The 57,002-nt window shown below is 57.9% G+C and carries 51 protein-coding genes and 1 pseudogene (2 of these 52 running past the window's edge); 29 read left to right on the top strand and 23 right to left on the bottom strand.

Features of this window, described 5'->3' with window-relative positions; all coding sequences use genetic code 11:
* The 4 genes from N7D90_RS18035 to N7D90_RS18020 form a co-directional block, all read right to left on the bottom strand.
* A protein-coding gene (locus N7D90_RS18035) for an amidohydrolase family protein (protein ID WP_261739275.1) crosses the window boundary here: on the bottom strand, nt 1–603 show its 5' portion. Its footprint begins 243 nt before the window's first position; only the first 603 of its 846 coding nucleotides appear in the window; its start codon is at nt 601–603; its stop codon lies off the left edge, out of view.
* Between the two features lie 24 nt (nt 604–627).
* Complete coding sequence (locus N7D90_RS18030; protein ID WP_261739274.1) at nt 628–1,905, bottom strand: L-fuconate dehydratase; 1,278 nt, start codon at nt 1,903–1,905, stop codon at nt 628–630.
* Nucleotides 1,906–1,919: 14 nt separating this feature from the next.
* Complete coding sequence (locus N7D90_RS18025; protein WP_261739273.1) at nt 1,920–2,768, bottom strand: fumarylacetoacetate hydrolase family protein; 849 nt, start codon at nt 2,766–2,768, stop codon at nt 1,920–1,922.
* A gap of 149 nt (nt 2,769–2,917) precedes the next feature.
* The gene (locus N7D90_RS18020) at nt 2,918–3,658 is read right to left on the bottom strand and encodes an SDR family oxidoreductase (RefSeq protein WP_261739272.1); all 741 of its coding nucleotides are present in this window, start codon (nt 3,656–3,658) and stop codon (nt 2,918–2,920) included.
* Nucleotides 3,659–3,900: 242 nt separating this feature from the next.
* On the opposite strand from N7D90_RS18020, the gene N7D90_RS18015 reads away from it, so the two are divergent.
* Complete coding sequence (locus tag N7D90_RS18015) at nt 3,901–4,662, top strand: FadR/GntR family transcriptional regulator (RefSeq protein ID WP_261739271.1); 762 nt, start codon at nt 3,901–3,903, stop codon at nt 4,660–4,662.
* 121 nt (nt 4,663–4,783) lie between these two features.
* Entirely contained in the window at nt 4,784–5,986 is a 1,203-nt protein-coding gene (locus N7D90_RS18010) for an EAL domain-containing protein (RefSeq protein WP_261739270.1), read from the top strand.
* Between the two features lie 7 nt (nt 5,987–5,993).
* On the opposite strand, the gene N7D90_RS18005 is transcribed toward N7D90_RS18010, so the two are convergent.
* Nucleotides 5,994–7,292, bottom strand: coding sequence for a histidine-type phosphatase (locus tag N7D90_RS18005; protein WP_261739269.1), 1,299 nt, complete (start codon nt 7,290–7,292; stop codon nt 5,994–5,996).
* Between the two features lie 350 nt (nt 7,293–7,642).
* Here N7D90_RS18005 and N7D90_RS18000 point away from each other — a divergent pair, with 350 nt between their 5' ends.
* Both N7D90_RS18000 and N7D90_RS17995 read left to right on the top strand, forming a co-directional pair.
* A complete protein-coding gene (locus N7D90_RS18000) occupies nt 7,643–8,884 on the top strand; it encodes a glutamine synthetase family protein (protein WP_261742474.1) in 1,242 nt (413 codons plus the stop codon).
* 65 nt (nt 8,885–8,949) lie between these two features.
* Entirely contained in the window at nt 8,950–10,257 is a 1,308-nt protein-coding gene (locus N7D90_RS17995; RefSeq protein WP_261739268.1) for an MFS transporter, read from the top strand.
* Between the two features lie 11 nt (nt 10,258–10,268).
* On the opposite strand, the gene N7D90_RS17990 is transcribed toward N7D90_RS17995, so the two are convergent.
* The 4 genes from N7D90_RS17990 to flgA all read right to left on the bottom strand — a co-directional run bounded on the left by N7D90_RS17990 (nt 10,269) and on the right by flgA (nt 13,007).
* Nucleotides 10,269–11,009, bottom strand: a complete 741-nt coding sequence (locus N7D90_RS17990; RefSeq protein WP_261739267.1) for a flagellar brake protein — start codon at nt 11,007–11,009, stop codon at nt 10,269–10,271.
* Nucleotides 11,010–11,105: 96 nt separating this feature from the next.
* Nucleotides 11,106–11,573 carry a flagella synthesis protein FlgN gene (locus N7D90_RS17985; protein ID WP_261739266.1) on the bottom strand — a complete coding sequence of 156 codons (468 nt, stop codon included), beginning with the start codon at nt 11,571–11,573 and terminating at the stop codon, nt 11,106–11,108.
* Nucleotides 11,574–11,764: 191 nt separating this feature from the next.
* On the bottom strand, nt 11,765–12,085 hold the full coding sequence (gene flgM / locus N7D90_RS17980; RefSeq protein WP_261739265.1) for a flagellar biosynthesis anti-sigma factor FlgM: 321 nt from the start codon (nt 12,083–12,085) through the stop codon (nt 11,765–11,767).
* Nucleotides 12,086–12,236: 151 nt separating this feature from the next.
* Nucleotides 12,237–13,007, bottom strand: a complete 771-nt coding sequence (flgA, locus tag N7D90_RS17975) for a flagellar basal body P-ring formation chaperone FlgA (RefSeq protein WP_261739264.1) — start codon at nt 13,005–13,007, stop codon at nt 12,237–12,239.
* 77 nt (nt 13,008–13,084) lie between these two features.
* On the opposite strand from flgA, the gene N7D90_RS17970 reads away from it, so the two are divergent.
* The 6 genes from N7D90_RS17970 to flgE all read left to right on the top strand — a co-directional run bounded on the left by N7D90_RS17970 (nt 13,085) and on the right by flgE (nt 18,199).
* Nucleotides 13,085–14,047: a chemotaxis protein CheV gene (locus N7D90_RS17970; RefSeq protein ID WP_261739263.1), complete on the top strand. Its 963-nt coding sequence runs from the start codon at nt 13,085–13,087 to the stop codon at nt 14,045–14,047.
* A gap of 12 nt (nt 14,048–14,059) precedes the next feature.
* Nucleotides 14,060–14,887, top strand: a complete 828-nt coding sequence (gene cheR / locus N7D90_RS17965) for a protein-glutamate O-methyltransferase CheR (RefSeq protein ID WP_261739262.1) — start codon at nt 14,060–14,062, stop codon at nt 14,885–14,887.
* Between the two features lie 367 nt (nt 14,888–15,254).
* Nucleotides 15,255–15,662, top strand: coding sequence for a flagellar basal body rod protein FlgB (gene flgB, locus N7D90_RS17960; RefSeq protein WP_261739261.1), 408 nt, complete (start codon nt 15,255–15,257; stop codon nt 15,660–15,662).
* Between the two features lie 3 nt (nt 15,663–15,665).
* On the top strand, nt 15,666–16,109 hold the full coding sequence (flgC, locus tag N7D90_RS17955; protein ID WP_261739260.1) for a flagellar basal body rod protein FlgC: 444 nt from the start codon (nt 15,666–15,668) through the stop codon (nt 16,107–16,109).
* 15 nt (nt 16,110–16,124) lie between these two features.
* Nucleotides 16,125–16,850 carry a flagellar hook assembly protein FlgD gene (locus N7D90_RS17950; RefSeq protein WP_261739259.1) on the top strand — a complete coding sequence of 242 codons (726 nt, stop codon included), beginning with the start codon at nt 16,125–16,127 and terminating at the stop codon, nt 16,848–16,850.
* A 29-nt stretch (nt 16,851–16,879) separates the two neighbouring features.
* The gene (gene flgE / locus N7D90_RS17945) at nt 16,880–18,199 is read left to right on the top strand and encodes a flagellar hook protein FlgE (protein ID WP_261739258.1); all 1,320 of its coding nucleotides are present in this window, start codon (nt 16,880–16,882) and stop codon (nt 18,197–18,199) included.
* Between the two features lie 138 nt (nt 18,200–18,337).
* On the opposite strand, the gene codA is transcribed toward flgE, so the two are convergent.
* From codA to bglX, 3 genes are all read right to left on the bottom strand, one after another.
* Nucleotides 18,338–19,573, bottom strand: coding sequence for a cytosine deaminase (gene codA, locus N7D90_RS17940; protein ID WP_261739257.1), 1,236 nt, complete (start codon nt 19,571–19,573; stop codon nt 18,338–18,340).
* 167 nt (nt 19,574–19,740) lie between these two features.
* Nucleotides 19,741–22,614 carry a ribonucleoside-diphosphate reductase subunit alpha gene (locus N7D90_RS17935; protein WP_261739256.1) on the bottom strand — a complete coding sequence of 958 codons (2,874 nt, stop codon included), beginning with the start codon at nt 22,612–22,614 and terminating at the stop codon, nt 19,741–19,743.
* A 683-nt stretch (nt 22,615–23,297) separates the two neighbouring features.
* On the bottom strand, nt 23,298–25,589 hold the full coding sequence (gene bglX / locus N7D90_RS17930) for a beta-glucosidase BglX (protein WP_261739255.1): 2,292 nt from the start codon (nt 25,587–25,589) through the stop codon (nt 23,298–23,300).
* Nucleotides 25,590–25,832: 243 nt separating this feature from the next.
* On the opposite strand from bglX, the gene N7D90_RS17925 reads away from it, so the two are divergent.
* From N7D90_RS17925 to N7D90_RS17900, 6 genes are all read left to right on the top strand, one after another.
* Entirely contained in the window at nt 25,833–26,441 is a 609-nt protein-coding gene (locus N7D90_RS17925) for a LemA family protein (RefSeq protein WP_261739254.1), read from the top strand.
* Nucleotides 26,442–26,648: 207 nt separating this feature from the next.
* On the top strand, nt 26,649–27,389 hold the full coding sequence (locus N7D90_RS17920; protein WP_261739253.1) for a TPM domain-containing protein: 741 nt from the start codon (nt 26,649–26,651) through the stop codon (nt 27,387–27,389).
* Nucleotides 27,390–27,416: 27 nt separating this feature from the next.
* Nucleotides 27,417–28,031 carry a TPM domain-containing protein gene (locus N7D90_RS17915; protein WP_261739252.1) on the top strand — a complete coding sequence of 205 codons (615 nt, stop codon included), beginning with the start codon at nt 27,417–27,419 and terminating at the stop codon, nt 28,029–28,031.
* A 107-nt stretch (nt 28,032–28,138) separates the two neighbouring features.
* Entirely contained in the window at nt 28,139–29,356 is a 1,218-nt protein-coding gene (locus N7D90_RS17910) for a class I SAM-dependent methyltransferase (protein WP_261739251.1), read from the top strand.
* A 111-nt stretch (nt 29,357–29,467) separates the two neighbouring features.
* On the top strand, nt 29,468–30,049 hold the full coding sequence (locus N7D90_RS17905) for a DJ-1/PfpI family protein (RefSeq protein ID WP_019823320.1): 582 nt from the start codon (nt 29,468–29,470) through the stop codon (nt 30,047–30,049).
* A gap of 16 nt (nt 30,050–30,065) precedes the next feature.
* Nucleotides 30,066–30,371, top strand: a complete 306-nt coding sequence (locus tag N7D90_RS17900; protein ID WP_261739250.1) for a ribbon-helix-helix domain-containing protein — start codon at nt 30,066–30,068, stop codon at nt 30,369–30,371.
* Nucleotides 30,372–30,481: 110 nt separating this feature from the next.
* Here the strand turns inward: N7D90_RS17900 and N7D90_RS17895 are convergent, their stop codons facing one another.
* The 3 genes from N7D90_RS17895 to N7D90_RS17885 all read right to left on the bottom strand — a co-directional run bounded on the left by N7D90_RS17895 (nt 30,482) and on the right by N7D90_RS17885 (nt 34,626).
* Nucleotides 30,482–33,028 carry a TonB-dependent receptor gene (locus N7D90_RS17895; RefSeq protein WP_261739249.1) on the bottom strand — a complete coding sequence of 849 codons (2,547 nt, stop codon included), beginning with the start codon at nt 33,026–33,028 and terminating at the stop codon, nt 30,482–30,484.
* Nucleotides 33,029–33,148: 120 nt separating this feature from the next.
* Nucleotides 33,149–34,090 (bottom strand): FecR family protein, encoded by a 942-nt coding sequence (locus N7D90_RS17890; RefSeq protein ID WP_261739248.1) that lies wholly within the window; start codon nt 34,088–34,090, stop codon nt 33,149–33,151.
* Nucleotides 34,087–34,626, bottom strand: a complete 540-nt coding sequence (locus N7D90_RS17885) for an RNA polymerase sigma factor (RefSeq protein WP_261739247.1) — start codon at nt 34,624–34,626, stop codon at nt 34,087–34,089. The genes N7D90_RS17890 and N7D90_RS17885 overlap by 4 nt, the downstream gene beginning before the upstream one ends.
* A gap of 171 nt (nt 34,627–34,797) precedes the next feature.
* On the opposite strand from N7D90_RS17885, the gene N7D90_RS17880 reads away from it, so the two are divergent.
* Entirely contained in the window at nt 34,798–35,130 is a 333-nt protein-coding gene (locus N7D90_RS17880) for a YegP family protein (RefSeq protein ID WP_261739246.1), read from the top strand.
* Nucleotides 35,131–35,145: 15 nt separating this feature from the next.
* Here the strand turns inward: N7D90_RS17880 and N7D90_RS17875 are convergent, their stop codons facing one another.
* Nucleotides 35,146–36,168, bottom strand: a complete 1,023-nt coding sequence (locus tag N7D90_RS17875) for a DUF4917 family protein (protein WP_261739245.1) — start codon at nt 36,166–36,168, stop codon at nt 35,146–35,148.
* A 136-nt stretch (nt 36,169–36,304) separates the two neighbouring features.
* Here N7D90_RS17875 and yiaY point away from each other — a divergent pair, with 136 nt between their 5' ends.
* Nucleotides 36,305–37,453 (top strand): L-threonine dehydrogenase, encoded by a 1,149-nt coding sequence (gene yiaY / locus N7D90_RS17870; protein ID WP_261739244.1) that lies wholly within the window; start codon nt 36,305–36,307, stop codon nt 37,451–37,453.
* A 179-nt stretch (nt 37,454–37,632) separates the two neighbouring features.
* Here the strand turns inward: yiaY and N7D90_RS17865 are convergent, their stop codons facing one another.
* On the bottom strand, nt 37,633–39,156 hold the full coding sequence (locus tag N7D90_RS17865; RefSeq protein ID WP_261739243.1) for a fumarate hydratase: 1,524 nt from the start codon (nt 39,154–39,156) through the stop codon (nt 37,633–37,635).
* A gap of 301 nt (nt 39,157–39,457) precedes the next feature.
* On the opposite strand from N7D90_RS17865, the gene N7D90_RS17860 reads away from it, so the two are divergent.
* On the top strand, nt 39,458–40,396 hold the full coding sequence (locus N7D90_RS17860; RefSeq protein ID WP_261739242.1) for an iron-sulfur-binding ferredoxin reductase: 939 nt from the start codon (nt 39,458–39,460) through the stop codon (nt 40,394–40,396).
* A 69-nt stretch (nt 40,397–40,465) separates the two neighbouring features.
* Here N7D90_RS17860 and pyk read toward each other — a convergent pair whose 3' ends face one another.
* Nucleotides 40,466–41,917: a pyruvate kinase gene (gene pyk / locus N7D90_RS17855; protein WP_261739241.1), complete on the bottom strand. Its 1,452-nt coding sequence runs from the start codon at nt 41,915–41,917 to the stop codon at nt 40,466–40,468.
* Between the two features lie 162 nt (nt 41,918–42,079).
* Between pyk and N7D90_RS17850 the strand changes: the two genes are divergently transcribed.
* The 3 genes from N7D90_RS17850 to sbcB all read left to right on the top strand — a co-directional run bounded on the left by N7D90_RS17850 (nt 42,080) and on the right by sbcB (nt 44,557).
* Nucleotides 42,080–42,460, top strand: coding sequence for a tetratricopeptide repeat protein (locus tag N7D90_RS17850; RefSeq protein ID WP_261739240.1), 381 nt, complete (start codon nt 42,080–42,082; stop codon nt 42,458–42,460).
* Nucleotides 42,461–42,698: 238 nt separating this feature from the next.
* Nucleotides 42,699–43,058, top strand: a complete 360-nt coding sequence (locus tag N7D90_RS17845) for a PilZ domain-containing protein (protein ID WP_261739239.1) — start codon at nt 42,699–42,701, stop codon at nt 43,056–43,058.
* 47 nt (nt 43,059–43,105) lie between these two features.
* On the top strand, nt 43,106–44,557 hold the full coding sequence (gene sbcB / locus N7D90_RS17840; protein WP_261739238.1) for an exodeoxyribonuclease I: 1,452 nt from the start codon (nt 43,106–43,108) through the stop codon (nt 44,555–44,557).
* A 76-nt stretch (nt 44,558–44,633) separates the two neighbouring features.
* On the opposite strand, the gene mvaT is transcribed toward sbcB, so the two are convergent.
* Entirely contained in the window at nt 44,634–45,011 is a 378-nt protein-coding gene (mvaT, locus tag N7D90_RS17835) for a histone-like nucleoid-structuring protein MvaT (RefSeq protein WP_016782206.1), read from the bottom strand.
* A 351-nt stretch (nt 45,012–45,362) separates the two neighbouring features.
* Here mvaT and purU point away from each other — a divergent pair, with 351 nt between their 5' ends.
* Both purU and N7D90_RS24725 read left to right on the top strand, forming a co-directional pair.
* Nucleotides 45,363–46,211 (top strand): formyltetrahydrofolate deformylase, encoded by an 849-nt coding sequence (purU, locus tag N7D90_RS17830; RefSeq protein ID WP_261739237.1) that lies wholly within the window; start codon nt 45,363–45,365, stop codon nt 46,209–46,211.
* Nucleotides 46,212–46,339: 128 nt separating this feature from the next.
* Entirely contained in the window at nt 46,340–46,600 is a 261-nt protein-coding gene (locus tag N7D90_RS24725) for a hypothetical protein (RefSeq protein WP_395247131.1), read from the top strand.
* On the opposite strand, the gene N7D90_RS24720 is transcribed toward N7D90_RS24725, so the two are convergent.
* On the bottom strand, nt 46,523–47,287 hold the full coding sequence (locus N7D90_RS24720) for a methyl-accepting chemotaxis protein (RefSeq protein ID WP_395247149.1): 765 nt from the start codon (nt 47,285–47,287) through the stop codon (nt 46,523–46,525). The genes N7D90_RS24725 and N7D90_RS24720 overlap by 78 nt on opposite strands.
* 141 nt (nt 47,288–47,428) lie before the next feature.
* Nucleotides 47,429–48,268, bottom strand: a pseudogene (locus tag N7D90_RS24715) (cache domain-containing protein); the annotation flags it as partial.
* A 339-nt stretch (nt 48,269–48,607) separates the two neighbouring features.
* On the opposite strand from N7D90_RS24715, the gene N7D90_RS17820 reads away from it, so the two are divergent.
* Nucleotides 48,608–50,086 (top strand): DUF853 domain-containing protein, encoded by a 1,479-nt coding sequence (locus N7D90_RS17820; protein ID WP_261739235.1) that lies wholly within the window; start codon nt 48,608–48,610, stop codon nt 50,084–50,086.
* Nucleotides 50,087–50,205: 119 nt separating this feature from the next.
* On the opposite strand, the gene N7D90_RS17815 is transcribed toward N7D90_RS17820, so the two are convergent.
* The gene (locus N7D90_RS17815; RefSeq protein ID WP_261739234.1) at nt 50,206–50,661 is read right to left on the bottom strand and encodes a DUF721 domain-containing protein; all 456 of its coding nucleotides are present in this window, start codon (nt 50,659–50,661) and stop codon (nt 50,206–50,208) included.
* A 308-nt stretch (nt 50,662–50,969) separates the two neighbouring features.
* Between N7D90_RS17815 and secA the strand changes: the two genes are divergently transcribed.
* The 4 genes from secA (at nt 50,970) to N7D90_RS17795 (ending at nt 56,722) form a co-directional block, all read left to right on the top strand.
* Nucleotides 50,970–53,717: a preprotein translocase subunit SecA gene (gene secA, locus N7D90_RS17810; RefSeq protein ID WP_261739233.1), complete on the top strand. Its 2,748-nt coding sequence runs from the start codon at nt 50,970–50,972 to the stop codon at nt 53,715–53,717.
* A 116-nt stretch (nt 53,718–53,833) separates the two neighbouring features.
* Nucleotides 53,834–55,051: a bifunctional glutamate N-acetyltransferase/amino-acid acetyltransferase ArgJ gene (gene argJ / locus N7D90_RS17805; protein ID WP_261739232.1), complete on the top strand. Its 1,218-nt coding sequence runs from the start codon at nt 53,834–53,836 to the stop codon at nt 55,049–55,051.
* 97 nt (nt 55,052–55,148) lie between these two features.
* Nucleotides 55,149–55,781: a glutathione S-transferase family protein gene (locus N7D90_RS17800; RefSeq protein ID WP_261739231.1), complete on the top strand. Its 633-nt coding sequence runs from the start codon at nt 55,149–55,151 to the stop codon at nt 55,779–55,781.
* A complete protein-coding gene (locus N7D90_RS17795; RefSeq protein ID WP_261739230.1) occupies nt 55,778–56,722 on the top strand; it encodes a Nudix family hydrolase in 945 nt (314 codons plus the stop codon). Before N7D90_RS17800 ends, N7D90_RS17795 begins: the two co-directional genes overlap by 4 nt.
* Before the next feature lie 194 nt (nt 56,723–56,916).
* Here N7D90_RS17795 and N7D90_RS17790 read toward each other — a convergent pair whose 3' ends face one another.
* Nucleotides 56,917–57,002: the 3' end of a cob(I)yrinic acid a,c-diamide adenosyltransferase gene (locus N7D90_RS17790; protein ID WP_261739229.1), read on the bottom strand. It continues 496 nt past the right edge of the window; 86 of the gene's 582 nt are visible here — the last part of the coding sequence; its start codon lies off the right edge, out of view; its stop codon occupies nt 56,917–56,919.

Genomic DNA, 57,002 nt, shown 5'->3' with positions numbered 1-57,002 from the left:
CAGCTTGCAACTGACATGGGGCAGGGCGGCCAGCGGCGCGAGTTGTTGGGCCCAGGCTTTCCAGTCATTGGCCTGCACATCGGGCTTGCCCAGGTGATCGAGCACCAGATGGTGTTGGTCATGCTGCTGGCATAGCTCGGTGGCAGCGCCCAGATCCCTGGCCTTGACCAGGATTTCGTAGACCAGACCCTGGCGTTGCAAGGTGTTCAACCCCCGGTTAAACGCGGGGTTTTGCATAAAGTCGGCGGGCGCGCTTTCGTCCTGCAACTGATGACGAAAACCACGCAGAACCGGGTTCTGCGCCCAGCGTTCCAGCGACTGTTCAAGGTCGCTGGCGCACAGGTCGACCCAGCCCACCACGGCGCAAATCCACGGGTAACGTTCAGCCAACCGTAACAATTGATCGGTCTCGCTTGCACAGGCGCGGGCCTGCACGGCGATGCAGCCGTCAAACCCGGCCGCATCCAGCAGCGGGCGCAAATCATCGGGCTGAAAGTCGCGGCGTAAACAGCCCATGTTGCGGCCTATCCAGGGATAGTCCGCGGCGTCATAGCGCCAGAAGTGCTGGTGTGCATCGAGCCGTAGTGAGTGTGAGGACGACATTATTATTGTGCTCCGCCCGTTGGTTCAGCCCCGGTAGCGATACTGCTCGCGGGACGCTGCCTTCATCTGAATCGAGAAGCCCGGCGCCTGCGGTGGCATATAGGCCGCATTGCGAATCACGCACGGGTCTTCAAAGTGCTCATGCAGATGGTCGACAAACTCCACCACCCGGCCTTCGTGAGTCCCGGCGATGCACAGGTAGTCGATCATCGACAGGTGTTGCACGTATTCGCACAAGCCAACGCCCCCGGCATGCGGGCACACCGGCAAGTTGTACTTGGCGGCCATCAGCATCACGGCCAGCACTTCATTGACCCCGCCCAAGCGGCAGGCGTCGATCTGCACCACGTCGATGGCTTCGCGCATGATCAGTTGCTTGAACATGATACGGTTCTGGCACATCTCGCCGGTTGCCACCTTGACCGGGGCGACCCCGAGGCGGATTTTGCGATGGCCTTCCACGTCATCCGGGCTGGTGGGTTCTTCGATAAACCACGGCTTGGCGAACGACAGCTCACGCACCCAGTCGATGGCCGCGTTGACTTCCCATACCTGATTGGCGTCGATCATCAGTTGGCGATCCGGGCCCAGCACTTCGCGGGCGATGCGCACGCGGCGGATATCGTCTTGGAGGTCATGGCCGACCTTCAATTTGACGTGGGAGAAGCCCGCATCCACGGCTTCTTGGCACAGGCGGCGCAGCTTGTCGTCGGCATAGCCCAGCCACCCGGCCGAGGTGGTGTAGCAGGGGTAGCCGTTGGCTTCGAGCAAGGCCAGGCGCTCGGCCTTGCCCTGGGCGCGTTCACGCAGCAGGGTCAGGGCTTCGGCCGGGGTGATGCAGTCGGTGATGTAGCGAAAATCAATGCAGCGCACCAGTTGCTCGGGGCTCATGTCGGCCACCAGACGCCATACCGGTTTGCCTTCGGCCTTGGCCCACAGGTCCCAGGCGGCGTTGACCACCGCACCGGTGGCCAGGTGAATGGCGCCCTTGTCCGGGCCGATCCAGCGCAGTTGGCTGTCACTGGTGACGTGGCGCCAGAAGCGGCCCATGTCTTCGGCGATCCATTCCAGTTTCAACCCCACCAGCAGGCTGGCCAGGGCCTTGATCGAAGCGCAGCAGATTTCATTGCCACGGCCGATGGTAAAGGTCAGGCCGTGGCCTTCGAGGTTCGGGGTGTCGGTTTCGAGGATGACATAGGCCGCTGAGTAGTCAGGGTCCGGGTTCATCGCGTCCGAGCCATCGAGGGATTGCGAGGTGGGGAAGCGGATGTCTTCAACCCGTACGGCGGTAATCGTGGTCATGGTGCGGCTCCCTGTCAGTCGGCATTTACGGTGCGTTGCTGTTGTTCACCCAGGCCGCTGATCCCCAGGCGCATGGTCTGGCCGGCGCGCAGGTACACCGGTTCTGGCTTGATACCCAGGCCAACGCCCGGCGGGGTGCCGGTGGAAATCACATCGCCCGGTTGCAGGCTCATAAATTGGCTGAGGTAGCTGATGATTTTCGGGATCTGGAAAATCATCGTCCGCGTATTGCCGTTCTGGTAGCGCTTGCCGTCCACTTCCAGCCACAGGTCGAGCTGGTGCGGGTCGGCGATTTCGTCACGGGTCACCAGCCATGGGCCGAGGGGGCCGAAGGTGTCGCAGCCCTTGCCTTTGTCCCAGGTGCCGCCCAGTTCCAGTTGGAACTCGCGCTCGGACACATCGTTGATCACGCAATAACCGGCCACGTGCTCCAGGGCCTCACTTTCGCTGATGTAACGGCCGCCCTTGCCGATGACCACGCCCAGTTCGACTTCCCAGTCGGTTTTGCGTGAGTTGCGGGGGATTTCGACGTCATCGTTGGGGCCGACAATGGCGCTGGTCCATTTACTGAACACCACCGGTTCGGCAGGGATTGCAGCGCCGGTTTCGGCGGCGTGGTCGGCATAGTTCAGGCCGATGCAGATAAATTTGCCGACCTGGCCGACGCAGGCACCGATGCGGGGCGAGCCTTCAACCAGCGGCAGAGTGGAGGGGTCGATGTCTTGCAGGCGGGCAATGCTTTGCGGGCTGAGGGTGTCGCCTGCGATATCCGTGACCACTGCGGACAAATCGCGCAGTTGACCGTTGTTATCAAGCAGGGCAGGACGTTCCTGGCCTTTTTCACCGTAGCGCAGCAGTTTCATAAGTAATCCTTTTTGGAGAGAGGGCAGGGCCCTGTGGTAGCGGGCTTGCTCGCGATGGCATCACTGCGGTTTAGCTGAAACACCGAGGTGCCTGAATCGCGAGCAAGCCCGCTCCCGCAAGGTCAAAATCAAAAACGAAAGAGCTGGCGTCAGTTGCTCCAGCCGCCATCAATGATTTGTGTGGTGCCGGTGGTGAAACCGCTGGCACTCGATCCGAGGTACAGCGCCAGCTGGGCGATTTCTTCGGCGGTGCCGATGCGGCCCATGGGCTGGCGCGCGGCAAAGGCGGCGTATACCTCGTCCACACTGCGGCCTTCGCGCTCGGCTTGTTCGCTGATGCGCTGGCGCAGGGAAGGGGAGTCGACGGTGCCGGGGCAGATGGCGTTGCAGCGGATGTTCTGGCTGACAAAGTCAGCCGCTACTGAGCGGGTCAGGCCAATCACCGCACCCTTGCTGGCGCAGTAGGCAAAGCGGTTGGGCACACCTTTAACGCTGGACGCCACCGATGCCATGTTGATGATCGAGCCGCCGCCGTTGCTCAGCATGCCCGGCAAAAAGGCGCGGATCATGCGGTACATGGCGGTGACGTTGAGGTCCAGGGCAAAGCTCCAGTCCTTTTCGCTGCACTCCAGAATATTGCCGCTGTGGACCACGCCTGCGCAGTTGAACAGCACATCCAGCGGGCCAAGTTGTTTGGCCAGGCGCTCAATGGCAGCGGCATCGGTGACGTCCAGAACATGTTTGTGCGCGCCTTCAAGGGCGTCGAGGGCGGCGGCATTGATGTCGGCGGCGAAGACTTCGGCGCCGGCGGCCAGGTATGCCTGGACACTGGCCTGGCCAATACCCTGAGCGGCTGCAGTGATCAGCACGCGTTTGCCGGAAAGATCCATGGATGCTCCATAGTGATATTTTTTGTTTTTGTGGAAGCTGGCCTAATGGTCAGGCCATTGCAGGCGCAGTAAATGGCAAAACGACGCAAGTATCAGGATAAGGTTTGCTATGATCGCTCTACGTTATCCGTCCAATGGTCAGGCCATTGGTCCTTTTGTAGCATGCACCTCAGTCTTCAACAAGCGTCTTTTTTTGCCAAAAGTGATCGTCGATCGCTGTTCATGCCAGAGCCAATTTCACAATGCCATTTCAAGTAATTGATAACCAAAGACTTTATCGGCAAATTGCCGACCAGCTGCGGGCCTTGATCGACAGCGGTGAATTCCCCCCGGGCAGCCGTTTGCCTGCCGAACGCGAGCTTGCCAAGTTGCTTGGCGTGAGTCGTGCGTCGGTGCGCGAGGCGATGATCGCGCTGGAAGTCATCGGGCTGGTCGATGTACGTGTCGGTAACGGGGTGCTGGTGTGTGAACCACCGGTGCAATCGTTGACCAATGAACCGGTGATGGCCCAAGCCACGCGCAATCAGTGGAAAGAGCTGGACCCTGAGCTGAACCTCGAAATCGACTTCAATGCCGAAATTCCACCGTTCGCCTTGCTTCAGGCTCGTCGTCTGATCGAGCCCGAAGCGGCGGCACTGGCCGCGGTCAATGCCAGCGATGAAGAACTGGCGGGCATCCGCGAAGCCTTTGAACGCAACGTGCAGGACAACCTTGAAGGTTCCCACACGCACCCCGGCGACCGCCTTTTTCATATCCGCATTGCCCAGGCCTCGGACAACCCGGCCTACGCCCTGATGATTCAACATCTGTTGGGCCATCGTTACGGCAGCATGTTTCAGCGTTTGCAAAACCACTACACCTCGGACGATATGATTCATCGTTCGGAAAATGAACACCGGCGTGTGCTGCAAGCACTGGAGCAGCACGACGCGGATGCTGCGCGCCAGGCGATGGCCGAGCATCTGGATGAAGTGATCCGCATCTTCAGCCGTAGCGCTCGCTGATCCTCAATCGGCAGCGGGACAGAGTTGGGAAAATTCCTACGTTTACAGGGAATTTCCCTAGGTAAGTCTCTTACCGAACTCGAGACAATTGACCTACACCGTTCACGATGGGTCAACCTCAATGCCTGGCAACTCCCTGCGTATCCTGATTCTTGAAGATGACGCCTTTCAACGTGCTGTTGCGGTGAGCATGTTTCGCTTGCTGGGGTGCCATGAAGTGTTTGAAGCCAGCGATGGCAGCGAGGCGCTGGCGGTTCTTCAGCAGGTAGGTACGGTGGATATCGCCGTCTGCGACTTGCAGATGGAGGGCATGGATGGGCTGGCCTTCTTGCGTCGGGCGGGCAAATTGGGGCAAGTCAAATCCATCATCATCAGCAGTGCCCTGTCGGCTGACTTGTGCCGTACAGCGCATCAGATCATTGCCCTGCTGGGGCTGGAGCTACTGGGTGATGTTGGCAAACCGCTGTACGCCGACGTCCTTGAGCCATTGCTGAGCAAGTATCAAAGTGCCAGCGCGAATGGGCACAAGCTGGAGCAGAGCGTGCAACTGGCCTGTGAGGACGAGGTGCGCCAGGCGCTGGCCCTGCAGCAATTGCAGGCCTGGTATCAGCCCAAATTCAATCTGCAGACCGGTGAGGTGTGTGGTGTTGAAGTGCTCTGCCGCTGGTTGCATCCGCACAAGGGGGTGCTGCCGCCAGCCGTGTTTATCCCGGTGCTGGAACGTTGCGGATTGATGGATGACTTGTTGTTTGCTCAGTTGGATCAAGCCTTGCGCCTGCAAGAACAAGCCAGAGCCGAGGGCTTCCCCCTGAATATGGCGTTCAACCTGCAAACCGCGCAACTGGCCAACAGCCAACTGACTTACACCCTCAAGGGGGTACTGACCCGTCATGCCACACCGGGCTCCAGGCTGACCTTCGAGTTGACCGAAAGCGGGCTGCTGCAAGCACCGGCCGCCAGCCTGGAAAATCTGGTGCGCCTGCGGATGATGGGCTGCCGGTTATCGATTGACGATTTCGGTGCCGGGTTTTCCTCGCTGCAACGGTTGTGTCAGTTGCCGTTTAACGAGATCAAGCTCGACGCCGAATTTGTCCGCAGCGTTGCACATGAGCCGCGCTGCGAAGCTGCGATCAGCAGCACCCTGGCCCTGGGTAAAGCCTTGGGGATGTCGGTGGTTATCGAAGGAATTGAAACCGAGGCTCAGTTCCTGCGTTTGCAGGGCATGGGCTGCATTGAGGGGCAGGGTTACTGGTTTGCCCGGCCCATGAGCGGGCCGGACTTGCTGGGCTGGTTGCAGCAACGTGAAACGAGCCTTGCTTGCTAACAATCAATTACTTAAATGAGTAGGGTGTCAGCGCGGTGGGGTCGATGTTCTGATCGACTTTGACCATCGCATCCTTGAGCGGGCAAAGCAGGCCGACACTGGTTTTGCGGCAGTCTTTGGCGCTTGCGAAATCACCCTTGAGCGGTTTTTGGCTGGCGCTTAGTTGGGTCAGGTTGCGGATTTGATCCATCGACTGCGCTTCAAAGGCAATGCGCAGAAAGTACTCTCCGGTTTTGACTTCCTTGTAGCGCTCGAACTGCAGCGTACCGACCGGGGGAATGTTGTTCTCGATGTAGTCCCCCAGCTTCCAGCCGAAACCGAGCATGGTGCGCAGGTAGGAAATGTTGGTGTCATGGGCCACCAACAGCATCAGCGGAACGTCTGGTGGAGCATCCGGGGCGTCTTTTTGGGCCAGTGAAGTGCCTTGTTTGAGCTCCAGCGAGATCTGGTTCATCAACTCGGACGCGCCGCGGCTGGCGATATAGGGGATGTCGTTGAGGTAGTCGTATTTGGCTTTGGTCAGCACCATCAGGCCTGAGACTTCGGCAGCGGTGCGACCGTTGCCGAACGCGACTTTATCCAGTGGCAAGCCCTGGCTGTACTCCAGACGGAACACTTCGCCCATATTGGCGCCAGCGCTCAGACCCTTGATCGAGAAGCGGCCCTTGGCATTTTGCTCCAGTTCCCAGGCTTGTTTGCCGTACGGGCAGTCGGTGCCGGGCATGCAGGCGACTTCTCTGAGTTTTTCTTCAAAGGGTTTGTAGCGCGCCTGTGCCGCTTCGACGCTACCGCCCAGGGCCTTGAGAATGGCGGCTTTGGCTTTCACCGGGTCGAGGGCTGCAAAGGGCATTTCATTGGCCTGGAACAGCGCGTCCTGTTCGCCGCTGACATAAGTCGGCTGCAGGCCGCAGCCGGGGAACATGCCGTCGAGCAGGGCCTGGGCGGTAGCTTTGGTGCGTTGCAGGGGGCTGGCGTGGACCAGCAACTGGCTGGCATCCGGGCAGCCCGTGGGGATCAGCCCGGCGGTGCGCAGCACTTCGCCACGGTAGCGGCCCATTTCGACGGCACCGGTGTAGCCGTGGCCGGTCAGGTTGCCGAAGGGCACCAGCCAGGTTGGCCATTGGCGCTGGGTGACGGCAGTCAGCAGTTTTTCATTGGACTGGGTGGGCGGACGGACGCCGTGGCGGCTGACCTGCACGACTTTATCCAGCACATAGCCATCGCCGGTGGGCGCCCCGGCAAAGGCTGCCGGGCTTAACAGGCTGGCCAGCAACAGGCCGGTACAAAGAGGGGGCAACGTCTTCATCGTTTTTCCTTGGGTCATCCTGGACACAGTGGGCGCAGTGTAGCCGCTGAGGAGCGCAGCGAGGCTGCGACGAGGGCCGCAGGACCTTCAATTTCAGGGCCGCTGCGCAGCCCATCGCAGCCTCGCTGCGCTCCTCAGCGGCTACAGACTGTAGCTTTTTGTGAGGTACCCGCTTGAAATCCCGAACAGCTGCTGCGTATTTTGTACAGGTTGCCGTTAGCGGCCTGCATCACAACAAGGAAAGTGTCATGACGAGCGATGGCCAGGGCTCACTCGCACAGCGATTGGCGGGTATTGATGAAATTGAATGCGTCACCCCCGATCTCAATGGCGTGCCCCGTGGCAAGGTCATGACCGCTGCCGGGTTCCTTGAGGGGCGGCGTTTGCAGATGGCCCGTGGAGTGTTGCTGCAATGCATCATGGGCGGTTACCCCGAAGCGCGTTTTTATGGCAGCGACGACGGCGATCTGGCGCTGGTGCCAGACCCTGCCCATATCCATCGCCTGCCCTGGAGCCAGCAGCCCCGCGCCTTGGCTATTTGTGATGCCGATGAGTTCAGTGGTGAAAGCTCGCGGCTATCGACTCGCGGTCAGTTGAAGGCCGTTATCGCCCGTTACGCGGCCCACGGACTGGCGCCGGTGGTGGCGACCGAGCTTGAGTTCTTTGTGTTTGCGCCCAACACCGATCCGACCCAGCCGTTCCGTCCGCCAGTGGGCCTGGATGGCCGTCGCGAAGATGGTTTTTCGGCGTTCAGCATCAGTTCCAATAACGGACTGCGACCGTTTTTCAGCGAGGTTTACCAGTGCATGGCGGCCCTGGGCTTGCCGCGTGACACCTTTATGCATGAGATGGGCGTCAGCCAGTTCGAGATCAACCTGCTGCACGGTGATCCGCTGTTGCTCGCCGACCAGACTTTTCTGTTTAAGCATTTGCTCAAAGAGGTCGCCCTGAAACATGGACTGACCGTGGTCTGTATGGCCAAGCCGCTGGCGCATACGGCGGGTAGTTCGATGCATATTCATCAGAGCGTGGTGGAGCTGGGCAGCGGTCGCAACGTGTTCAGCGACGAAGCGGGGCAGCCGACGGCAACCTTTCGCCACTTTATTGGCGGCCAGCAGGCCGGCATGGGGGACTTCACGGCGCTGTTTGCGCCGAACGTCAATTCCTATCAACGTTTGTTCCATCCTTATGCATCGCCGAACAATGCCTGTTGGTCCCATGACAATCGTTCCGCGGGCCTGCGCATTCCGGCCAGTTCACCGCTGGCTCGACGGGTCGAAAACCGCTTGCCGGGTGCGGACGCCAACCCGTATATGGCGATTGCCGCCAGCCTTGCGGCCGGGTTATACGGCATCGAACATAAGCTGGAACCCAGCGCTGCAATCGAGGGCGCGTTCGATGTGCCCCAGGCGTTGTCATTGCCATGTACCTTGCATGCTGCACTTGAGCGTCTCAAGGGGAGTCACTTGGCGATTGAACTGTTCGGTACTGAGTTCATCGAAGGTTACATTGCGTCCAAGACGCTGGAGCTGACCAGCTTCCAAGATGAAATTACTCCCTGGGAGCGTCGCGTTTTGGCGGCTCAGGCTTAACCGTTTAAATCTGTGGCGCCGGGCCTGTTCCCGGTTGCAGACACAAGGAGCCGCACGGAAAGCCAATGCACCAAATATGGAAGTCTTTTCGAGCGTTGTACTTTGCCTCGCTGATGATGTTGATCGGCTCTGGCCTTTTAAGTACTTATCTGGCGCTGCGCCTGGCGGCCGACAATGTCGACGGCTTGTGGATCGGCGCCTTGATGGCGGCCAACTACTTTGGCCTGGTACTGGGCGGGAAGATCGGCCACCGGCTGATTGCCCGGGTCGGGCATATTCGTGCCTACGCCACCTGTGCCGGTATCGTCGGGGCGGCGGTGCTGTGTCACGGGCTGACGGACTGGTTGCCGATGTGGCTGCTGCTGCGGGTGATCGTCGGCCTGGGCATGATGTGCCAGTACATGGTTATCGAAAGCTGGCTCAACGAGCAGGCAGATGCCAAACAGCGCGGCGTGGTGTTCAGCCTGTACATGATCGCGTCTTATTTGGGGCTGGTGCTCGGGCAGCTGATTCTGGCCGTTCACCCGGCCTTGGGCCCTGAGTTGCTGATGGTGGTGGCGTTGTGTTTTGCCTTGTGCCTGGTGCCGGTGGCCATGACCCGACGCATTCACCCGGCCCCCCTGCATCCGGCGCCGATGGACCCCAGGTTCTTTATCAAGCGCGTGCCGCAGTCGTTGATCGCGGTGATGGGAGCGGGCTTGCTGGTGGGCTCGTTCTACGGTCTGGCGCCGCTGTATGCGTCGCAGCAAGGGCTGTCGACCGAGCTGGTCGGTGTGTATATGGGTAGCTGCATTTTTGCTGGTCTGATGGTGCAGTGGCCGCTGGGCTGGTTGTCCGACCGTTATGATCGGCCGCTGTTGATCCGGATCTTCGCTTTTCTGCTGGCAGTGGCGGCATTGCCGTTGGCGATCTTGCCAGAGGTGCCACTGGAAGTGCTGTTTGTGGCGGGTTGTGTGGCGGCCCTGCTGCAGTTTTGCATCTATCCGCTGGCAGTTGCCTTTGCCAATGACCACATTGAGCCTGAGCGTCGCGTGTCGTTGACGGCCATGTTGCTGGTGACCTATGGCATTGGGGCAAGCGTCGGGCCACTGGCGGCGGGCGTGCTGATGAAGGTGTTCGGCAGCCAGATGCTGTATGCGTTCTTCAGCGTGGCCAGTTTGATCCTGGTATGGCGGATTCGCCCGAATGCAGTGACCAACCTGCACCAGGTCGACGATGCGCCGCTGCATCACGTGGCGATGCCCGACAGCATGTCCAGCTCACCGCTGGTAGCTGCGCTTGACCCGAGGGTGGATGAACAAATGGTGCAGGAGCAGATGGTGCAGGACCCGGTGGTGGATGAGTTCGAACCGCAGTCGGAACCCAAGCCATAGGTGCCTGCAGTCTAGTAATAGTCATCCTTGTCAAACTGCCGCGCCTCGCGCTGCAGTTGATAGACAAAGCGCTCGACCTGGCGCTGCACAGCGCAGCTGATGTTGTGAAAGCGCAAACCCGCGAAGGTGATGTTGAAGCGCTCTTCAAAATGCAGATAACGCAGTTCGACCGGCGTGGTCATCAGGCCAAAGGGCAGGGCGGCGCTGAAGCGCTCATACACCTGGCCCAGTTGCAGGCTTTGGCTGATATCGCCTTCAAAGCGCAACTTGCAACCGGTGGCGGAGACGTCCAGCAGCTTGCCATTGACTGGCGTGCCGAGCTTGTCACCGGCAATTTCCACATCAATCAGGTGAGCCAGTTTCAGGGCGGCGCGGAACGCGTTGCGGCGTTGGTGGTAAACCACTTCGCGCGGTAGCGCGCCGCGATAGCAGCGATGATCATTGAGGTCGCCAATGCTCAGTTGCGTCGTGCATTCCCAAGCGATGCGTACGCCATCGTGGAAACCCTCAACTCGAAACGGTATACCGTCCTCAAGAAAGCGCTCGCCCTCACGGGGGATCATTTCGTCCAGGACCAGGGTGTTGTTCTCACGATTCACATCGACCACATAGCTTTGGAAGCGCTGGGTGCGATCCTGAAAAGTGATGATTAACGGGTCATGGCTCTCTTGCAGCATCCGCAAGTTGGAGGCGATTTCCAGGGGGGTAGTCAGCACCTTTGGTGGCTGCGGAGCGTCTTGTGCGTCGAACACGTTGCATCAATCTCCAGGCAAAATACTGCAACACACAAAAAAGAGGCATTCTGCCATCATGCTGTGTGTCTCGCTAGATTCAGTGTTTGCGCAGGCTCAGGCCTGGCTGTAGGCGCGGTGCTTGTTAAGCATCGAAGTGGTGCCGCGTGCGTCATACAACGATGGGGCTTCGCCGCCATGAAGAATGCGCAACTGGTTGGCGGTGATCGCCTGCTGAGTCTGGATCGACTGGCCATTGAGCAAGTTCGCGGCCTGGCATTGAGCCAGTAACTGGTTCAGCGCATCGCTTTGGCTAAGCAGCTGCGCGCCCACGCTGGAATGGCTGGCCAAGCTTTCGAGGCCGCTGCGGTTGGTAGCCAGGCCCAGGCTTGCCAGGATCTCGCTGCGTTTGCGGCCATGTTGCTCAAGCAAAATGATCAGCGACTGCTTGCGCGCCAGAATATTTTCCAGCACCTGCATGTCGCGGCCTTTAAGGGCGATGGTCTCGTCCTGCAACAGGCCAAGCAGCTGCTCGGCGGGGGCGAGGTCATCGTTGATCAGTTGCAGTAAATTTTCGTCGTGCATGGCGAACTCTGGGTCTGTTGACGCTTCGTTGTGGCCGCGACGCTGTCCCACTTGGTGCAGGGCAAGGCGCGAGCAGTGTAGTTTGGTGTTTCAAATAAGCTGCGAGTAACACAGCCCAGCGACGCGGCTCACAACGAAGCGTCAACAAACCCCTGGATTAAGCGTCCAAAAGTGCGGCACAGGCCGTGGGCCTAGCGCTCGGCTTCCATATTCAGCAGTTTGCTGGCGACCCGATTGCTGTCGACCTTGTAGCTGCCGTCGGCAATGGCTTGTTTAAGCTCGGCCACCCGATTTTTGTCGACCGCAGGTTGTTCACGCAACGAGTCGCTGATCTTCTGCAACTGTTGAGCCTCTTGGCTGAGGTGTACAGATTCCCCGCTCGGGGCGCTGGCTTGTACAGGGCTTTTTGCCGGGGCCGCTTGCGTGGCGCTACCGGTTTCCTGGCTGGCGTTGCTGCGCGTGCTGCCGGTTAAGGGCGGTGCGCTGTTGAGACGACTGAAGTCGATGACCATAACGAAAAACCTCGGGGTATTTGGACGCTTGCCATGTTTTCGGCCATACCCGGAAAAACTTTAGGCTCGATTAATCATAGCTTCACACAGAACGGTACTGATCTACGTCAAACCACAGTGTAGGAAAGTCGAGGAGCTGATGCCAGTTTTCCTACAATGCCACCTCAACTTGGCCGGGTGCTGTGACCCGAGCGCGGATCACACGCTTGGAATTCAGGTTCTTTACCCGGATCTGTTCGCTGAGGCCACCGTCCGACAGGGCTTCGCCGGGCATTTTGACACTTAACGTGCCGCTGCGGGCGCTGATTACCACATGGTCACCCTTGCGCACGGCAGCAGCCTGTTCCAGATGCGTGAGCGTCAGCACTTGATCGGTGACCATCGGGCGCAGGAGTTTTTGACCGACCGCCAGCTCGGTCGCGGTCAGATAGCCCTGATTGATCAGGCCCACATCCCGTTCGCGCAAAGTGACATCGGCGTAGTCGATCACCATGCCGCGCTTGAGCGGGTGATTGACGATGACCACGTCACGGAACAGTTTGACCTGGGCCGGAACGAAGATGGTCCATGGCGATAGCCCTTCGCAGCGTACACGCACGATCACGCGCCCCATGGGTTGTGCCGGGCTTTCGAGGGAGGCTGTCAATTCCTTGTCGCAATGAGCCAAGCGCAGACGCGGGTCCAGGTTGTTGACCTGGATCTGATATCGCCCCTCGGTCTGGCTGGTGGCGAGATAGTCTTCAACCGTGAATTCAAGAAAGCCCTGGGTCACGCCGATAAGCTGTTCAGGTGATGTAAACGCGTCGGCCCTGCTATAAGTGCCTACGCCAAGCAGGGCGCCAGCCGCCAGGACGCTCAGACAGCAGCGGCGCAGCGTCTGGGGGAAAAATCGGTGGCAGGAATTTGTCGTTTTTGCGTTCATGGCCGATAAAAAAGCAAGCCCCGTGCCGTTTACGGAAATTGGGTGTTGAAACTTGAAGTCTTTAAGAGGAGCTGAGTATGGCCGGAGTGATGGATGCGGTTAACCAGCGCACTCAACTGGTGGGGCAAAACCGCCTGGAGCTGTTGCTGTTTCGTCTGGATGGGCCACAGCTTTACGGGATCAATGTGTTCAAAGTCAGGGAGGTGCTGCAATGCCCAAAACTGACCATGATTCCCAAGTCCCATCCTGTGGTGTGTGGTGTGGCGAGCATTCGCGGCGCGACCATTCCGATTCTTGATCTGGCGATGGCCACCGGATCGGGTGCTTTGAAAGACCAGAGCAACCCGTTTGTGATCATCACCGAGTACAACACCAAGACTCAGGGCTTTCTCGTTCGCTCGGTCGAACGTATCGTCAACATGAACTGGGAAGATATTCATCCGCCGCCCAAGGGCACCGGTAACGACCATTACTTGACGGCCGTGACCCGGATGGACGACCAATTGGTCGAAATCATTGACGTCGAGAAGGTCCTGGCAGAAGTTTCGCCATCGCCTGAAACCATCACCCATGGCGTGGTGGATGTTGAAACCCGAACCAAGGCGCTGTCGCTGCGGGTGCTGACCGTCGACGATTCGTCGGTGGCACGCAAGCAGGTTGCCCGTTGCCTGCAAACGGTGGGCGTTGAAGTCGTGTCGTTGAACGACGGTCGTCAGGCGCTGGACTACCTGCGCAAGCTGGTGGAGGAGGGCAAGGACCCGTCCGAAGAGTTTCTGATGATGATCTCGGATATCGAGATGCCGGAAATGGACGGCTACACCCTGACCGCCGAAATCCGCAACGATCCGCGGATGCAAAAATTGCACATCATTCTGCATACTTCGTTGTCTGGGGTATTCAATCAGGCGATGGTCAAAAAAGTCGGGGCTGATGACTTTTTGGCCAAATTCCGGCCTGATGACCTGGCATCCCGGGTAGTCGACCGGATCAAAGCAGCAGACCATAGCCAGGGTTCACCCTTGGCGGTCAAAACGATTTAAGAGGCAGGACATTTGTCGACGGCTAATTTGGATTTTGAACAGTTCCGGGTCTTCCTGGAAAAAGCCTGTGGCATTTTGCTGGGTGAAAACAAGCAGTACCTGGTCTCCAGCCGGCTCAACAAACTGATGGAGCAGCAAGGCATCAAGTCGTTGGGCGAGTTGATTCAACGTATCCAGAGCCAGCCGCGCAGCGGGCTGCGCGAGTTGGTGGTCGATGCCATGACCACCAATGAAACCCTGTGGTTTCGCGACACCTATCCCTTCGAAGTATTGAAGAACAAGGTGCTGCCTGAGCAAATCAAGGCCAATCCGGGGCAGCGCTTGCGTATCTGGTCGGCAGCCTGTTCTTCGGGGCAGGAGCCCTTTTCGCTGTCGATGGCGATTGATGAGTTTGAGCGCAGCAACCTGGGGCAACTGAAGGCGGGCGTGCAGATTTTTGCCACCGATCTGTCAGCCCAGATGCTCAACACCTGCCGCACCGGTGAGTACGACAACCTGGCGATTGGCCGTGGCCTGTCGCCGGAGCGCTTGCAGCGCTATTTCGACCCCAAGGGGCCGGGGCGCTGGGTGATCAAGACGCCGATCAAGAATCGGGTCGAGTTCCGCCCCTTCAACCTGCTGGACAGCTATGCAGGCTTTGGCAAGTTCGACGTCGTGTTCTGTCGCAATGTGCTGATCTACTTCTCGGCAGAAGTGAAGAAAGACATCCTGCTGCGCATTCACAGCACCTTGAAGCCGGGCGGTTATCTGTTTTTGGGCGCCTCCGAAGCGCTCAACGGATTGCCGGATCATTACCAGATGGTCCAATGCAGCCCGGGGATCATCTACCAGGCTAAATAGGCGGACAAATAACCGTAGACCGTAGACCGTAGCAGCTGCCGAAGGAACGAGGCTGCGTTCGGCGACGTAGTCGTCGCAAATCAGGCCCCTCGGTGTGTCAGCGATATTGAGTCCTCAGGTTTCACGACGGCTGCGCCGCCGAACGCAGCCTCGTTCCTTCGGCAGCTGCTACGGAAAACCCGAAGCAAAGCGGCAGAAAAGCGGCAGTCAGCGGTCAACCGTTGCCGCTTTTCTGGCATTGCCGCCTCCCATGCCCCTCCCAAAGCCTTGAAATACGGCTCTGTGCCAACTGGCACGGGGTTTGCTCTGTTCATGTCATGTAGAACCTGAATCACATCCTCAGGTCAGCCCACAAAGGTTTTTCGACATGAGCATCAGCTTCGATAAAGCGCTTGGTATCCATGAGCAGGCACTGGGCTTTCGCGCCCAGCGCGCTGAAGTACTGGCCAACAACATCGCCAACGCCGATACCCCGAACTACAAGGCTCGGGACCTGGATTTCGCTTCTGTGCTCGCCGCCCAGAGTGACAAAAACCAGAGCGGCACGTTTGCGTTGAACAAGACCAACACTCGCCATATCGAAGCCCAGGGTCTGAGCAGTGGCGATGAGTCGCTGCTGTACCGCACGCCGATGCAGCCGTCGATCGACCAGAACACAGTGGACGCTCAGATCGAGCAGTCGAACTATGCAGAGAATGCGGTCAACTTCCAGGCCAGCTTCACCCTGCTCAACAGCAAATTCAAAGGGCTGATGTCGGCCCTGCGCGGGGAGTAATTCATGTCTCTAGCCAGTGTGTTCAATATTGCCGGTAGCGGCATGAGTGCCCAGACCACGCGTCTGAACACCGTCGCCAGTAACATCGCCAACGCCGATACCGTGTCGTCGAGCATCGACCAGACCTACCGTGCCCGGCACCCGGTGTTCGCCACTATGTTCGAAGGTGCACAAAGCAGTACGGGTGACTCGCTGTTCCAGAACCAGGACGGCGCCGGCCAAGGCGTGCAAGTGCTGGGTGTGGTTGAAGACCAAAGTGAGCTGCAGGCCCGCTACGAGCCGAACCATCCTTCTGCCGACGCCAAGGGCTATGTGTATTACCCCAACGTCAACGTGGTTGAAGAAATGGCTGACATGATTTCCGCCAGTCGTTCGTTCCAGACCAACGCCGAGCTGATGAATACCGCCAAAACCATGATGCAGAAGGTCCTGACCCTCGGTCAGTGATAAGGGACGACGCAAATGAGTGTGACCGATTCCACCAGCGGCTTGACCCTTAATCAGGTACTTGCCAACTCTGCCCAGGCCAAGACCACCGACACCAGCGTGGCGGCGGCAACCAAAGGCGTTACCGGCAACACGGCGCTGGGCAAGGATGCGTTCCTGCAACTGCTGGTCACCCAGCTGAAAAACCAGAACCCGCTGGACCCCCAGGACAACACCGCGTTCGTCGCGCAACTGGCGCAGTTCAGCAGCCTGGAGGGCATCACCTCGCTCAACGATACGGTCAACTCCTTGTCGGGCGGGCTGCAGTCCTCGCAGGCTTTGCAGGCATCGTCGCTGGTGGGCCGCTCGGTCATCGTGCAAACCAGTGAAGCCTATGTGGACCCTGCCAGCGACAAGCCATTCAACGGCACCGTGGTGGTCAAGGACCCCGATTCAAAACCCGTCATCACCATTACCGATGCCGACGGGGAGGTGGTCCGCTCCCTGGAGCTGGGCAGTCAGAAAGCCGGCAACGCGGACTTTACCTGGGACGGCAAGGACGACGACGGTGTGCTGCTGGACAAAGGGTCCTACACCTTCACAGCGTCGAGCAAAAACGACACCGGCACCACGGCGCTCACCACCTACCTGCCAGCGACCGTTAACAGCGTGACCCTGAGCAAGACCGGTGGCGAAATCATGCTCAACCTCGCAGGTCTGGGCAGCATTGGCATGTCCAAAGTCCAGACCATAGGCCTCTAAGCCGACTCATACGCCTCAAGGAGAGAAACATGTCATTCAATATCGGCCTTAGCGGTCTCTATGCGGCGAACAAGCAACTCGACGTGACCGGCAACAACATTGCCAACGCTGCGACCACCGGCTTCAAGGCATCGCGCGCAGAATTTGCCGATATCTACTCGGCCAGCAAGCTGGGTATCGGCAGCAAGACCGTAGGCAGTGGCGTGAACCTGGCAGCGGTCTCGCAAAACTTTGGTCAGGGCTCGATCAACAACACCGGCAACCTGCTGGATATGGGGATTCAGGGCAGCGGCTTTTTCGTGCTGAGCGACAACGGCTCCTTGAGCTACACCCGTGCCGGCACGTTCAAATCCGACAAAGAGGGCTACGTGACCAGCTCCGATGGCACTGCGCGTTTGCAGGGCTATGGCGTGGATGCGAACGGCAATATCATCAACGGTGTACTGACCGACCTGCGCATCGACACTTCTAACCTGGCGCCCAAGCCTACGGGTTCGGTAACGTCGGAGATCAACCTGAACTCCAGCTCCGATACGATTGACCAGACCAAAATTCCGTTCGATCCGAGCGAGTCCACCAGCTACAGCAAAAAATTCAGCACCATGGTCTACGACACCCAAGGCAACGCGCACCCGATGGACCAGTACATGGTCAAGACCGGTGCCAATACCTGGAGTTCTTATACCCTGATTGACGGTCGTAACCCTGATGGCACGCCAGTCTCGGGCGATGGCGCCAAGGCTCCAGTGGCCTCGACCCTGGAGTTTGACTCAGCTGGTGCGCTGACCAAGGTCACGCAGCCCGATCCGATCAAGGATCAGCCTGAAAACACGCTGGTTGTCAGTGGCTGGAAGCCGGGTGCCATGATCAATGGTAAATGGGACTCAAACGGTGCCGACGCCAAGCCGGGCGGCATTGCCATCAACATGGCCAAGACCACTCAGTACAACACCGACTCCTCGCGTAACCCGCCGACCCAGGACGGCTACGCCACCGGCCAGATCAACAACCTGACCATTGATGGTTCGGGCGTGATGTTCGCCAACTTCAGCAACAACCAAAGCCGCGCCATCGGCCAGATATCCCTGGCCAGCTTTACCAATGAACAAGGCCTGCAGCCGGTGGGCGGCACTGCCTGGAAAGAAACCTTCTCCTCGGGTATGGCTGGCTACGACGCACCGAAAGTTGGGAGCCTGGGGGCCATTCAGTCCAACTCGCTGGAAGACTCCAACGTCAACCTGACCAATGAGCTGGTGGACTTGATCAAGGCGCAGAGCAACTACCAGGCCAACGCTAAAACCATCTCGACCCAAAGCACCATCATGCAGACCATTATTCAGATGACGTGATGGGTGTTATCGGTCATCCAGGCCTTCTGTAGATACTCTGTTGTCGATCAAGCCCTCCTGTGGGAGCGAGCCTGCTCGCGAAGGTCATTCGCGAGCAGGCTCGCTCCCACGATTGTTCTAGTCGCAGTCTCGCTTCGCTCAGCTGAACTCAACCCGCTCCGGCACCCGCGTCATCAGCACCTTGCCAGCACGGATCGACACCCGTGCCTTGGCTTGGCGCCGCACCGCTTCGTAATCATTTTCGGCATCCAGCACCAGTAGATTCGCCGGGCGACCTACCTCGATTCCGTAACCTTCACCCAGATTGAGCGTGCGTGCGCTGTTGTCGGTGACCAGATCCAGGCAGCGCGCCAGATCGTCAAAACCCATCATGTGGCAGATATGCAAACCGGCATCCAGCACCCGCAGGATGTTGCCGTTGCCCAGCGGATACCACGGGTCCTTGATCGAGTCCTGGCCAAAACACACGTTCATTCCGGCCCGGTCCAGCTCGGCCACCCGAGTTACGCCACGGCGTTTCGGGAAGGTGTCAAAACGCCCCTGCAAATGAATGCTCTCGGTCGGGCACGATACGAAGTTGATTCCCGAGGCCTTGAGCAACCGGAACAGTTTTGAACAATAGGCATTGTCGTAAGAGCCCATGGCCGTGGTGTGGCTGGCGGTTACCCGGCTGCCCATACCGCGTACCCGTGCTTCTTCGGCCAGTACTTCAAGAAAGCGTGAATGCGGGTCGTCGGTCTCGTCGCAATGCACGTCCACCAGGCAACCGGTGCGCTCGGCAAGGTCCATCAAGAACTTGATCGAACTGACCCCTTGTTCACGGGTGTTTTCAAAGTGCGGAATACCGCCGACCACATCGGCGCCCAACTCCACGGCCAGGGTCATCAACTCGCGCCCACCGGAGTAGGACTCGATACCTTCCTGTGGGAACGCAACGATTTGCAGGTCAATCAGGTGGCGGGTTTCCTCGCGTACTTCAATCATCGCCCGCAGCGCGGCCAGTGTCGGGTCGGTGACGTCGATATGGGTGCGTACGTGTTGAATGCCATGCTCGGCCAGCATGCGGAGGGTGGCGTGGGCACGCTGTTTGGTGTCTTCGTGGGTGATGGTTTCTTTACGCTGTGCCCAGCGCTCGATGCCTTCGAACAGCGTGCCACTAAGGTTCCACTCGGGCTGGCCCGCGGTCAGGGCTGCATCCAGATGGATATGCGGCTCTACAAAGGGTGCGATCAGCAACTGGCCTTGAGCATCGATATCTGCACTCTGCGCCGCTACTGTGCCGGGCTGCAAGGTGATGGCGCTGATGCGTTCGCCTTCGCAACTGACCGTATACAGGCCGGGTGTTCTACGCAGCGTGGCATTGATGATGTTCATAGTCGTTCCTATCGTTGGACACTAACAATGTAGTCGCAGCCTTCGTGCCTCGGCAGCGACTACAGGAAGTTTTTCTCCCCAAAAAACAAAACCCCCGTTAAGCCCAACTGTTGCCAGGGCTTAACGGGGGTTTATGGTCAGGCGGTTAACCCGCCTGCCAGCTCAGCTTATTGGCAAGCTTCGCAATCCGGCTCGTCAATCGCGCAAGCCTTTGGCACAGGTGCTGGACCGGCCGGGGCGGCAACTACGTCTTCGCTGTTGTTGCCGTTCGACACGGCGTTGAGCTTGCCAGTGTTGACGGTGGACTTCTCGGTGCTGGTCGCGGCCAGGGCACGGAGGTAGTAAGTGGTTTTCAGACCACGATACCAAGCCATGCGGTAGGTCACGTCCAGCTTCTTGCCCGAAGCGCCAGCGATGTACAGGTTCAGCGACTGAGCCTGGTCGATCCACTTCTGACGACGGCTGGCGGCGTCAACGATCCACTTGGTGTCAACTTCAAACGCAGTGGCATACAGCTCTTTGAGCTCTTGCGGGATGCGTTCGATTTGCTGCACGGAACCATCGTAGTACTTCAGATCGTTGATCATGACCGAGTCCCACAGATCGCGAGCCTTGAGGTCGCGAACCAGGTACGGGTTGATCACGGTGAATTCGCCCGAGAGGTTCGATTTCACGTACAGGTTCTGGTAGGTCGGTTCGATCGACTGCGATACGCCAGTGATGTTGGCGATGGTCGCGGTCGGTGCGATGGCCATGATGTTGGAGTTACGAATGCCTTTCTGTACACGGGCGCGAACCGGTGCCCAGTCCAGGGATTCGTTCAGGTCAACGTCGATGTACTTCTGGCCACGCTGTTCGATCAGAATCTGTTGCGAATCCAGCGGCAGGATGCCCTTGGACCACAGCGAACCCTGGAACGTCTCGTAAGCGCCACGCTCGTCAGCCAGGTCGCAAGAAGCCTGGATCGCGTAGTAGCTGACCGCTTCCATCGACTTGTCGGCAAACTCAACGGCAGCCTGCGAAGCGTAAGGAATGTGCTGCAGGTACAGAGCGTCCTGGAAGCCCATGATCCCCAGGCCCACTGGACGGTGCTTGAAGTTCGAGTTGCGAGCTTGCGGCACCGAGTAGTAGTTGATGTCGATAACGTTATCGAGCATGCGTACGGCTACGTCGATGGTGCGCTTGAGCTTGTCGGTGTCCAGCTTGCCGTTGACGATGTGGTTCGGCAGGTTGATCGAGCCCAGGTTGCAAACGGCGATCTCGTCCTTGTTGGTGTTCAAGGTGATCTCGGTGCACAGGTTCGAGCTGTGAACCACGCCCACGTGCTGCTGCGGGCTACGCAGGTTGCACGGGTCTTTGAAGGTCAGCCAAGGGTGGCCGGTTTCAAACAGCATGGACAGCATTTTACGCCACAGGTCTTTGGCCTGGATGGTCTTGAACAGCTTGATCTTGCCAGGGTACTGGGACAGTGCTTCGTAGTACTCGTAACGCTCTTCGAAGGCCTTGCCGGTCAGGTCGTGCAGATCCGGTACTTCGGACGGCGAGAACAGGGTCCACGGGCCGTCATCGAAGACGCGCTTCATGAACAGGTCAGGGATCCAGTTGGCAGTGTTCATGTCGTGGGTACGACGACGGTCATCACCGGTGTTCTTGCGCAGCTCGATGAACTCTTCGATGTCCATGTGCCAGGTTTCCAGGTAAGCACATACAGCGCCTTTGCGCTTGCCGCCCTGGTTAACGGCTACGGCGGTGTCGTTCACCACTTTCAGGAACGGAACCACGCCCTGGGATTTGCCGTTGGTGCCCTTGATCCACGAACCCAGTGCACGTACTGGCGTCCAGTCGTTGCCCAGGCCGCCAGCGAATTTGGACAACATGGCGTTGTCGTGGATCGCGTGGTAGATGCCCGACAGGTCGTCCGGCACGGTGGTCAGGTAGCAGCTGGACAGCTGTGGACGCTGAGTACCGGCGTTGAACAGGGTAGGGGTCGACGACATGTAGTCGAAGGACGACAGCAAGTTGTAGAACTCGATGGCGCGGTCTTCTTTTTGCTTCTCTTCGATTGCCAGGCCCATGGCCACACGCATGAAGAAGATCTGCGGCAGTTCGAAACGTACGCCATCGTGGTGGATGAAGTAACGGTCGTACAGGGTTTGTAGGCCCAGGTAGGTGAACTGCTGATCGCGCTCGTGGTTGATCGCCTTGCCCAGTTTTTCCAGGTCGAAGGTGGCCAGAACCGGGTTCAGCAAATCGAACTCGATACCTTTGGCGATGTAGGCCGGCAGGGCCTTGGCGTACAGGTCAGCCATCTCGTGGTGGGTGGCGCTGTCAGCGACTTGCAGGAAGCTCAGGCCTTCGGCACGCAGGGTGTCCATCAGCAGGCGAGCGGTCACGAACGAGTAGTTGGGCTCACGCTCTACCAGGGTGCGTGCGGTCATCACCAGGGCGGTGTTGACGTCGCTCAACGCTACGCCGTCGTAGAGGTTTTTCAGGGTTTCGCGCTGGATCAGGTCGCCGTCAACTTCTTCCAGACCTTCACAGGCCTCGGTGACGATGGTGTTCAGGCGGCCCATGTCCAGCGGCGCGAATGTGCCGTCAGCGAGGGTGATACGGATCGACGGGTGAGCGCGCACAGCGTCTTCAGCCGGGGCGCGGGTTGCACGTTCCTTGGAGCGGGCATCACGGTAGATCACATAGTCGCGAGCCACTTTTTGCTCGCCGGCACGCATCAGGGCCAGTTCAACCTGGTCCTGGATTTCTTCGATGTGGATGGTGCCGCCCGATGGCATGCGACGCTTGAAGGTCGCGGTGACTTGTTCGGTCAGGCGCGCAACGGTGTCGTGAATGCGCGACGAAGCGGCAGCGTTGCCACCTTCAACTGCGAGAAACGCCTTGGTGATGGCGACGGTGATCTTGTCATCGGTGTAAGGAACTACAGCCCCGTTACGTTTGATCACGCGCAATTGGCCTGGCGCGGTCGCAGACAGATCCAGATTTGAATCGGTACCCTGCGAGTTCTCGCGAGTTGTATCGGTTTGCATGGGGGTGTCTCCACATTCTCTATGTTTGTTTGGGCGCCTTTTGGGTGCCCACCGTTCCGTCCTGAAGCACTACAACCGGTAATGAGCCGGGCATAACAACTTCGGGACGTACAGAAGGGGGGGTTAAGCCGCTTCCGTGCCGAAGTCTTGATTCACGCAGACCGCGTGAAACCGTATTCCAGCGGGATGACAGTATTTTTACTGCAACACCCGGGCCGCTTTCCGACGTTTAGGTTGGAAAGCGGTTGCCATCCGCATGAGCGGTTTGGACTTTAAAAACTGCGTTTGGTTTAACCCAACAGGCGCGAGAAAAGGGCTTGAAATTCTCGTCTGAGTTGTGTTGGGTTTTTGGCCTAAAACCCTACATATGGGGTTTTTTGGCGGAGCTGATACAAGATATGCGTTTTGCAGGGGTTGTGCAACGTACTGCCTGTGGATAACCCTGTGTGTAAATTGTGTGTGAAAGCTTGAATATCCATGTAGGCCGCACTGCACCGGCATTTAGCCGTTTGTCACCGGATTTTGCAGGAGCAAATCGTTTGCGCTGGATTTTGAGGGCGCGAACCCTACCATAAAAAACAGCGCTGTCCGAACGCATTTTCAGGCGGGTGCAAAGATAGGAAAGGTCAAGCGAAAAGACGTGCCGGGAGGCCGCATAGGGCCTTCCCGGCAATTGAGCGAAATTACTGCAACTGGAAGCTGTTTTGCTGGACGTTTTGCGAGTCGAGGCCAATCTGCACATTGAATTCGCCAGGCTCGGCGACGTGCTGCAACTGCGCGTTGTAAAACTTCAGATCGTTCTCGGCGACGGTGAATTGCACGACCTTCTGCTCGCCGGGTTTGAGCATGACTTTCTGGAAGTTCTTCAGCTCCTTGAGCGGACGGCTCATGGAGGCGGTGACGTCCTGGATATACAACTGAACCACGGTTTCGCCCGCGCGCTTGCCCGTGTTTTTCACGGTTACGCTGGCGGTCAGAGTGTTGCCCGGCTTCAAGGTTTTGGTCGACAGGCTGACATCCGACAGGCTGAAGTCGGTGTAGCTCAAGCCATAGCCAAACGGATACAGCGGGCTGTTGGGCTCATCGAAATACTGCGAGGTGTAGTTGCCCGGTTTGCCCGGTGTGAAGGGCCGACCAATGCTCAGATGGCTGTAGTAAGTCGGAATCTGACCTACAGAACGCGGGAAAGTGATCGGCAGCTTGCCTGACGGGTTGTAGTCACCGAACAGCACGTCAGCAATCGCGTTGCCCCCTTCGGTGCCGCTGAACCAGGTTTCCAGCACGGCATCGGCTTGTTGCTGTTGCACATCGATCGACAGCGGACGGCCGTTCATCAACACCAGTACCAACGGCTTGCCGGTGGCCTTGAGCGCAGTAATCAGGGCGCGCTGGCTGGCAGGAATGTCCAGGTTGGTGCGGCTCGACGACTCGTGGGACATGCCCCGCGATTCACCCACCACAGCGACGACTACATCCGCCTGCTGCGCGGCCTTGACCGCCTCGTCAATCATCACCTGCGCCGGGCGCGGGTCGTTGACCACTTCTGGTGCATCGAAGTTGAGGAAGTTCAGGTAGTCGACGATTTTCTGGTCGTCGGTAATATTGGCGCCGCGGGCGTAGATCAGGTTGCCCTGTTGGCCGAGTGCGTTACGCATGCCGTCATACACGGTCACAGACTGTGCTGGCAGACCCGCTGCGGCCCAACTGCCCATGATGTCGATCGGGGCTTTGGCCAGGGGGCCAACCAGGGCAATGCGCGCCTGTTTATTCAGGGGCAGGGTTTCGGCCTGGTTTTTCAGCAGTACCAGACTCTTGCGCGCCACTTCACGGGCTTCGCTGCGATGCAGGCGGCTTTCGGCCTTGGTGTCGGCCGGGTCATCTTCAGCCTTGCCGATACGCAGGTACGGGTCGGCAAACAAGCCCATGTCGTACTTGGCGCCAAGCACCTCGCGCACGGCGTTATCCAGATCGCTTTGCGGCACTTCACCGGACTTGAGCAGGCCAGGCAATTCTTCGCCGTAGGCCTTGTCGTTCATGCTCATGTCGATACCGGCCTTGATTGCCAGCTTGGCGGCTTCGCGGCTGTCTTTGGCCACACCGTGCTTGATCAATTCAATAATCGCACCGTGGTCGCTGACTGCAACGCCTTTAAAACCCCAGTCCTTGCGCAGCAAATCCTGCATCAGCCACATGTTCGAGGTGGCAGGCACGCCATTGATCGAGTTCAGGGCCACCATCACGCTACCTGCGCCCGCTTCGATGGCGGCGTGGTAGGGCGGCAGATAGTCCTGAAACATGCGTGTCGGGCTCATGTCGACAGTGTTGTAGTCGCGTCCGCCTTCGACTGCGCCATACAGGGCAAAGTGTTTAACGCTGGCCATGATATTGCCGGGCAGGGCAGGTGATGCGCCCTGATAGGCCTGCACCATCACCCTGGCGATGCGCGAGACTAAATAGGTGTCTTCGCCAAATCCTTCGGAGGTACGGCCCCAGCGCGGGTCACGGGCGATGTCGACCATGGGGGCGAAAGTCAGGTCGATACTGTCGGCGCTGGCTTCCTTGGCGGCCACGCGGCCGCTGAGGCCGATGGCGTCCATGTCCCAGCTGGAGGCGAGAGCCAGGCTGATCGGGAAAATGGTGCGATGGCCGTGGATCACGTCGTACGCAAAAAACATCGGGATCTTCAGGCGGCTGCGCATGGCAGCGTCTTGCATCGGGCGGTTTTCGTCGCGGCTGATGGAGTTGAACGTGCCGCCGATACGGCCTGCGGCGATTTCCTTGCGGATCATCTCGCGGGGCATTTCCGGGCCGATACTGATCAGACGCAGTTGACCGATCTTTTCATCCACGCTCATTTTTTTCAGCAGTTCAGCAACGAACACGTCTTTGGGAGGGAGCGGGGCCGCCGGGGTTTGAGCCCATGCGGTGTGACTGGCCAGGCTGATGACGATGCCCAGCAAACACATATTTCTCATTGGATTCTTCTGCGCAGCCGCTCACTTGAAGCGAGGGAAGCCCGCGCTTGTGCAGCGATATTGTTCTGGAGGAATGTCAGGAATACTCGAATTAAAGAAATGACCTACCTTTAGAACAAAGTATTCCTGCATGGCAGGCAGTCTTTTAGCTGATTCGCCGCGAGCAATCCAGTATTGCCGGGAGTTTTTGGGTGTGGTGTGTGGTCTATAAACCTGATGTCGTTATTTCGGAGCGTTACAAGCATGGGAATACAGAGCGTTAGAACCTGGGGTTGGAAAGTTATTGCCCTGCTGACCGTAAGCAGTCTGCTTGCAGGATGTGGGATCAATACCATTCCGACCCTCGACGAGCAGGTCAAGGCGGCCTGGTCGCAAGTACAGAACCAGTATCAACGTCGTTCCGACCTGATTCCCAATCTGGTGGAGACGGTCAAGGGCGCGGCCAAACAGGAGCAGGCCACCCTGACTGCGGTGATTGAAGCGCGGGCCAAGGCGACCTCGATCCAGGTCGATGCCAGCACGTTGAACAACCCGGAAAAACTCAAGCAGTTTCAGGAGGCGCAGAATCAGCTGACGGGAGCCTTGAGCCGGTTGATGGTGGTGTCTGAGCGTTACCCGGACCTGAAGTCCAACCAGAACTTCCTGTCGTTGCAATCGCAACTGGAAGGCACGGAAAACCGGATCAGCGTGGCTCGTCGCGATTTTATCCTCGCGGTTGAGCGCTACAACACTGAGATCCGCACCTTTCCGGGGCGTTTGTGGCATGCGGTGATGTACAGCGACTTGCCGGTACGCTCCACCTTTGAAGCCACAACCCCGGATGCCGACAAGGCACCTGAGGTGAAGTTCTAAGCCGCCTGACCAATATGCGTGCCCTGTAGCAGCTGCCGAGGAACGAAGGCTGCGTTCGGCGGCGCAGTCGTCGTAAAATCATTAATTGCGGTGTTTCAAATACACCTCAGGCTCAGATTTTACGACCGCTTCGCGCTCGAACGCAGCCTTCGTTCCTCGGCAGCTGCTACGAGTAACGCCTGTCAGATTCGACCTATGAGGTTGCCGATGCGCGTATCAAAACCGGGGCTTGGCCTGTTGCTGTGGCTATTTATAGCCACGGCCCAGGCGCTGACTTTTCCTGCACTTAGCGGGCGGGTGGTGGACGATGGGCAAATGCTCGACCCCGCCACACGCCAGCAGCTGACGCAAAAGCTTGAGACCCACGAAAAAGCCACCGGCGAGCAAGTGGTGGTGGTCACCGTACCCAGTCTGCAAGGCACCCCCATCGAAGATTTCGGCTACCAACTGGGCCGCGCCTGGGGCATCGGCCAAAAAGACAAAAACAACGGCGCATTGCTGATTGTGGCCCGCGATGATCGCAAGCTGCGTATCGAGGTTGGCTATGGCCTGGAAGACCGCCTCACCGACGCCCAGTCCTCGGTGATCATCCATCAAGTGATCACCCCGGCCTTTAAAAGCGGTGACTACAACCAAGGTATCAGCGACGGGGTTGACGCCATCCTGCAAGTATTGGGTGGCGCGCCATTGGCCGAACCGGCCTATGCCGGAGGGCAGGGCGACAGCAACGATTTGATGGTCGAACACCCGGGCGTAGTTGTGCTGCTATTTATATTGTTTGTTCTGGTCGTTGCGGCCTGCCAGTTCTTTGGCATCTGCCGCTCAGGCGGCGGCGGTGGCTCGCGCTCGGGTGGCTTTGGCGGTGGCGGTTTCGGCGGTGGCGGTGGCGGAGGGTTCAGTGGCGGCGGTGGCAGTTTTGGCGGCGGCGGAGCCTCTGGCGGCTGGTAATTCACTTTTCAACGAGTATCGATAGTTATGGCTTTGTTAACTCAAGAGCAACAACGGCAGGTCGAAGAAGCCGTCACCCGTGCCGAACAGCGCACCGACGCCGAAATTGTCACCGTGTTGGCACCGCGGGCCGATGACTACAGCTATATCCCCTTGTTGTGGGCCAGCCTGGTTGCCTTGCTGGTGCCCGCCGTGGCGCACGTTCTGATTGGCGGCCTGGAGATTTATTCCTTGCTGATGCTGCAATGGGCCAGCTTCGTGTTTCTCAGCCTGATCTTCCGCCTACCGGCGATTACCACCCGCTTGATCCCGCCCCGTGTGCGCTACTGGCGAGCCAGCAACCTGGCCCGGCGGCAGTTTCTCGAGCAAAACCTGCATCACACCGAAGGGCGCACCGGCGTGCTGATTTTTGTCAGCGAGGCGGAGCGTTACGTCGAAATCCTGGTGGACGAAGGTATCTCCCGACATCTGGACAATAGTGACTGGGGTACCATCGTCAGCGATTTCACCCGCCGGGTGGCGCTGGGCCATACGGCTGAAGGCTTTATTGCCTGTATCGATGCCAGCGCCGAATTGCTCGCGCAGCACATACCGAGAACACAGGCGCGTAACCAATTGCCGAATCGGTTGGTGATGTTGTAATCGCGGCTGTCTGAAATTACTCCGTGCCCCCGGCGGCCAACGCGCCTAAAATGGCCGCCATTGCTTTTCTGATTTCTCCCTCTTGCACCCCCGAGGCACCATTTTCAATGTCAGTGACTGCTACCACCGCCCCGTCTGTGCCGGATCATCGTGCGCAATTTTTGAATCTGCTGGAAACCGGCCTGGCGCAAAACTCGTTTATCAAGCTGGTGCTGGCCAAGTACGTCGGTCCAGAGGCTGAATTGCAACGGGTGATCATCAAGCAGGTAACGGTCAAGGATCAGCCTTGCGTGTCTTTTGTGTACCGTTACAAAACCCGTGATATCACCAAGAACTTCCCGCTTGAAGAGGGCGTGGCAATTATTGCCGGGCTGTTGCCGGAAGCGTTCAAGAACGCGCACTTGCTGACCCTGACTGACGAAGTGCAGTTGGAATACAGCAAAAAAGGCAAAAGCTCGCTGTTCAAAGGCAAGAGCCAGCAGGAGCGCGAATTGCCGTCGGCTGAGCACAATCGCGAGAAAAATCGCTTTCTGGATCTGACGCGGCCGTTTCTCGCCGATCTGGGCGTGACCAACAAGCAGCAAGAGCTGATCCCGGCGATGTCGCGCAAGTGGAAGCAGATCAACAAGTTTATCGAGGTGTTTTCCCACGCCCTGAGCAACTCGCCGCTCAAGCTCGATCAACCGGTCAAGGTGGTGGATTTCGGTTCGGGCAAGGGTTACCTGACGTTTGCCATTCACGACTACCTGCGCCACAGCCTGCAAGCCGAAGGCATGGTGACCGGGGTTGAGCTGCGTGAAGACATGGTCACGCTGTGCAACAACGCCGCTGAACGCCTGGAGCACCCGGGCCTGACGTTCCAGCATGGTGATGTGCGCAGCTTTGCCCCGACGCCGATCGATGTAATGATCGCGCTGCATGCCTGTGATATCGCCACCGACTACGCCATCCATATGGGCATTCGTTCGGGTGCGGCGATCATCATGTGCTCGCCGTGCTGCCATAAGCAGATCCGCCTGCAAATCCAGAGCCCGGCATTGCTCAAGCCGATGCTGCAATACGGTTTGCACTTGGGCCAACAGGCCGAAATGGTCACTGACAGCCTGCGTGCACTGTTCCTGGAAGCCTGCGGTTATGAAACCAAGGTGTTTGAGTTCATCTCGCTGGAGCACACCAACAAAAACAAAATGATCCTTGCGGTCAAACGCGCCGAACCGCTGGACCCGGCGCAATTGTTGGTGAAAATTCAGGAACTCAAGGCGTTCTACAACATTCAGGAACACTGCCTTGAAACCCTGTTGCAGGCCGATGGGTTGTTGAAATAAGCCTGTAAGTTGCGTCTGGCGGGTACGTAGTACCTGGCTATTACCCGCCCAGGCGCGCAGGGGGTACTTTGGCTACTCTTACTGGCCCTATCCCCCACAGGAGCACGCACCATGGCAGCGAAAAAAATTCTGATGCTGGTTGGCGATTACGTCGAAGACTACGAAGTGATGGTGCCGTTCCAGGCGCTGTTGATGGTCGGGCATCAGGTGCATGCGGTGTGCCCCGGCAAGACTTCGGGCCAGACCGTGCGTACCGCCATCCACGACTTTGAAGGCGACCAGACCTACAGCGAAAAGCCTGGCCATTTGTTTGCCCTGAATTTCGATTTTGACAAGGTTAAAGCCAGCGATTACGACGCGCTGCTCGTACCGGGTGGTCGTGCACCGGAATACCTGCGCTTGAATGAAAAAGTGCTGGAGCTGGTGCGTGATTTCGACAAGGCGGGCAAGCCGATTGCTGCTGTGTGCCACGGTGCGCAACTGCTGGCGGCGGCTGGTACTCTGGAAGGCCGCGAATGCAGCGCTTATCCGGCGTGTGCACCGGAGGTTCGCCTGGCGGGTGGTACTTATATCGATATCGACGTGACCAAGGCCCATGTACAGGGCAACTTGGCCACTGCACCGGCATGGCCTGCGCATCCTGCATGGCTGGCGGCGTTCCTGGGCTTGCTCGGCACCAAGATTACCTTGTAAGAATGAGGGCGTGACCATGTGTGAATTGTATGTAAAAGCCGATCCGATTCTTTACGAGTCGCGCTCACGGTCATTGCGTATTTGCGGCGTGGTCACCACCTTGCGCCTGGAAAACCAGTTCTGGGACATCCTCAGCGAAATTGCACAGGAGGACGGCATGACCACCAACCAATTGGTGGCCAAGCTGTATGAGGAAGTGATGGATTATCGCGGTGAAGTGGTCAACTTCGCGTCTTTCTTGCGCGTCAGTTGCACGCGTTACCTGAGCCAGCGCCGGGTGCAGGTGCCGGAGTTGAGTGTGGTAGCACGTCATAAAGCCTGAGTGTGTAGCCGCTGCCGCAGGTTGCGATGGGTTACGAAGCGACCCTGCTTCAAAGGTCCTTCGGCCCTTATCGCAGCCTGCGGCAGCGGTTACAGGTTATGCACTGCTGTTTAGAAGAACCGCGTCACGCTGATCTTGGCATTTCGCCCCTGGCTGTAGGCGTTATCGCCACTGAGCATCGGGCGAAAGCTCTTGTTGAACATATTGTCCAAGGTGAAGTTGACCTCGGTGCCCTTGAGGTAAGGCTGTTGCGGCTTCCAGTTGGCAAACAGACCTTGCACGTTGTAGCCGTCATTATCGTAATGATCCCAGTAACGGTCACCCAAGACGCTCAGCGGGCTGCTGTAGTAATTGTCGCTCGGTCTGCGGTCGGTCTTGCGTACCCATTCGCCTTTCCAACCAACGCGGGCATCCAGGCTCGGTATTTTGGTGCCCAGTACGGCAATCCATTTTGGTGCGGGTACGTCGCGTGCCCAGACGTTGGGGCCCCAAGGGTTGGTGTAGGCGCCTTCGTGTTTGCCAGTCATCCATGCGTATGAAAGCGAGCCGAAGACGTACGTGGACTCGTAGAAGCTTTCAACCTCAAAGCCTTTGATAGTCACGCTGCCAATATTGCGGTAGTTCGGCATATTGGGACCGCAGTCTTTGGTCATGCCCCCTGACACAGTTTGTGCCGCACAGCCTACGCCCGTTGCTTTGAAAATCTCGTCGTCGACAGTGTTGTGGAACAGGGTAGTGCGCACCAGTGCGTGGTCACTGTCGCCGAAAATCTGATCGAACGTCGTGATGTTGCCCCCACGCCAGCCGGTGATGCGTTCGGGGTCCAGGCCCAGGCTGCTGGAAGTGCGGCTGCCAGACCCCTGGACTTCATATTGCTCGTCGATCACCGGGGCGCGCCAGGTCTTGCTGTAGTTAACGAACAAGGCGGTTTTCGGAGTTATTGTCCAGAAGGCCGCCAGGCGAGGCGACCAGCCAGTGTAGGTTTTGTCACTGTAGTCGTGGCCCAGTTCCGGGTGGTTGTAGTAGGGCGCATCGTTTTCCTGGCCGCGATTGCGCACATGGTCGTAACGCATGGACGGCGTCAACGTGAAGTCGCCCCAGGTGATGGCGTCCTGAATATAGAAACTGTTGGTGTCGACCTTGCCCCTGGGCATGAAGTTTGGTTGGTAGTGGCCGTAGTTGTACTTCTCGGCGTCATAGGACCCGCCCGGCATCCACATATTCACATCACGCTGATGCTTGCGAAATTGCACGCCAGTGGTCACCGCATGGTCCAGCGGGCCGCTGGCAAACAGGCTGATATTTTCGATCTGGAGCATGTCGTCGGTGTAGCCGGTTTCCATCTTGCGCCCGCCGCTGGTGGGCTGGGTGAAGGCCTGTGCGCTGCGCGTGTCGGTTTGTTCGGTATTGGAGTGCGAGTACTTCACTTCCAGATCCACCAGCGGATTGTCCAGAGGCTCGTATTTGTATTTGGCCGACCAGGTGGTGTCGATGGTTGAGCGGTTGGACAGGTAGCGTCGGGAGGCGATGTCGTAACCGTATTTATCAATGTTGGCCTTGCTGGGTGGCTCCGGGTAGCTGACTGCCGAGAAGGGCACCCACAGGTAATTGTTGGCCCGCGAGTAAGACATGCCTACGCTGTGCTCGTCGTTGAGGTGCAGGTTGAGTTTGAGCAGTTGCGCGTCCAGATCCTGGGCGGTGTTGGGCAGGCGCTTGGGGTTGACCGGGTAAACATTACCGGGGTTGGGCATATTGTCGGCGAGCTTCATGTCATCACCGTCGCGTTTGGTGTAGTACACCAGCGCATCGGCGCGGCCATCATCGGTGCGGCCGTACACGGCACCGCTGTAAATCTGTTGATGGTCATTGCTGCTGTAGCCGTACTTGAGCATGGCACCAACGTCCTTGCCTTCTTCGAGCAGGTCCGGCGCGTCCTTGGTTTCCATGTGCACCACGCCGCCAAAACCACCATTGCCGGTGTGTATGTCGTGGGGGCCTTTCTCGACTTCCAGGCGTTTGATCAGCTCGGGCTCGATAAAAATCGTGCCCTGTTTGTAGCGTTCAAAGCCGCTTTTGGTCGCGCCATCAACGGTCATCTGCACATCTTCAGCTTCGCCCATGCCCCAAATGTTGATGGTCTGACCGCCCGGCTTGAGCGATCCGCCGAGGTTGATACCCGGCAGGGTGGCCAGCAAGCTGGGGATGTTATTGGCCTGATACTGATTGATCTGAGTTTGCGTCATGGTCGATTTGCCGACGCTGCTGGAATCCACCTCGTTACCGCTGCCCACCACGCTCACCGCGCCCAGCTCCAGGCTGTTGCTGGTGGTTGTACCGTCTTCCTTGGGTCTCACAACGTAGGTTCGGTCGACCTGGATCAGGCTGAAATCGGTGCCCTTGAGCAGTAACTGGATGGCTTGTTGCGGTGTGTAGTCGCCCTTGAGCGCGGGGGCTTTGATGTTGCGTAACAGGGCTTCGTCGAACAGCAGCTGGATTTTTGCCTGCTGCGCCACCTCACTTAACGAACTGGCCAGCGATTGTGCCGGCAGTTGCAGCTGGATCGACTCGGCATGGGCTTGCAGGCTGACCGCCAGGCAAGCTGCCACCAGTGTTGGGCGCGAGCAGAAGTGCGAGAAGTGATGTGGTGCGCGAAACATGAAATCCCCCGGTGTGGCAACAAAGGCCAAAAAGACATGCGTTAGCAACGCAGACCGGAGGAAGACGCGGCACAATGAAAAAACCACATATGCGAATGAAAAATATTCGCATATGTTTTTTTAGCGAGGTTCGATACGGATTGTTCCGTTGTCCTGCAGCACGGTTTTTACCGGGATCAGTGCAGGAAGAGCCTTGACCAGGGCCAGTGGGTCGCTGATATCCAGATTGCCCGAGACCTTGTAGGCAGCGAGTGGCCCAGCGGCCAGTTGGATCACGCCGGGGCGGTACAGGTCCAGCTCGTCCACCAGGCTGCCCAGTTCGCGATTGCGAAATGACAGGTGGCCACTGCGCCAGTCCGCCACTTTTTCGGCACCCAGGGAGTGCTCTTGCAGTGAGCTCTTGGCGTAGTCGTAGGTGGCGCGTTGTTGTGCGCCCAGCAGGGTTGAGGATTTTGCATCGGGGGTAAACGCAACCTGGCCGTGGGCGACACTGACGACCAATTGGCGCGAGCTGCGTCGTACATCAAAGCCGGTGCCGACCACCTTGATCCGTGCAGCGCCAGCATGTACCACTAGCGGCTGCTCCTTATTGGCTGCAACCTCGATATAAAGCTGGCCTTGATCCAAATAAATATCGCGCTGTTGTGCGTTGAACTCCAGGCGCAGCCGGGTATTGGCATTGACGTTCAAGGTGCTGCCATCGGGTAACAGGAGGGTGCGCCCGCCTTGGGCCAAAGTACTGACCTGCTGCTGGTGCAGCGCCACTGGAGCCCCGAGATTGAGCGCAAACACGGCGCATAGCACGGCGGCAGCGGTGGCCAGGGCGAAGTTTGAACGCCGGGGGCGGACAGGCAGCGCAATGGGTTGGTTGATCTGTTCAAGTTGACCCAGATCCGCCCACAGAGCCTCAAATTCGGCATAGGCCTGAGCATGGGCCGGGCTGGCATGCCATGTGTCGAATTGCTCGCGGGTGCTGTGGTCGCGCTCGTTGCGGTTACGTGCAAACCAATTGGCTGCCTGCTCGTCGATGCTGTCGTGACCTGCTGCTTGATGAGGGCTCATTTTGGCTGCTCCTTGCCGCTGTCCCGTTGTTGATACTGCTTGCAGTGCAACAAGGCCAAGGCAATGTGCTTTTCTACCATGCTGACGGAGATCCCCATGCGCTCGGCAATCTGTGCCTGACTCAAGCCTTCAAAACGGTGCAGCATAAGGGCTTCACGGCGTCTGGGCGAGAGTTCTGCGAGTATGGTTTTGAGCTGTTCAAGGCGTTGCAGACGCTGGGCAGCAGCCATTGGATCATCCCTTTCGTCACTCAAGGGCTCGGATTCACTCTCGCCGTGCTGGTGATGTACAGCCTGGCGCACTTGCTGGCGGCGCCAGTGGTCGCGCAACAGATTGCGCGCCATCTGGAACAGAAACGCCCGCGGCTGCTCGACGTTGGCCCGGTCCTGATAACCCAGCCATTGAGTGAAAACATCCTGAGTCATGTCAGCTGCATCGCTGGTGTTGTCGGTGCGCTTACGCAGAAAGTGCAAAATTTGCGTATAGAACTCGCGAAAGGAATCGGCCGCAGGCGGGTCGGGTTTAAGGCGAGACATGAGGGTCCTTGTGAACACAGCGATGCAAATAAGTCGCGAATGGTATCGATAACCATTGCTATTTGTCTCGTTGAAAGTTCGACTTTCGCTCATCTCGGCAAATAAATGGATAAATAGCCCATGGCGTCTTTACTGACTAGGTGCAGGAACCCTTAATTTCAGGAGAAGGTTATGTCGGGTTGGTACGAATTGAGCAATACCAGCAATGGGCAGTTCCGCTTTGTGTTGAAGGCGGCGAATGCCGAAACCATTCTGGTCAGTGAGCACTACACCACGCTGGCGGCAGCCAAAGGCGGGATCGCCTCGGTACAGACCAACAGCCCGCTTGATGAGCGGTACGAGAGAAAAGTGGCCAAGGATGGTAGTCCGTACTTCAACCTGAAGGCGGCCAATCACCAGATTATCGGCACCAGCGAGATGTACTCGTCAGAGGCTGCGCGTGACAAAGGCATTGCCAGTGTCAAACACAATGGGCCGACTACGGTCATCAAAGACAAGCATTGAGGCGTTCGGCCAGGGTTAAACCTCTACCGGCACCGAGTGTCGGCTGAGGCCCAGCGGATGAGTCTTCGAGTTAAAAAAGCGCAAGGTCAGCTTCTTCTCGGCAAACAGTGCCGTGTAATGGTTCTTTTGAAAGCGGATAAACGCTTCACTGCGCGGATAGATCGAGATGCACAGGGTTTTCAGCGGGGCCTGGCGCAAGGCATCGATCAGGTGCTGGTCCTGCTCGCCCAAGCTGTGGCCGAAGATGCACAGCGCGTCTTTATGCGCCATTAACTGCTCATGGCAAAAAGACAGGTAATCGGACTGGCGGATGGATTTTCGCTTGTCGTCGCTGCTGCTTTCGCTGACAAACAGCGGCACATCGTCCAGTGCGCTGATCGAGTGGTTAATTGCAAAGTTGCTTAACAGGGTGGGTTCGTTGGCCGTGATTCTGCGTGCCTTGCCTTCCTGATTTTTGACCAGGTGCAGCGCCCCGTGCAGATACAGCATACGAGTGGTTTTACCCTTGGCCGCACTGCTCAGTTCAAAGGTCGAACCGGGGGTATTGAACAGGTCGTTGAACTGTTTTGGCGCCTGCATCACTGCCCAGGGCGCAAGCAAGTCGTAGTTGGAGCAATACACACTGGCGTAGCGCGCCAGTTCTGCATGCCAGCAAGCCAGGGTTTCGGGCTGCATCAGGCGCCAGGGAATGTGCACGTCTTGAGTGCAGTTGATCAGGGCTTCTTTAATGGCGTAATAGCGTTTGCGCGGCGAGGCCGAGTTGATGGCCAGCGCCTTGTTGACCTTGCTCGCGGTTTTCAGGGCGCTGAGCACATGCTCGAAGTTGCGCGTGCCGAGGGCCTCGAACACGCTGAGTTCGGTCTGGCTGAGGGGCTTTTCGGCGACGCTCTTGGCTTTGTCAAACAGCGAGTCGTAATAGAAGTCATGCCACACGGCCATGCTTGCGCCGTTGCCAATCAGCAGCCCGCTGCACGGTGTGCTGGTGCGCAACTGATTCCAGTCTTCTAGTTCGGCATCAAATTCCTGGAAAGGGGTCATCGCAATTTCGTCTCAAGGCGTGGGCGGTGTCGGACTTTATCATGCTCAAGTGTTGAGCCAGATCAACATTGCTGCATTGTGATTGGAGGAAGCTGTGGAGACCGACTTAGCCAATGACCCGCCAAGAGGACTCTACATGACCAGCACTTTCTTTATTCCCGCCGTAAATATTATGGGTAACGGTTGCTTGGCTGAAGCCATGACCGCTATTCGCAATTATGGTTTTCGTAAGGCCTTGATTGTGACTGACGCGGGGCTGGCAAAGGCGGGTGTTGCGACGCTGATCGCTGAGCAGCTGGCGCTGCAGGACATTGATTCGGTGATTTTCGACGGTGCCAAGCCGAACCCGAGCATTGCCAACGTTGAGGCGGGGCTGGTGGTGCTCAAGCAACATCACTGCGATTTTATCGTGTCGTTGGGTGGCGGCTCGCCCCATGACTGCGCCAAGGGCATTGCGCTGTGTGCCACCAATGGCGGGCATATCCGTGATTACGAGGGGGTTGATCGCTCGGCCAAGCCGCAATTACCGCTGGTCTCGATCAATACCACGGCCGGTACAGCCAGTGAAATGACGCGTTTTTGCATCATCACCGACGAAGAGCGCCACGTAAAAATGGCCATTGTCGACCGCAATGTGACACCACTGTTGTCGGTCAACGACCCCGAGTTGATGGTGGGGATGCCCAAAGGGCTAACCGCAGCCACGGGCATGGACGCCCTGACTCACGCCATTGAGGCGTATGTGTCGACGGCTGCCAACCCCATTACCGATGCTTGTGCGATCAAGGCGATGGAGCTGATCAGTCAAAACCTGCGTCAGGCGGTTAGCGACGGTAAGGATCTGACGGCACGCGAGAACATGGCTTACGCGCAGTTCCTCGCGGGCATGGCCTTTAATAACGCGTCGCTGGGCTTTGTGCATGCGATGGCCCACCAGTTGGGCGGGTTCTATGACTTGCCCCATGGTGTGTGCAATGCGGTGCTGCTGCCCCATGTGCAGATGTTTAACGCCAGTGTATGTGCGACCCGCTTGACCGATGTGGCTCACGCGTTGGGTGCCGATGTGCGGGGCTTGAGCCCGGAAGAGGGCGCGCAGGCGGCCATCGCGGCGATTCGCACCTTGGCCCGGGATGTAGAAATCCCGGCCGGGCTGCGTGACCTGGGCGCCAAGCTGGATGACATCCCGATTCTGGCCACCAATGCCCTGAAGGATGCTTGTGGTTTCACCAACCCGCGCAAGGCTGATCAGGGGCAGATTGAAGAAATTTTCCGTAACGCGTTCTGATTGAGAGGTACCGATCTTGCAGGAGAGGGCTTGCTTGCGATTCAGGCGACGCGGTTTACCTGCGTTGTCGGGTTGATGCCATCGCGAGCAAGCCCGCTCCCACAGAAAAGCACGGTACAGACATAAAAAAACGGCCAGGTTATTAACCTGGCCGTTTTTGTGTCTGACGTATAAAGCGCTTATTGCACTTCTACAGCCAGGCTTTCGCTGATTTTTTTCTGCCAGATCGCCGGGCCGGTGATGTGCACCGACTCGCCGTTGCTATCGACTGCCACGGTAACCGGCATGTCTTTAACGTCGAACTCGTAGATCGCTTCCATACCCAGTTCGGCAAATGCCACCACACGCGATTTTTTGATCGCTTGGGCTACCAGGTACGCAGCACCGCCGACGGCCATCAGGTACACAGCTTTGTGGTCCTTGATCGCTTCGATGGCGGTAGGGCCGCGCTCGGATTTGCCGATCATGCCCAGCAGGCCGGTTTGATCGAGGATCTGACGGGTGAACTTGTCCATCCGCGTAGCGGTGGTCGGACCGGCAGGGCCAACGACTTCGTCGCGCACCGGATCAACCGGGCCTACGTAGTAGATGAAGCGACCCTTGAGGTCGACCGGCAAGGTTTCACCCTTGTTGAGCATTTCGACCATGCGCTTGTGCGCAGCGTCACGCCCGGTGAGCATTTTGCCGTTCAGCAGGACGGTTTCGCCCGGCTTCCAGCTCTGCACGTCTTCCGGGGTCAGGGTGTCGAGGTTGACACGGCGGGCCGACGGGCCTGCTTCCCAAACGATTTGCGGGTAGGCGTCCAGCGGTGGCGCTTCGAGGGATGCAGGGCCGGAGCCGTTCAGTACGAAGTGAGCGTGACGGGTGGCCGCGCAGTTCGGGATCATGCACACCGGCAGGGACGCTGCGTGGGTCGGGTAGTCCATGATTTTTACGTCGAGTACGGTGGTCAGACCGCCCAGGCCCTGGGCGCCGATGCCCAGTTGGTTGACCTTCTCGAACAGTTCGATGCGCATCTCTTCGATACGGCTGGACGGGCCGCGCTTGATCAGGTCGTGAATGTCGATGGATTCCATCAACACTTCCTTGGCCATCACAGCTGCTTTTTCAGCGGTGCCGCCGATACCGATGCCGAGCATGCCTGGTGGGCACCAGCCCGCGCCCATGGTCGGAACGGTTTTGAGCACCCAGTCAACGATCGAGTCGGACGGGTTGAGCATGGCCATTTTCGACTTGTTTTCGGAACCGCCGCCCTTGGCCGCTACGTCCACTTCCACGGTGTTACCCGGAACGATGGAGTAGTGAATGACCGCAGGAGTGTTGTCCTTGGTGTTACGACGCGCACCGGCCGGGTCGGCCAGGATCGAAGCACGCAGGACGTTTTCCGGCAGGTTGTAAGCGCGACGCACGCCTTCGTTGATCATGTCGTCCAGGCCCATGGTGGCGCCGGTCCAGCGCACATCCATGCCTACGCGTACGAATACGGTGACGATGCCGGTGTCCTGGCAGATCGGGCGGTGGCCAGTGGCACACATGCGCGAGTTGATCAGGATTTGCGCCATCGAGTCACGGGCCGCTGGCGATTCTTCGCGCAGGTAGGCTTCGTGCATGGCCTGGATGAAGTCCACGGGGTGGTAGTAGGAAATGAATTGCAGGGCGTCAGCAACGCTCTGAATCAGGTCGTCTTGCTTGATCACGGTCATGGGTCGCGCTCCTCTATAAGACGGGAACATACAATCAATAAGGTGTTTGCGACCTTGGTTTAGGTCTTTGCTAGGCATACCGGGCACACATGACCGGTACAAAAAAGGCGCCGCAGTATAACCCGGTACACTCTTTGATACACCCGCACGCACAAAACTTGTAGCCGCTGCCGAAGGCTGCGATAAGGGCCGAAGGATCTTTGTTTTTTTATTCCGGGGGCGGGTCGCTACACCACCCATCGCAGCCTGCTGCAGCGGCTACACGGTGCCCGGATCTGGAATTACCCAACGGAGGCTATAAGTGCCCCAGTTACACGTTGCTGACCAGCGCTGGTCAGTTGCCGAAAGTACCAATCTGCTCGACGCCTTGAATCAGGCCGGGGTAGCCGTGCCCTACAGTTGCCGGGCTGGCAGTTGCCATGCCTGCCTGGTGCGCTGCGTGCGTGGCGAGCCGGCCGATCTCAAACCCGAGGCATTGAGCCGGGCACAGCGTGAGCAGGGTTGGCGTCTGGCTTGTCAGTGTCAGGTGGTCGAGGACCTGCAGGTTGAAGCCTTCGACCCGCTGCGCGATGGCATGCCAGCACAAGTGCTGGCGCTGGACTGGCTGAGCCCGAGCGTGCTGCGGTTGCGCCTTTCGCCGCAGCGCCCGTTGCGTTATCGCGCTGGCCAGCATGTGGTGTTGTGGACCGCTTGCGGTGTCGCTCGACCGTATTCGCTGGCCAGTCTGCCCGAAGAGGACCGCTTTCTGGAATTCCACCTCGATTGCGCTCACCCCGGTGAGTTTGTCGACGCGGCCCGGCATTTTAAAGTCGGCGATTGTGTGCGGCTGGGTGAGTTGCGTGGCGGTGCGCTGCGTTACGACCCGGACTGGCAGGAGCAGCCGCTATGGCTGCTGGCATCCGGCACCGGGCTAGGGCCATTGTTTGGCGTGCTGCGCGAGGCGTTGCGCCAAGACCATCAGGGGCCGATTCGGTTGGTACATGTGGCCCGCGATGCGAGCGAGTATTACCTCAAGGATCAATTGTCAGCATTGGCGGCGACGTGTCCGAACCTTACGGTTGAGTACCTTGAGCGTCAGCAATTGCCCGAGTACCTGCTGCAGCTGCGTCTTGCCTCACGTCAAACCCACGCTCTGCTCTGCGGCCATCCCGATACGGTCGAGGCGTTTGCCAAACGTCTGTTTCTGGCTGGGCTGGGCCGTAACCAACTGCTGGCGGATGCTTTTTTGACCCGCAGTTAAGCGCCAGGCGCAATAAAAAAGCCCCGCCTGAGTGATCAGGCGGGGCTTTGAGTTTAAGCCGTGTAAGGCTTAAACCATTTTGTCGCCGACATGCAGAATCTTCATGCCGTTAGTGCCGCCCACGGTGTGGTAGCTGTCGCCCTTGGTCAGGATGACCCAGTCGCCATTCTGTACGACGCCCAGTTTGAGCAGTTCGTCGATGGCAGCCTGGCTGACTTTTTCTGGCGGCAGGGATGCCGGGTCGAACGGTACGGTGTAAACACCACGGAACATCGCCGCGCGCGCCTGGGTTTCACGGTGCGGGGAGAACGCGTAGATCGGCACCGAAGAGCGGATGCGCGACATGATCAACGGTGTGTACCCGCTTTCGGTCAGGGCGATGATCGCTTTGACACCCGGGAAGTGGTTGGCGGTGTACATGGCCGCCAACGCGATGCTTTGATCGCAGCTTTCGAAGGTTTTACCCATGCGGTGGCTGGAGGTTTTGCTGGTCGGGTGCTTTTCAGCGCCAACGCAAATACGCGCCATGGCTTGCACTGCTTCCAGCGGGTATGCGCCGGCAGCACTTTCAGCCGAAAGCATCACGGCGTCGGTGTAGTCGAGAACGGCGTTGGCAACGTCAGACACTTCGGCGCGAGTTGGCATCGGGTTCTGGATCATCGACTCCATCATCTGGGTCGCAACGATCACCGCCTTGTTGTGGCGACGTGCGTGCAGAATGATCTTCTTCTGAATGCCCACCAGCTCGGCATCGCCGATTTCTACGCCCAGGTCGCCACGGGCAACCATCACCGCATCGCTGGCTGCGATCAGCCCGTCGAGGGTTTCGTCGTCAGCCACGGCTTCGGCGCGTTCAATTTTCGCGACCAGCCAAGCAGTACCGCCTGCCTCGTCACGCAATTGGCGAGCGTATTCCATATCTGCAGCGTCACGCGGGAACGACACGGCCAGGTAGTCGACTTCCATTTCGGCAGCCAGCTTGATGTCAGCCTTGTCTTTTTCAGTCAGGGCAGGCGCGGTCAGACCGCCGCCGCGACGGTTGATGCCCTTGTGGTCGGACAGTGGGCCGCCGATCAGCACGGTGCAGTGCAGAGCATCGCCGGTGGCGGTGTCGACACGCATCACGACACGACCGTCGTCGAGCAACAACTCGTCGCCTACGCCGCAGTCTTTAACCAGATCCGGGTAGTCGATACCGACGATTTGCTGGGTGCCTTCAGTCAACGGATGGCTGGTGGAGAAGGTGAATTGATCACCGACTTTCAGCTCAATCTTTTTGTTGGCGAATTTGGCGATACGAATTTTCGGGCCTTGCAGGTCCCCCAGCAGGGCAACGAAGCGGCCATGCTTGGCGGCGATTTCGCGCACCAGCTTGGCACGAGCCTTGTGCTCATCGGGAGTGCCATGGGAGAAGTTCAGACGGGCAACGTCCAGGCCAGCGAGGATCAGCTGCTCCAGCATTTCTGGTGAATTGCTGGCAGGGCCAAGTGTGGCAACAATTTTGGTTCGACGAACAGACATGCAAAGACTCCTGAGTTCAAGCGCTGCCAAAGGCTACTATGGTCTTTGGCTGTAGTCATTGTTCCTCTGCACTACTTTCTGCTTAAGTTGTGGTGCATTGGGTCGGTTGCCTTGAAGAATTCGGCTGTGGGGTCGATACACTGTTGTGAACAGGAGATACCCATGCGAATTTTGCTCGTTTTATTGTTGCTCAGCACTGTGGCTGGCTGCACCCGCTGGTCGATGAACCACCATTTGAACAGCGCTTACCGTGCCTATGACCGAGGCAACTGTGAAGCAGTGATGCTGGAACTGTCCGAGGTTGATCGCGACAGCCGCAGTCGCCCGTATATCTGGCCGCAAACCGCAATGCTGCGTGGGCTGTGCCTGGAGCGTACGAAGTTTTACCTGGATGCATCCCAGACCTACCAATACATCATCAACGAGTTCCCGAAGAGCGAGTATGCCTATCGGGCCAAGGCGCGGATCGAGACGCTGCGTATTCTCAAATTCATTCCGGGGCCGGGGACAACGGCTCAGGCGCTGCCTGCAACCATTCAATGATGCACAAAATTATGACTGGTCAATTGTGCTCGTTTCACTAATATTGAATGGCTTTGAATGGTTATTGTTCATTCGTCATTCAAAGAGATGTCAATGCTCGGTGGCTGGTCGTTGCTCCGAGCTTCAAGCGGGTGCGTGCAGGGCAGACTGGGCGCGGGTTTTGGCTCAGGTGTGCGGGCAGGGCATTTTTAAGTGCTGGTGCGGCCATGCGTAATGGCCTTCTATAGTGATCTTGAATATGGTTATTGAGCGGCTCATCGAACGGCAGCAACTGACGTATTACTTGGAAGTGCTCAATCGGTTCACGGACAAACCCGTGGGTTTTCTGGGTAATGTGTCCGACGGCGGGCTGATGCTGATCAGTCAGTTACCGATGCTGGTGGACGCCGATTTCGAGTTGCGGCTCAAGCTTCCCGGTTCCGATGGCTGCCCGCAGTTGATTGACCTGACGGCGCGTTGCCTGTGGTGCCGTGAGGATGTGACGCCCAATTGCTATGACTCCGGCTTTATCCTGTACCAGCCGCCTGCCGAGTACACCGCACTGATCAGTGCCTTGCAGCGCTACTTCAGCTTTCAGCCCTTGCAGGCTTCTGCATAGGTGTTTGAGCGCCTAGACTGTCGGGGTCTACTGCTCAGGAACACCCCGTGACCTCTATTTTTTGGTACGACTACGAAACCACTGGCATCAATCCGCGCTGCGATCGAGCCGTGCAAGTCGCTGGTATTCGCACTGACCTTGAACTCAACGAGATTGATCAGCCGGTCAATCTCTACTGCCAGCCCAGCGACGATATTCTGCCGCACCCGATGGCCTGCCTGATCACGGGCATCACCCCTGGCCGGCTCGAAGACAAAGGCTTGGGCGAGGCGGAGTTCATGACTCGCACTCATGCTCAGCTGGCGTTGCCGGGCACCTGCGGTGCGGGCTACAACTCGCTGCGCTTTGATGACGAGGTCACGCGCTACAGCCTGTACCGAAATTTCTTCGACCCTTATGCGCGTGAATGGCAGGGCGGCAACAGTCGCTGGGATTTGATTGATGTAGTGCGCACGGCCTATGCCCTACGCCCTGAGGGGATCGTCTGGCCAGAGGATGACGGGCGTGTGACGCTCAAGCTGGAGCGTTTGACGGCGGCCAACGGAATTGATCACGGTCAGGCTCACGATGCGTTGTCCGATGTGCGGGCAACCATTGCGCTGGCGCGGCTGATTCGCGACAAACAACCCAAGTTGTATGACTGGTTATTCCAGTTGCGGACTAAACAGCGGGTGCTTGATCAAGTTCGTCTGTTGCAACCGATGGTGCATATTTCAGGCCGTTTTTCTGCAGCCAGACATTATGTCGGCGTGGTATTACCGCTGGCATGGCATCCAAAGAATCGTAATGCGTTGATCGTCTGCGATCTGCACTTTGATCCTCAGCCATTACTGGACATGGACGCAGAAACTTTGCGCCAGATGCTTTATACGCGCCGCGAAGATTTGCCGGAAGGTCAGTTGCCGGTTCCGCTCAAGCTGATACACGTTAATCGTTGTCCGGTGGTGGCACCCTTGAATGTAGTGCGGGCACAGGATCAACAGCGTTTGCAGTTGGACATGCCACTCTACCAAGCGCGCGCCCTCAGCCTTACCGATACCCAGGAAGTTTGGCGAGATAAGTTGTCGGCCATTTATGCCCGCGAAGACTTTGTTCCCAGTGACGATCCCGAGCAGCAATTGTATGACGGTTTTATCGGTGATCGAGACCGTCGGTTGTGTGAACAAGTCCGGGCCAGTGATCCGGAGCAACTGGCCAAAGATACATGGCCTTTTGATGATGAGCGTTTACCCGAGTTGTTATTTCGCTACCGGGCGCGAAACTTCCCTCATACCTTGAGTGCACAAGAGCTGGAACGCTGGCATGTGTTCTGCCAACAACGGTTGGTGGATCCTGTCATGGGTGCCCCCATGACGCTGGCTAACTTCACCCAGGCCACGGATGAGCTGTCGCGTAGCGCTACGCCAGACCAGCTAAAGCTGCTGGGTGAGTGGCAGCGCTATGCGCAGGCGTTGAGCCGTCGTGTCGGGCTGAGCCTGCCAGGTGATAGCGAGGATTAAAAAGCGGGCAATAAAAAACGCCAGCAAGCTGGCGTTTTTATTAGCAGTGCAAAACGATTTGCGTGCCGGGTATCACTTAGTCAAGCAAAGTTGCCCAACCTTCAACCACGTCGCTGCCCCACTTGGCTTTCCACTCTTTCAGAGTTTTGTGGTTGCCACCTTTGGTTTCAATCACTTCACCGTTGTGCGGGTTTTTGTATTGTTTAACCTTGCGGGCGCGTTTGGTGCCGGTGGTTTTAACAACACCGCGTGGTGCTTTGCTTACTTTGGATTCTGGATCCAGAAGGGCGATGATATCGCGTAGCGATTTCTGGTACTCGCCCATCAGAGTGCGCAATTTACCTTCAAATTCCAGCTCGGTTTGAAGTTTGTCGTCTTCGGACAGATTCTTCAGGCGGGCTTGCAGTTCTTTGATAGCTTCTTCTGTTGCGCGATATTCGTTGATCAAGGACATGAGGATAGCCTTAGCTTGAAAAGGGTTTACAGGGATACAGTGACGCAATAGTAGTCAGACAGTTACTGCAAGTAAACATGCAAGGGCTGATTAATTTAAATTTTTATTCATTAACTTCAATGCTGCCAAGTATGCGCACAGTTAATAGCCGGGGTGCAATGGGCTTAATAACGTAGATTAATAAGTCTTGGCAGTTGTCGATAAAAGGCAGTGCAGGCCACGTCGATGCTGGCGTGCGGTCAAAGGCTACGCGACCCCGTGGCGCCTGCAGCAGGCGGTAACGAATACTGCAGTTTTGCTGCGCACTCGCTAGAATGGCGGCCTTAGTAAAGTTTTTGGAGTTTTCCCCTCATGCGCACTTTTCGGTTGGTTATTGCGTGCCCCGACGGCGTCGGCATTGTCGCCAAGGTCAGCAATTTCCTTGCCTCCTACAATGGCTGGATCACTGAAGCGAGCCACCACTCGGACGACCAAAGCGGTTGGTTCTTTATGCGTCACGAGATTCGTGCCGACTCTCTGCCGTTTGGGCTGGAGGCCTTTCGTGAGGCATTTGCCCCGATCGCCGAAGAGTTTTCGATGGAGTGGCGCATCACCGATACGGCGCAGAAAAAGCGCGTGGTGTTGATGGCGAGCCGCGAGTCCCACTGCCTGGCAGATTTACTGCACCGCTGGCACAGCGATGAACTGGACTGCGAAATTTCCTGCGTGATTTCCAATCACGATGACCTGCGCAGCATGGTCGAGTGGCACGGCATTCCGTTTTATCACGTACCGGTTGACCCGAAGAACAAAGAGCCGGCTTTTGCCGAAGTCTCGCGTCTGGTCAAACATCATGCTGCTGAAGTTGTGGTACTGGCGCGTTACATGCAAATCCTGCCACCTGATCTGTGCCGTGAATATGCGGGCCAGGTCATTAACATTCATCACAGTTTCTTGCCGTCGTTCGTTGGTGCCAAGCCTTATCACCAAGCCTCGATGCGTGGTGTGAAGCTGATTGGTGCAACTTGCCATTATGTGACTGAAGAGTTGGACGCAGGTCCGATCATTGAGCAAGACGTAGTGCGTGTCAGCCACAGTGACAGCATTGAAGACATGGTGCGTTTCGGTCGTGATGTCGAGAAGATGGTGCTGGCCCGTGGCCTGCGTTACCACCTTGAAGACCGTGTGCTGGTACGCGGCAACAAGACGGTCGTGTTCTAAATATTCACGGCACAACACGTGTGGGAGCGGGCTTGCTCGCGATGGTATCGCCTCGGTGTTTATGAGCCGGGTTGCCTGTACGCAGGCAGCCAGCTCCCACAGGTTTGCAGCAGTGCAGGGGAGGTGACATGAGTGACCCGCTCGACAAGGCCACCTCCAGTGCGCCTGCGACCTTGGGTGAAGGCTGTTTGAGTCGCTACGACCCGGATGCCCTCAGCCCCGAGGACGGCACCGAATTTCCTGATGCCGCCAGGCTTTGGGAGGCGTTGCAGAAAGCTTCAAGCGGCGAGCTTGAAGCTGTTCCCTGCCAATCAGATACGGAAACTGCCCACCAGTTGCTTCAAGCGCGCAGCTTGCTGTTCCAGGTCGGAACAGGCTCGAAGCGTTGACTGAAGGTTTTCGACTCCTTCCTGGTTGAGTGTATTGATTTCAGTAATGTCCATGTTGATCGACTCGACCACCGACGTTTGCTCTTCGGTTGCCGTGGCGACGGACTGGTTCATGCCATCAATTTCACCAATGCGTTCGGTCACGCTGATCAGGCGCTCGCCTGCGCGGTTGGCAATTTCCACGCTGTCTTGGCTATGACGCTGGCTTTCTTCCATGGTGTTCACTGAGTCGCGGGCACTGATCTGCAATTCTTCGATCATTTTTTGTACCTGCTGCGCCGATTCCTGGGTGCGGTGTGCCAGGTTGCGAACTTCGTCAGCCACTACGGCAAAGCCGCGCCCGGCTTCACCAGCGCGAGCTGCTTCAATGGCAGCGTTAAGTGCCAGCAAGTTGGTCTGCTGAGAGATGCTGGTGATCACTTCCAGGATCTGTCCGATGTTCACCGTCTTGTCGTTCAACGACTCGATATGACCGCTGGACGTGCCGAGCATTTGCGACAGTTTCTGCATCGAACTGATGCTGCGCTCGACCACTTGCTGACCTTCTTCGGCCAGGCCGCGAGCATCGCTGGCCTGGTGTGAGGCCTGGGCCGCGTTGCGGGCGATCTCTTGTGCGGCGGCGCCCAGCTCATTGATGGCTGCCGCGACGCTGTTGGTGCGACTCGCTTGCTCGTCAGAGTTGAGCATCGATGAGTTGGATGCGCTGACGACACGCAAGGCAACTTCGTTGACCTGTTCGGTGGCCGAGGCCACTTCGCTGATCGAGGAGTGAATGCGTTCGACAAAGCGGTTGAAGGCACTGCCCAGGGTGCCGAACTCATCCTGGGATTCCACTGCCAGACGGCGTGTCAGGTCGCCTTCACCTTCGGCAATGTTCTGCATGGCGCGGGTCATTACGTGCAGCGGTTGCATCAGCAGGCGGATCAACAGGCCGAGAAGGGCGATGATCGAGACCACGGCAATCACTGTGGCAATAATTGCGGAGGTGCGAAATTCGCTGAGCGCTGCGAAGGCTTGTTCCTTGTCGATCGACAAACCGACGTACCAGTTGACCGTGCCCAGCCCTTTGACGGGAGTGAAGGTCACGATCCGGGTTTTGCCGTCGGCCTGGATCTCGCTGAACCCGGCGTTGATCGCAGGCGTGTCCTGCGGGTAGATATCCTTCAGCTGTTTCTTCACCAGGGTTTTGTCCGGGTGCACCAGGATTTCGCCGTCGGCACTGATCAAAAAGGCGTAGCCCATGCCGTTGAAGTTCAGGGCGTTGATGCTGTCGGTGATGGCTTGCAGGGTCAGGTCGGCACCGACCACGCCCAGGGTTTGCCCGGCCTTTCTCACCGGAGCACCGATGGAAATAACCATCTGCCCGGTGGCTGCGTCTATATAAGGTTCGGTCAGGCTTGAGGTGCTGGTGTTCAACGCATCCTTGTACCAAGGCCGGGTGCGCGGGTCGTAGCCGTCAGGCATTTTGCTGTCGGGGCGAATGGTAAAGCCGCCCTGGCTGTCGCCAAAGTAAACCGCCATAAAGGTGCGGCTAAGGGTTTTTTGCTCCAGCAGGTTCGTCACCTGGGTTGGTTCTGGAGTATTGGCGATTGATTCGGCAAGGTTTTCAGCCAGCAGAATCCGGCCGCCCAACCATGTCTGAATGTTATTGGCTGTGACACTGCCCATTTCGTTAAGGTAGTTGTCCAGGTTGTTGCGGATGGCGTTGCGCTGCAAGAAGTCGTTGTACAGCGTAAATAGCGAGAAGGCGGCTATTACGATCAGGGACGCGGCAAGCAGGATTTTATGGCTGAAACGTAGGTTTTTATTCATGGCTTGAAGGGTCCGCTAAGGTCTAAAAGTGTGAGACATACACTCTGGTAAAACGCGTGATCCGCAAATCACTGCCTGAACAGGGCAGATGGTCCATTTATCAAGGCGCTTTACGACGCTAAATCCGGTTTTTTCTGGTCTAGCATTAACGGTGTATCGACCCGCGATCGCGAAAGATTAATCAAAGGTGGCAAAATGCCTGACACTTCTGCTCTAGTACTTGGTGCTGACCTCTCGGGTCAGTCCATCGCTCAATCCTTGCGCTTGGCAAACCGCCACGGTCTGGTGGCAGGCGCCACGGGGACGGGCAAAACCGTCACTCTTCAACGCTTGGCCGAGCAGTTCAGTGATGCGGGGGTTGCGGTCTTCGCCGCCGACATCAAGGGCGATCTGTGCGGTTTGGGGGCAGCGGCCAACCCTCAGGGCAAGATCGCAGAGCGGATTGCGGGTATGCCTTGGCTCAATTACCAGGCCAAAGCGTATCCGGTGACCTTGTGGGATATACAGGGCAAGACCGGCCATCCATTACGAACCACCCTGAGTGAAATGGGTCCCTTGCTGTTAGGCAGTTTGCTGGAGCTGACCGACAGCCAGCAGTCGGCGCTCTATGCCGCCTTCAAGGTGGCAGACCGTGAAGGTTTGCTGTTGCTCGATCTCAAAGACCTCAAGGCACTCCTCAATCACCTGCGCGATAACCCCCAAGTGCTGGGGGATGACGCGGCCCTGATGACCACCGGTTCCAGTCAGGCGCTGTTGCGTCGCCTGGCGACGCTTGAACAGCAGGGGGCTGAAGACTTGTTTGGTGAGCCGGCACTGCAACTGGAAGATATTTTGCAACCGGCCAGCGATGGTCGTGGGCGGATTCATCTGCTTGATGCGAGTCGCCTGGTGCATGAAGCACCGAAGGTCTACGCGACCTTTCTTTTGTGGTTGCTGGCCGAGCTTTTCGAGCAACTGCCGGAGCGTGGCGATTCGGATAAACCGTTGCTGGCGCTGTTTTTCGACGAAGCACACTTGTTGTTTGCGGGAACGCCCAAGGCGTTGCAAGACCGTCTGGAGCAAGTGGTAAGGCTGATTCGCTCCAAGGGGGTCGGGGTATATTTCGTCACTCAATCTCCGGCGGATCTGCCAGACACTGTGCTTGCGCAGCTGGGTTTGCGTATCCAGCACGGGCTACGGGCTTTTACGGCCAAAGAGCAGAAGTCCCTCAGGGCGGTAGCTGACGGGTTTCGCCCTAATCCTGCGTTCAGCGCGCTGGAGGTACTGACTGAGTTGGGCACGGGCGAAGCGTTGGTGGGCATGCTTGAGGACAAGGGCACTCCGGCCATGGTTCAGCGCGTGTTGATCGCGCCACCGCAATCACGCATTGGCCCGCTGACCGAAGCTGAGCGTGCGGCGTTGATCGCTGGTTCGCCGTTGCAGGGGCGCTATGACAAGCCCATTGATCGGGAGTCTGCGTACGAAGTGTTGATGGCCCGTAAGGGAGTGGCGCCGCAAGCGCAAACACAGGCTGCGCCGCATGAACCGGGGTTGCTGGATCAGGCCGGTGACTTTTTGGGTAGCGCTGCGGGCAAGGCGTTGCAGTCCATGGCGCGCCAGGCAGCGGGGAAGGTGGGCCGTCAGCTGGTGCGTGGACTGCTGGGCTCGCTGTTGGGCGGTAGCAAACGCAAGTAGGGACAATGGATATGTAGCCGCTGTCGCAGGCTGTGATTGGCTGCGCAGCAGTCATGCTTTTTGGAGGTCCTGCGGAACTTGTCGCAGCCTTCGGCAGCAGCTACAGGTGTTCGGGGTTGTCAGGGTTTTGGTTTGGCGTGACTCGCCAGGCGCTCAAGGGCGGCGCGCAAGGCCGGGTCGGTAATGCCGTCGGCCGTTGCCTGAATGGTCTGGGCTGCATCGACGGATAAATCCAGAGTATGCCCCACGACCTTGGCCTGCACCGTAGGCGGCTGCACCTTGAATAAAATCCGGGTCAGGCTGGCAAACTCGTCAAATACCTGTAATTGGCGCAACAGGCGTTTTTGCTGATAACGCAGGCGAGTGGCCCAGTGACCGTCAGTCACGATCAGCAACAAGCTGCCTTCACGCCATGAAGCGACGTGGCAATGCTCGCGTGCAGCTGGCTGGAGCTGGCTTTCAAGCAGACGTTGCAGGTGTGCCAGACGCTTTGCATGGCCAAAAATGGCTTTTAGGGGCTTGGCCTCGCGGAGCAGAACGGAGGGTGCCCGTGCTGGGTGTGGGCGAAATGCCATGTTCAGACACCTGAGAAAACAGAGCAGCAATCTTAGCAGAAACCTCCTGTTTCACTCGCCCGGATCCGGGCTCGTCAAAATTTATTTATGAAATCAATGAGTAACTTCAGGTGCTTATGGGTTGAAGTTCAGCAAAAAGCCCTTATTTTAGGGAGGCCCCATTACAACGCAGTACCGGTATCGTGGAATAACGCCACTTTCCTCACCGCCGTTTCCGGGTAGAATGCTCGTTCGCATGCGGCCATCAGGGCTGCTCGGGCGACTCTCGGGGCCGCCCTCCATCCCTATGTGTGGAAGATCCTGCCGATATGTTTGCGCCTTTGTTAAAGAAACTTTTTGGAAGCAAGAACGAGCGCGAAGTTAAACGCATGCTCAAGACAGTTCAGGTCGTCAATTCCTTCGAAGAGCAAATGGTTGCTCTGACGGATGAGCAATTGCGCGCCAAGACCCAAGAGTTCAAGGCCCGCATAGCCAAAGGTGAGACCCTCGACCAACTGTTGCCAGAAGCCTTTGCGGTCTGCCGCGAAGCGGGTAAACGTGTCATGGGCATGCGCCACTTTGATGTTCAGCTGATCGGCGGCATGACCTTGCATGAAGGCAAGATCGCTGAAATGCGCACCGGTGAAGGCAAGACCCTGGTAGCGACCCTTGGGGTTTACCTCAATGCGCTGTCTGGTAAAGGCGTGCACGTAATTACCGTGAACGACTATCTGGCTCGCCGCGATGCCAACTGGATGCGTCCGCTGTACGAATTTCTGGGCCTGACGGTAGGTGTTGTAACACCGTTCCAGCCGCCTCAAGAAAAGCGTGAAGCCTACGCCGCCGACATCACTTACGGTACCAACAACGAGTTTGGTTTCGATTACCTGCGCGACAACATGGCTTTCAGCATGGAAGAAAAATTCCAGCGCGAGCTTAATTTCGCAGTGATCGACGAAGTCGACTCCATCCTCATCGACGAAGCCCGTACTCCGCTGATCATCTCCGGCCAGGCCGAAGACAGTTCCAAGCTGTACACCGAAATCAACAAGCTGATCCCGCGTCTTGAACTGCACGTCGAAGAAGTTGAAGGTGAAGTTACCAAAGCTGGTCATTTCACCATTGATGAAAAGACTCGCCAGGTTGAGCTGAACGAAGCCGGCCACCAGTTTGTTGAAGACATGCTGACCCAGATCGGTTTGCTCGCTGAAGGCGAGAGCCTGTATTCGGCGCACAACCTGGGGCTGTTGACCCACGTGTACGCTGCACTGCGCGCTCACAAGCTGTTCAATCGCAACGTCGAATACATCGTTGAAGACGGCCAGGTATTGCTGGTCGACGAACACACCGGGCGTACCATGCCGGGTCGTCGCTTGTCCGAAGGCCTGCACCAGGCTATCGAAGCGAAGGAAGGCCTGAATATTCAGGCAGAGAGCCAGACCCTGGCTACCACGACCTTCCAGAACTACTTCCGTCTGTACAACAAGCTCTCGGGCATGACCGGTACTGCAGACACCGAAGCGTTTGAATTCCACCAGATCTATGGTCTGTCGGTGATGGTTATCCCGCCGAACAAGCCACTGGCGCGTAAAGACTTCAACGACCTGGTGTTCCTCACCGCTGACGAGAAGTACACGGCGATTGTGGCTGACATCAAGGATTGCATGGCCAAGGGCCGTCCAGTACTGGTGGGTACAGCGACCATCGAAACCTCCGAGCACATGTCCAACCTGTTGCACAAGGAAGGCATCGAGCACAAGGTTCTGAACGCCAAGTTCCACGAAAAAGAAGCCGAAATCATTGCCCAGGCCGGTCGTCCAGGCGCACTGACCATCGCTACCAACATGGCGGGTCGCGGTACTGACATCCTGTTGGGCGGTAACTGGGAAGTGGAAGTCGCCTCCCTCGAAGATCCAACCCCGGAGCAGATCGCACAGATCAAGGCCGATTGGCAAAAACGTCACCAGCAAGTGCTGGAGTCGGGTGGTCTGCATGTAATCGCTTCCGAGCGTCACGAATCGCGCCGTATCGATAACCAGTTGCGTGGTCGTGCCGGTCGTCAGGGTGACGCGGGTTCCAGCCGTTTCTATCTGTCGCTGGAAGACAGCCTGATGCGCATCTTCGCCTCTGATCGGGTGAAGAACTTCATGAAGGCCCTGGGCATGCAGTCTGGCGAAGCAATTGAGCACCGCATGGTGACCAACGCGATCGAAAAGGCTCAGCGCAAGGTTGAAGGTCGCAACTTCGACATCCGTAAGCAATTGCTGGAGTTCGATGACGTCAACAACGAACAGCGTAAAGTGATTTATCACATGCGTAACACGTTGCTGGCTGCCGACAACATCGGTGAAACCATTGCCGACTTCCGCAAGGACGTACTCGACAGCACCGTCAGCGCGCACATCCCGCCACAATCGTTGCCGGAACAGTGGGACGTCAAAGGTCTGGAAGCTGCAATCGAAACCGGTTTTGGGGTGAAGCTGCCGATCCAGCAATGGCTCGACGAAGATGACCACCTGTACGAAGAAACCCTGCGTGAGAAGCTGCTGACCGAATTGCTGGCGGCTTACAACGAGAAAGAAGAGCAGGCGAGCCCTGAAGCGCTGCGCACGTTCGAGAAGCAAATTGTTCTGCGTGTACTGGATGACCTGTGGAAAGACCACCTGTCGACCATGGACCACCTGCGTCACGGTATCCACTTGCGCGGTTATGCGCAGAAGAACCCGAAGCAGGAGTACAAGCGCGAGTCGTTCAACCTGTTCTCCGAGCTGCTTGATTCGATCAAGCGTGATTCGATCCGTGTGTTGTCCCATGTACAGGTACGTCGCGAAGACCCGGAAGCTGAAGAGGCGCGTCTGCGTCAGGAAGCTGAAGATCTGGCTTCGCGCTTGCAGTTCCAACATGCCGAAGCGCCAGGCCTTGATCAGCCGGACGCATTGGCCCAGGTGCTGGAAGGCGCTGATGTGGCTGATGTGGTGGTCGAGCCTGTTCGTAACGAGCAGAAGCTGGGCCGCAACGAGCTGTGCTACTGCGGCTCGGGCAAGAAATTCAAGCACTGTCACGGGCAAATCAACTAACGCCCGTTTCAACTGCTGATACACCTGCGCCGCGACCGGCATTAGCCGTCGCGGCGTTTTACCATTGAATTCCCGTCCCTTTGCGGCGGCGCACAGAACTTATTTAGGAGCGCGTCATGGCTGTTGGTCTTGGTCCTTTGCCTGTTTTGCACCCGGTGGCCGGTTTTGAACTGGGTATCGCTTCTGCCGGTATCAAGCGTCCAGGACGCAAGGATGTGGTGGTTATGCGCTGCGCCGAAGGCTCCAGCGTGGCCGGTGTTTTCACCCTGAACGCGTTTTGCGCAGCGCCGGTTATTTTGGCCAAGCAACGCGTACAAGGCCCGGTTCGCTATTTGCTGACCAACACCGGCAATGCCAATGCGGGCACCGGTGAGCCGGGGCTGCTTGCGGCAACCCGTACCTGCGCCGCACTGGCCGAGTTGGCCGGTGTAGATGCCAGCGCCGTTTTGCCGTACTCCACCGGTGTAATTGGCGAGCCGCTACCGGTCGAGAAGATCGAAGGTGCACTGCAAGCCGCTCTCGACGACCTCTCCGAGAACAACTGGGCTGAGGCCGCAACCGGCATCATGACCACCGACACCCTGCCCAAAGGTGCCAGCCGCCAGTTCGAGCACGAGGGTGTGACCATCACCGTGACCGGCATCAGCAAGGGCGCGGGAATGATCCGTCCGAACATGGCTACCATGTTGGGTTACATCGCCACTGACGCCAAAGTTGCCCGTGAAGTACTGCAGAACCTGTTGCTCGATGGCGCCAACAAGTCGTTCAACCGCATCACCATTGATGGCGATACGTCGACCAACGATTGCTGCATGTTGATTGCTACCGGCAAAGCGGCCTTGCCTGAAATCACTGAAGCCAGCGGTCCGCTGTTTGCGGCGCTGAAACAGGCAGTACTGGACGTTTGCATGGACGTGGCGCAGGCCATCGTGCGTGACGGTGAAGGCGCAACCAAGTTTGTTACCGTTGAAGTGAATGGCGGCGCTAACCATCAGGAGTGTCTGGACGTGGGTTACACCGTGGCTCACTCGCCACTGATCAAGACCGCGCTGTTTGCTTCTGACCCGAACTGGGGCCGCATCCTGGCCGCTGTGGGGCGTGCTGGCGTGCCGGATCTGGACGTGAGCAAGATTGATGTGTTCCTGGGTGAAGTATGCATCGCCAGCGGCGGCGCGCGTTCAGCCACTTACACCGAAGAGCAGGGCTCGGCGGTAATGGCTCGTGAGGAAATCACCATCCGTATCGAGTTGGGCCGTGGTGCATGCAGCGAGACTATCTGGACCACTGACTTGTCCCATGAATACGTGAAAATCAACGCCGAGTACCGTACCTAAGTCGTCTCGACATCGCGGACCTGTCAGCCGATTCTGCGCTGACAGGCCGGGGTGCCTCGCGGATCTTCAGCTCCTCCTTTTCTCAAGGTGCCTATCTATGAGCTTTCACCTGATCATTGGCGACAAGTTGCACTCTTCGTGGTCCCTGCGCGGCGCGCTGGCGCTGGATCTGGCGGGTGTTGCGTATACCGAGCAACTGATCAGGCTGGGCCAGCCTGATACCCGGGCACTTATTTTGCAGTATTCGGCAACGGGAAAAGTACCGTTACTCCAGACCGAGCACGGGACTATCGCTGACTCGTTGGCAATTGCGGAGTACCTGAACGAGCGCTTCCCGGCGGCACAGTTGTGGCCAGCAGATGTTGCTGCTCGGGCTCAGGCTCGATCGGCGTGTGCGCAAATGCACAGCGGATTTTTTGGTCTGCGGGGCAATTTGCCGTTTGATTTGAGCCGTGATCAGGCGTTGGTGCCGATGCCTGCTGAGGCACAGAGCGATATCGAAAGAATCAGTGCGCTGTGGGCCGAGTGCCGCGCAGTGGCAACCGAGAGCGGTCCTTATCTGTTCGGACGACTGAGTGTGGCAGATGCGTTTTTCGCACCGGTAGCTGTTCGTCTTCGTACATATCACGTTGCTCTTTCGACCGAAGATGAAGCCTATATCGACGCCATTTACCAATGGCCCGCGTTTAAAGCCTGGCAACAGGCCGGATTAGAGGAAGTAAAAGGGTGAAACGAGTTCATGTGGCTGCGGCCGTCATTCGAGGCGCAGACGGCAAAATTCTGATCGCCCGTCGTGCTGATTCTCAGCATCAAGGCGGTTTTTGGGAGTTTCCCGGTGGCAAGGTTGAAGCCGGGGAGTCGGTCGAAGCTGCGTTGGGGCGCGAGCTGAAAGAAGAGTTGGGTATTGTGGTTGAGTCTGCCCGGCCTTTGATCAAGGTTCAGCATGACTACCCGGATAAGCACGTTCTACTGGATGTGTGGGAAGTCTCGGCTTTTGCTGGTGATCCCCATGGTGCAGAAGGTCAGCCATTGGCTTGGGTCAGCCAGCGCGAACTGGCGGATTACCAGTTCCCGGAGGCTAATCAGCCGATTGTGGCGGCTGCCCGCTTGCCCGATCAATACCTGATCACCCCCGATGGTCTGGAAATGCCAGAGCTGTTGCGCGGTATCCAAAAGGCTATTGCGGGCGGTATCAAGCTGGTTTCGTTGCGTGCCCCCAATGGTTATGACCCCAAGTACCGTGATTTGGCGGTGGATGCCACCGGTCTGTGTGCAGGCAAGGCGCAACTGATGCTCAAGGGGCCGCTGGAGTGGTTGGGGGATTTCCCTTCGGCGGGTTGGCATCTGACCGCCGCGCAATTGCGCAAGTACGCTGCCAAAGGCCGCCCTCTGCCGAAAGAGCGTTGGTTGGCCGCGTCCTGCCATAACGCCGAAGAGTTGGCATTGGCCGAGCAGATGGGCGTGGACTTCGTGACCTTGTCGCCGGTTCTGCCGACGCAGACACACCCGGATACGCCGCCATTGGGTTGGGAACAGGCGCAGCAATTGATCGCCAACTTCAGCAAGCCGGTGTTTCTGTTGGGCGGGGTGGGCCCGGATGATCGTCAGCAAGCCTGGAGCATTGGCGCGCAAGGCGTTGCCGGGATTCGGGCGTTCTGGCCGCAGGTTTGATGTGATTTGTAGCCTGTTGCAGGTCTCGCGGGAGCGTAGCCGCTGATGTAGCCGCTGACGAGTAGAACGAGGCTGCGTCCGGCTGCGCAGCAGTCGTAAAACTGTTTCAGATCTACCGCGTCTATCGGCTTTACGACTACTGCGTCGTCGGACGCAGCCTCGTTCTACTCGTCATCGGCTACAAATGAACGACATCAAGCCTTCGGCTTTGCCGCCGCCTGCCACAGGATTTCGGCAATTCCCTGGCGCTTGGCAATCAAGCGCGCCGCGACAAACAGCA

It is taken from the genome of Pseudomonas fragi (genome assembly GCF_025426255.1).
In the GTDB taxonomy this organism is placed as follows: Bacteria; Pseudomonadota; Gammaproteobacteria; order Pseudomonadales; family Pseudomonadaceae; genus Aquipseudomonas; species Aquipseudomonas kulmbachensis.
The sequence above is the reverse complement of the archived record's forward strand: the minus strand, read 5'-3'. Positions and strand labels throughout refer to the sequence as shown.

Excerpts from the sequence above, each read along its gene's own strand:
- mvaT (WP_016782206.1), bottom strand. The coding sequence starts at position 45,011 with ATGTCCTTGATCAACGAATATCGCGCAACAGAAGAAGCTATCAAAGAA.
- N7D90_RS18010 (WP_261739270.1), top strand. The coding sequence starts at position 4,784 with ATGCCTGGCAACTCCCTGCGTATCCTGATTCTTGAAGATGACGCCTTT.
- N7D90_RS17820 (WP_261739235.1), top strand. The coding sequence starts at position 48,608 with ATGCCTGACACTTCTGCTCTAGTACTTGGTGCTGACCTCTCGGGTCAG.
- flgB (WP_261739261.1), top strand. The coding sequence starts at position 15,255 with ATGAGCATCAGCTTCGATAAAGCGCTTGGTATCCATGAGCAGGCACTG.
- flgM (WP_261739265.1), bottom strand. The coding sequence starts at position 12,085 with ATGGTCATCGACTTCAGTCGTCTCAACAGCGCACCGCCCTTAACCGGC.
- purU (WP_261739237.1), top strand. The coding sequence starts at position 45,363 with ATGCGCACTTTTCGGTTGGTTATTGCGTGCCCCGACGGCGTCGGCATT.
- N7D90_RS18020 (WP_261739272.1), bottom strand. The coding sequence starts at position 3,658 with ATGGATCTTTCCGGCAAACGCGTGCTGATCACTGCAGCCGCTCAGGGT.
- secA (WP_261739233.1), top strand. The coding sequence starts at position 50,970 with ATGTTTGCGCCTTTGTTAAAGAAACTTTTTGGAAGCAAGAACGAGCGC.
- argJ (WP_261739232.1), top strand. The coding sequence starts at position 53,834 with ATGGCTGTTGGTCTTGGTCCTTTGCCTGTTTTGCACCCGGTGGCCGGT.
- N7D90_RS17900 (WP_261739250.1), top strand. The coding sequence starts at position 30,066 with ATGTGTGAATTGTATGTAAAAGCCGATCCGATTCTTTACGAGTCGCGC.
- N7D90_RS17845 (WP_261739239.1), top strand. The coding sequence starts at position 42,699 with ATGGTTATTGAGCGGCTCATCGAACGGCAGCAACTGACGTATTACTTG.
- N7D90_RS17920 (WP_261739253.1), top strand. The coding sequence starts at position 26,649 with ATGCGCGTATCAAAACCGGGGCTTGGCCTGTTGCTGTGGCTATTTATA.
- N7D90_RS17935 (WP_261739256.1), bottom strand. The coding sequence starts at position 22,614 with ATGCAAACCGATACAACTCGCGAGAACTCGCAGGGTACCGATTCAAAT.
- N7D90_RS18000 (WP_261742474.1), top strand. The coding sequence starts at position 7,643 with ATGACCGCTGCCGGGTTCCTTGAGGGGCGGCGTTTGCAGATGGCCCGT.
- N7D90_RS17865 (WP_261739243.1), bottom strand. The coding sequence starts at position 39,156 with ATGACCGTGATCAAGCAAGACGACCTGATTCAGAGCGTTGCTGACGCC.
- N7D90_RS17950 (WP_261739259.1), top strand. The coding sequence starts at position 16,125 with ATGAGTGTGACCGATTCCACCAGCGGCTTGACCCTTAATCAGGTACTT.
- N7D90_RS17985 (WP_261739266.1), bottom strand. The coding sequence starts at position 11,573 with ATGCACGACGAAAATTTACTGCAACTGATCAACGATGACCTCGCCCCC.
- pyk (WP_261739241.1), bottom strand. The coding sequence starts at position 41,917 with ATGTCTGTTCGTCGAACCAAAATTGTTGCCACACTTGGCCCTGCCAGC.
- N7D90_RS17905 (WP_019823320.1), top strand. The coding sequence starts at position 29,468 with ATGGCAGCGAAAAAAATTCTGATGCTGGTTGGCGATTACGTCGAAGAC.
- N7D90_RS17910 (WP_261739251.1), top strand. The coding sequence starts at position 28,139 with ATGTCAGTGACTGCTACCACCGCCCCGTCTGTGCCGGATCATCGTGCG.
- N7D90_RS17890 (WP_261739248.1), bottom strand. The coding sequence starts at position 34,090 with ATGAGCCCTCATCAAGCAGCAGGTCACGACAGCATCGACGAGCAGGCA.
- flgE (WP_261739258.1), top strand. The coding sequence starts at position 16,880 with ATGTCATTCAATATCGGCCTTAGCGGTCTCTATGCGGCGAACAAGCAA.
- N7D90_RS17885 (WP_261739247.1), bottom strand. The coding sequence starts at position 34,626 with ATGTCTCGCCTTAAACCCGACCCGCCTGCGGCCGATTCCTTTCGCGAG.
- N7D90_RS17915 (WP_261739252.1), top strand. The coding sequence starts at position 27,417 with ATGGCTTTGTTAACTCAAGAGCAACAACGGCAGGTCGAAGAAGCCGTC.
- N7D90_RS17880 (WP_261739246.1), top strand. The coding sequence starts at position 34,798 with ATGTCGGGTTGGTACGAATTGAGCAATACCAGCAATGGGCAGTTCCGC.
- N7D90_RS18030 (WP_261739274.1), bottom strand. The coding sequence starts at position 1,905 with ATGACCACGATTACCGCCGTACGGGTTGAAGACATCCGCTTCCCCACC.
- yiaY (WP_261739244.1), top strand. The coding sequence starts at position 36,305 with ATGACCAGCACTTTCTTTATTCCCGCCGTAAATATTATGGGTAACGGT.
- N7D90_RS17895 (WP_261739249.1), bottom strand. The coding sequence starts at position 33,028 with ATGTTTCGCGCACCACATCACTTCTCGCACTTCTGCTCGCGCCCAACA.
- N7D90_RS24725 (WP_395247131.1), top strand. The coding sequence starts at position 46,340 with ATGAGTGACCCGCTCGACAAGGCCACCTCCAGTGCGCCTGCGACCTTG.
- N7D90_RS17800 (WP_261739231.1), top strand. The coding sequence starts at position 55,149 with ATGAGCTTTCACCTGATCATTGGCGACAAGTTGCACTCTTCGTGGTCC.
- flgA (WP_261739264.1), bottom strand. The coding sequence starts at position 13,007 with ATGAACGCAAAAACGACAAATTCCTGCCACCGATTTTTCCCCCAGACG.
- N7D90_RS17815 (WP_261739234.1), bottom strand. The coding sequence starts at position 50,661 with ATGGCATTTCGCCCACACCCAGCACGGGCACCCTCCGTTCTGCTCCGC.
- N7D90_RS17875 (WP_261739245.1), bottom strand. The coding sequence starts at position 36,168 with ATGACCCCTTTCCAGGAATTTGATGCCGAACTAGAAGACTGGAATCAG.
- N7D90_RS17995 (WP_261739268.1), top strand. The coding sequence starts at position 8,950 with ATGCACCAAATATGGAAGTCTTTTCGAGCGTTGTACTTTGCCTCGCTG.
- N7D90_RS18015 (WP_261739271.1), top strand. The coding sequence starts at position 3,901 with ATGCCATTTCAAGTAATTGATAACCAAAGACTTTATCGGCAAATTGCC.
- N7D90_RS17925 (WP_261739254.1), top strand. The coding sequence starts at position 25,833 with ATGGGAATACAGAGCGTTAGAACCTGGGGTTGGAAAGTTATTGCCCTG.
- N7D90_RS18005 (WP_261739269.1), bottom strand. The coding sequence starts at position 7,292 with ATGAAGACGTTGCCCCCTCTTTGTACCGGCCTGTTGCTGGCCAGCCTG.
- N7D90_RS17970 (WP_261739263.1), top strand. The coding sequence starts at position 13,085 with ATGGCCGGAGTGATGGATGCGGTTAACCAGCGCACTCAACTGGTGGGG.
- N7D90_RS18025 (WP_261739273.1), bottom strand. The coding sequence starts at position 2,768 with ATGAAACTGCTGCGCTACGGTGAAAAAGGCCAGGAACGTCCTGCCCTG.
- N7D90_RS24720 (WP_395247149.1), bottom strand. The coding sequence starts at position 47,287 with ATGCTCAACTCTGACGAGCAAGCGAGTCGCACCAACAGCGTCGCGGCA.
- codA (WP_261739257.1), bottom strand. The coding sequence starts at position 19,573 with ATGAACATCATCAATGCCACGCTGCGTAGAACACCCGGCCTGTATACG.
- N7D90_RS17850 (WP_261739240.1), top strand. The coding sequence starts at position 42,080 with ATGCGAATTTTGCTCGTTTTATTGTTGCTCAGCACTGTGGCTGGCTGC.
- flgC (WP_261739260.1), top strand. The coding sequence starts at position 15,666 with ATGTCTCTAGCCAGTGTGTTCAATATTGCCGGTAGCGGCATGAGTGCC.
- bglX (WP_261739255.1), bottom strand. The coding sequence starts at position 25,589 with ATGAGAAATATGTGTTTGCTGGGCATCGTCATCAGCCTGGCCAGTCAC.